Genomic DNA, 55,980 nt, shown 5'->3' on the forward strand with positions numbered 1-55,980 from the left:
ACATCATACGATATAAGCAACGCCTATCATGTTCGACAATATAATGATGAGCTGTGCCAAAAATCTGCTGGTTTCAGATTGCTTGGTTAGTGTGGCTTTCTCATTAGCATTTTTCCAATAGAGGTGCTTCCATTTTTGCAGCAGAAAGGGGGTGAGACGAAAGAGCTTCATTTCTTTGGCTGCCGAGCGGCCAGTCATTAATCCCATAACGTAATTGGATTTGCGCTCTGCAACGGTTTGATTCATCATCTGAGCATAACGCCGCTGTCCTATCTTCAAATTAACAATTAAGGAAGGAACGAACAAGAGAATCATGACGATCGCAAACCATACATCTATCCGCGCCAAGTAAATGATGAACCATATCAGGGTTAGTGCCTGCTGCAGCAATTGCATAAGCGTACTAATCACCGTCAGGCCCCGAAATGCCATGCCCTGCGATACACGTTGCAGTTGGTCATAATATTCAGGCTTATCGAAGAAAACCAGAGGCAGATGAGAAGCTTTGATCGCGATTTGCTCATCTATGTAAAAGGCGGCTCGTTGCTTTAAATGGACAACCAAATATTCGTTAATACTCTGAATGGCATCCGATCCAATCATCAGGAGAAACTGCAGGAGTAACAATAAAAGAGCCATTTGGAGCTCGTTATGGCCTTCTATGATTTTCGTTATCGTATTTACGGTTTCCTTGACGATCCAAATTTGAGCAAGCGGAATGAAAGCAAGGATAACATAACAAATGCAGGACAAGGTTAATCTTCCCGGTGATGTTCTCCATAGTAATGGAATGATACGTATAAGGGTGTTGAGATTCTCGGCCATGCTCGTCTTCTTTGTGACGGTCATATGAGTCTGCTCCTTATGTAATATCAATAGGATAAAGGGAGGAGAAATCCTCCTCCCCGTCATGTATTAGGGCTTTCTAGCATTCGCACTTGTAGTAGATGGTTCCTTCGCAGTAGTAATGACGGAGTTTTTTGGTTGTGGAGCCCGGACAGTAGGTTGTAGTACAGTAGCTGTATTGGCAGTTACCCATATTATCACCTCCTTTCAAAAGGTAGGTAGAATGCTTTGACTATGCGGTTTGTCCAAGCTCGAAGAATTCATCGCTGTCCAGGAGCAACTGAAGATGCTCTTCCGTATTAATAGTTCCTTTGGCGATGACTTTGTGATTCGTCGATATAGCATAAGCAAACGGAAAGATCGTTGTCTCCAAGCTTTCCATCATGGATTCAGTCAGCACGCCTACAGGAATGGACAGAGCATATCTCGCAGCTAATTCAATCACCTCTTGGGGTTCGCCCATAACCATGAGCACGAAGTGAATATTTTGATTTCGTTCAGCTACGCGATTTAGACAAGGATATAGGGTTGAACAAGCTCCGCATCCGATGGCCGTCATAATAAATATCGTAGGCTGCGCTTGTTGAATAGCGATCTGGCGGTTGTTTTCTGAGAGAGCAGAGACACTTGCAATCGGAAAGGAGGCGCCTGCTTCTAGACCATGATGTCTCATGCCCAGCTTGATATCCAAATGTTTCTTGAATAAGGTAATGACACCGATCGAAAGCAAGAGAATAAGGATCCATTGGACGTAAAGGGTAGTTAATAGCATGGTATTGCTCATCAATATTTGTCCTCCTACATTTCAGATTTGCGCTTACGATACTCTAACTGAATGTTGAATAGGTTTAAAACAAGCAGAAAGCCTAGGGTGAGAAAAGTAGTCGCCGCAATTTCGTGAACGTTGTCAAAGGCTACGTAAGTAGTGATATCTGCGATGTTTACCAAAAGAACTAAATTGAGCGTAATGAGCAGGAGGATTCTTATGTATGAAATGAGGCCGAATCGTTCATTGCTCAAATTTCCGAAGCACTGACAGCGGACGCCTGTTTTTTGTCCAGTGTAAGTAGCCCATAAAAAACCTAGCGATAAGCAAATGAAAGCGATTACCGAACCAAGCAGAGTTGAGTGGCTTAAATACCCGATGCCGATCATCAGCTCAAATAACGGAATCAACCAAGCTCCCGGACGTAAAAGCGGATAAGGCAAATTAAGGGCCATTAAGGTTCTGCGAAAAGATTTCATGCTTGCCCACTTTAACGTGGCGGAGATCATTAGCAACATAAACAGTACCATTCGGATTAAGTCCAGTATTTGCATTGAGCAACTATTCCCTCCCATCCTTTGCGCAATCGTTTGCGCATGTGGCATTAAAAATGAAGAGATACGATCGATCATACTCTTCTTTGTCCTGAATGCTAAATTAAACCATATTTGTTAACTTGGACCGAGTATAAAACGCATACAATATTTTGTCAACACCCTATTTTTTAACATCAGAGATTTGAGAATTCCAGGGTTAAAATGATTGAATTGGATAATATTGACTTGAGTTTGCGAAAAAGGTAACGTATAAATTGCTAGTTTGGAGGGAGGAATCGAATGTGAAAAATGTAGAAAATGGTCAAAAAATCGGAGAGTTAATCCCCGATAAAGCCTACATAAACCAACATAATGCGACATTGAATTTACGTGCTATCAGAAAAAGGAAGGTTCTTTTCTTTATTTCGCTGCATTGTGTACGGTGCATTGATTTATTGCCCGAAATTAAGAAAGTACGGGAACCAAATACGGAGATTCTTTTATTTTCCTCAGCTGATCAGGAGGATTTACAAGAGTTGGCCCATTTTTTCCAACAGAAGATTTCAATTGTCTCTCTTAGCCGCGAGCAAGCAAAGCTTGATTTTCAAGTCTATGATTATCCATTTTGTGTTGTCGCGGATACCAGCCACTGTATATACAGCAAAGGGGCAGCTTATAACGCGGTGGATGTTATGGAGCTTATTCATCACCGCGGGGGAAGTAAGTTCTTGAAGATGTTTGGCAAAAGGATATGATCAATTACTTGGGAGGCCGATCCTATGAACAAGCTATATTTTGATTATTGCGCATCCGCACCGCTGCATCCTCAGGTCATTCACAAGCTCATAGACAGCTCCGTAAATTTGTATGCAAATGCATCCTCTACACATGAAATGGGATTTGAAGTAAATCGAATAATTGAAGCATCAAGAGAAAGGATAGCGAATGTACTCCATGTAAAACCATCCGAAGTTATTTTCACCTCGGGGGCAACCGAAAGTAATAATATGGCGATCTTAGGGGTTGTTCGGGCCTACATGAAGCGAACCAGTCAAATACCTCACCTGATTCTATCTGAAGTTGAGCATTCGTCGGTGTACAATTGCTGCAAGCAATTAAGGGATGAAGGAGTTGAAGTAACGTTCTTAGGCGTAGATAGGTCGGGAGTAGTCAATCCTTCTGCTTTAGAAAAGGCTATTCAAGATAATACAGTGCTGGTAAGTATTATGCACGTGAATAATGAGACGGGAACGATTCAGCCCGTTCATGAAATCGGAAGGCTGCTAAAAACTAAACCCGCCATTCAATTTCACGTCGATGGTGTGCAAGGCTTTGGCAAGGCAAACTTAGACCTTGAGGATATTGATTTGTATACATTATCTGGACATAAAATGGGGGGACCTAAAGGCATCGGAATCTTAATAGCAAAAGAGGGTGTGGAGCTGATGCCGCTTATGTACGGCGGAAATAATGAATTTGGGCACAGGCCTGGAACGACCAATGTCCCTGGAGTAGTATGTTTAACCGAAGCGGTTGAATTATCCATTGCGGAACAAGCTGAGAAGACGACGTATCTAACTTCATTACATCATTTTATTTATTCGAAGCTACAATCAATCCCTGAGCTTATCATAAATACCCCTGAACCCCCTTTGTCAGCGCCGCATATCATAAACTTTTCTTACCAAAACAAGGGAATTACCTCTGCGATCATGATCAGTATTCTTGCCAAGAAAAATATCGTCGTATCGTCGCAATCCGCATGTTCATCCAAGGCTAAAGCGAGCCGTGTTCTAATGGCAATGACCCATAATGAAGAGATTGCATCGAGCAGCATTAGGCTTAGCTTACATGAGTCTGTTAGCTTTGAGGATGCAAAATATTTAGTAAATTCAATTACAGAAATGATTGATCAAATCAAATCGACTAATAAATTTCAATTGCTGCTCCATCAAAAATAAACTAAAATTAAAGTATCGCTGGGAAGAAATTATTGGTGGTTTCAATTTTCGACAATTTCACTTCCTTTATGACATGGATATGTAACAGAATTAGGTTATCAGATGTATAATCATGGTAGAAGCCAAGACCCCAAACGACTCACCCAAAGATAAGAGCTATCTATGGGCTGGGTCGTTTCTTGGTAATTTGATGAAAAACAGGACTAGCAAAAAAAATGTTAGGGGGATTTATGAATATGGAGCTTAAAGAAATCAATCAGAACTTAGAAGTAACTAGAGCCGAATTACTTGGAATTCTTGACGGGTTGAGCGGAGATCAAATAAACAAACGGAAAGATGCTGAAAGCTGGAGTATTAGCCAGGTTTGTCAGCACCTCTTTAAAACAGAAGAGTTATATATCGTAGCCATCAGGAGGGGATTAAAGAGCAAGGAAGATTCAGTTATAGAAAACAAGCAGGTTGAATTTCTGCTTGATCGAAGAAATAAATTAGAAGCACCTGAAATTGCAAGACCAACCAATGAATTATTAGAGTATCAGGTGATCATTGAGAGTTTAAACAACACAAGACAAAAGCTGCATGAACTTTTAAATGCGGTAGAAGATCCATCGGTGCTGAGTAGAAGGCATTATTCACACCCGGTGTTTAAAGAGATGCTATTAATTGATTGGCTGAAATCCTTGTATGTGCATGAACAAAGGCATATTAAACAAATTAAAGAAATTATAGATGAACATTAGACAATCAATCTATGTGAAGAACGGCTTTTCCAGAGAATTTCCGTTCCTTGAGATCACGAGCCACGGTGGCAATGTCGTTCCAGTTAGCCTCCACTTCGATTCGGGGAATCAATCGTTTTTCTATGACGAGCCGGGCCAGCAAACTCAGATCGTCTGCGACTGCTTGACGAGTGGCCTCCTCACCTAGGAAGAAGCTGTACAAGGTTTTTCCGCCGCTGGTCACCAGATTCATCATATCGATGGTCGCGGTATTCGAAGAAGAGAATCCTAGCGCAACGCAAACTCCTTGAGGCGCTAGCTGCGGCAGCAACGCCGCTAGTGTATTGCCGCCTACGGAGTCGATGACGAGATCATACGGTCCAAACTGGCGGGCAGATAAAATTGCGGAATATCCAATAATCACTTCGTCGGAACCGGCCTCACGAACAAGCGCGGCCTTCTCTTCCGTGCTTGCCGTACCTACAACGAATGCGCCGGATTGGGTTGCAAGCTGATGGGCAAATAGCCCGACCCCGCCGGTAGAGCCAGTAATGAAAATGCGCTTACCAAGCAGCATGCCGCCTTTTCGGAGTGCATAAAGAGCCGTGAGTCCTGCCACGGGGAGGGTTGCTGCCTCCGCAAATGAGAGCTTTTCCGGGATTTCTGCAAGCATTGATACAGGGGCGGCGACTTGCTCGCTCCAGGCTCCCATCGGGAGCAAACCAACAACCCGGGCCCCTTTTTGCGGACCTGTGCCACTCTTGGCCGGCTCGATGACAATTCCGCCGAAGTCCCAGCCGGGGCGGCTGGAAGCTTTCGAATCGTTAGCGTCTTTGATTTCACCGCGATTGAGAGAGAAGGCTTTCACTTGCACAAGTGCTTCCCAAGGCATGGCTTGTGGGGGGGCAACTTTTTTGAATGCCAAATTTGACGGGGCTAGCGGATCAGTTACAATGGTACGAATCATAGGGTTTCTCCTCCATGTATGGTGGTGTGCCATTAGATATTTTTCATTTTCAATGAGGAGTATACTTTAAATACATGTTATACCCAAGTGCAGAACTACACTTCATAAGAGGGGGAGAGAAGATGGATCTAGCTGCGGAGAATTCAAGACATAAAATTGTCGTGGGTGAAATTGAAGCGCTGCGGATAAAACGGCAGCAATCGCTTGCCTATCAACCCAACCCGCATTTGAAACGATTTACTCAACAAGAGCTTAATGACGAGGCTTTTCCTTCGTATAAAAACTTGCTGGTTGGTCGTACCCGCCGTATACCGGCTCGTCAGACGATGATAACTATTGCAGAATATTTGGAGTGTACATCCGATGAGCGCAATGATTTGCTGTTGGCAGCCGGTTACCTTCCGATTCAGACCGAATTGGAGGGAAGGTCGTTGGAGCTTGCATTGGAGCGGGCCCGGCAAACCATGAAAGGCATTCCTTTTCCTGCGATGATTGTAACCCACACCCAGGACATCAAGGGGTTTAATGAGTCGTTTAGCCAATTGTTTGATATCCCTTTCGACCGTTCATATGACGGATTAATGAATAGGATCGATTTACATTTTAATTCGGACTTACCTATACGGCCTCGCTCCACTTTCGACAAAGCGTCATTTGAGCAGTGGGAAGAGCATGCCATAAACGGGATACGTGCCTTCAAGAGGGAGCACATGCTCTCGCGTTATGATAAGTGGTATCAAAAATTGTTTGATCGAGTTCAAAAATATAACGTGGATGACTATCTGGATGTGCCGGATACAGAGGCAGGGGCTGACCATACTCAGACTATATTAGCCGAAAGGAAAAGCTCCGGTGAGCTTGTTCCGATTACCTACAGACAGATTTCAATTTCTGAAGGAAGCAGCTTGTATCCGCAAATTGAGGTTTTCCTGCCAGTAGATACTGCGGCCCGTGCAGTATTCGAGAACCTGGGATGTCCCGTTGACTGTACATCTTTTGGAGCGGAGAAAAATAGGGGTTAACATGGACAAAATAGAGACTGATATAAGATTGTACGAAAAATACAATAAATGCGGGTGATTCGCAGATGTTTTATGTAAACGCAAGAGCATTTGTAGAACGTCAAGTGAACAATACAACTGAAATAATTGTGCAAACTCGGAATAAAATAAATGAGCAAGCACTGGAATTGCCCGGAGGCAGATTAGAATTATATGAACCGATCCTGGATGGTTTGAGACGAGAGGTGTACGAAGAGACGGGGTTAACTGTTATAGAAGTAGAAGGCAGTCAGAAATATGTGGATACGCGGGGCATTAATCCAGATTTCGAGGTGGAATGCCTGGAACCGTTTTGTGTATATCAAACCATTAAAGGGCCGGTTGATTCTGTAGGGATGTATTTTATATGTAAGGCAGAAGGCAATCTGTTAGTAGTTGGGGATGAGACTAAGGATATACGATGGGTACCCATTGATGAAGTCAGTAGACTGATGATTGAAGATCCTAGACAATTTTCAGACGTTGACCGGGCAGGAATTAAGTATTATTTAAAGCACAGATTTGAGAATTAGTTAAGAAACGGGGATGTTCATGGCCTACAAATCGATTTTAATTGACCAAATAACTGCATGTTACAACGATAAGAGTTGGTTCATTCCTCTTGAGGAAATATTAAGGGATTTAACATCAAAAGAAGCAGCCTATAAAAGCGATGAAAAACAATCTATATGGTCCATTGTGAATCATCTTATTTTTTGGAATGAGAGATGGCTTGAGCGTTTTGAAACTGAGAATATTATAATGAGTAGTACGATTAATAACGATGAAACTTTTTATTTGGATCCAAATTGCATCAATGAACATGAATGGAAGAAGACACTAATTAGACTTGAAAATATATTTAGTCGTTGGATAGAAGCGTTAGAAAAATGCGAAGAATCAAAGCTAACTAAAGTGATTCCTGATTACTATGGTGCTGCCTGGTGGGGCGTGGTTTCAAATTTATCTATTCATAATGCCTATCATATTGGTCAGATCATGTTACTAAAAAAGCAAATGAAAGATAATTAATCTCAGGAGAGGATTTATTGAAGAAGTATATTGAGATAGGGATTGGCAACACGTGGATGGTCAGAACGGAAATTGAGCATGAAGATGGAACAGAGACTGAAATGAAAGGCATAGTCCGACCGTTTAGATTAAGGTCAGTCTATTTGAGGCTTTGGCTAAGAAGAACTGTCTTCATTCTTGATCTTAAAGAAGGGTTCAAGATTCAGACCAAGAGTAGAAAGAAGTTCAAAGTAATACTTGGATTTTATGGGGTTTGATCACACTAAGCAATCTATTCAGGTGCGCAGATAGATGAGGAAGAGATTAAAAAGTATGAGTATACTGATTTTGAGGAAGAAATCTATGGAATGGATCAGTTTATCGGGGAACCGTCTTATTGGAACCGGGGAATCGGAACACAACTAAATTAAAGAAACAGTATCTTGAGAAACATGAATATCATGAAGGACAATTTAGAGACTGTTGGCTAATAGAGTATGAAGAAATTAAGTATATAAAATGAAGGGGAGTTATCTCGAATAGGTTTTATAAAAAGGCTGAACTGCGAGGTGGATTATGATTTTTTCTGTGATGCAATTGACGGGTGGAATTATACTCTCATTAGGCTTTATACCGCAGATTGTTCAGATTTTTAAGACCAGGTCTGTAAAAGACTTAAGCTTGAAGTCGTATTTGTTAATGTTATTCGGAATCAGCCTTATGGAAGTTTATGCAGTCAGTTTAGTGGTTGAAGGAACAGGGTTGGCTTTTTTAATGACCAACACACTTTCATTTATGATGGTTTCAATTGTTATCTTGCTGATTTTGCGATTTCGTTCTCGCTAAAGGAGTAGAAATGAAGAAACTAATCGTTCTGTTATTGAGTATAATAATTATTTCAAATGCTGTTTGGAGTTATGTGTTTTTTATGGATGTTAATAAACCATCGGACACTACCATACAAGTTTACAATCTCAATGGTGACGGAGAAATGTGGGATATGAAAAATTACCAAGTTATAGTCACGCCAAGCCAAATACTTCGGGGTCATGGCGGATTGGTGTTCAAGGGTGATCCACAGGTTATAGAGAATAGTACTTATTATGGATATGAATTTAAAGAAATGAACAGTAGTGGCAATTATGAGACTGTATACTCTAATATAGCTAGTTCCCAAAACGCCCCAATATCGATTCTAATGAATCTTAACATCGGTTCTATTACAGGGGAATATTCCTATGAGGAGCTGAACAAGGATAAACAAAATTATGAGAATACTACAGTAACTATTACATGGAGTGATAATAAAGGTGAACTCCATTCCGAAACAATAAACCTTGATATTACTAGTGAAATCACTCTCAATGAAGGAGATTAATATGAGGGAATAACAGAGAGAAGGTTTGAAAAAATCGATCGAGAGGGGTCATTATGGCGTATACACAGCAAGAAATCGAATTCATCAGGCAGCATTCACTTGACATGGACAAGAATCGGAGGTTTCCGAAGGCCGTTCTTGATTTTATTTACGACCGGCGTTTATTTCATCTGTTCGTTCCGAATCAGTTGGATGGAAGAATGACGGAGCTGCCGGAGGCTGCTCGTCAATTTCAAGCATGTTCCAGGATCGATGGCAATCTGGGCTGGGCGGTAACCATTGGAGCGGGCGGCGGATTTTTCGCGGCGTTGCTGGAGCACGATGTCAGCCAGCAAATTTTCGCTCGGCGAGAGGCGGTTATTGCAGGCAGCGGGATGCCGACGGGGACGGCCAAGCGGGTCGAAGGAGGCTATATCGTCAGCGGGAGCTGGAAATATTGCAGCGGCTCGTCTTATGCAACGACCTTTACGGCCAATGCGGTAATCGAGGCTGCAGAGACATCGACTGAATCGGATTGTACAGTATCTGCATCTGTAGAGAAGGAGATACGTGCTTTTGCTTTTCATCCGGAGCAGATCCGTATTCGTCCGGATTGGAACGCTTTCGGCCTTCGGGCGACGGCTAGCCACACCATTGCCGCGGATGAAGTTTTCGTTCCGGAACATCGGACATTTATGTTTGACAAGACAATGGGTTTTGAGAACGAACCCATCTATCGTTATCCATTCCTGCCGTTCGCACAGGTGTCCTTTGCGGCGGTGGCTATCGGCATTGCCGAGCATTTCCTCGAAGCAGCTGAAGCATTGGCTGTAGAGAGAGGCGGCGGGACCTACGTTATGGACAAACTTAAAAAGCACTCCGATTACCTTCGGGATTTCACGACAACCTTTTACAAGAGCGTTGAGGCCTCCTGGCGAGAGCTGCTTCTTCAAGGAGGAATATCGGCTTCCACTGAAGCGGAAATAACCGCTGCGAGCATTGGGGCAGCCAAAACAGCGTTAACCTGCGGTCAAGCCTTATTTCCGCTGTTAGGGTTGGCAGCAGCCATGGAAGACAGCGAGGTTAACCGGTGCTGGCGAGATCTTCAGACGGCATGCTCCCATTCGCTGCTGCGGAGCTATTCTTAAGGCCATTTCAGAAAGGAGTCGCATCGGATGTCGATGCGGCTTTTTTGCTATGTTTGGCTGAACTGGATGAATATCATACGAGTAAAGCAGATTCCCTCCTTAATCAGCCTTGGATGTTTTTTTATTATCTCAAAGTTATTTTGTGGTTGCATTATCTACCAAAATTCATTAATCTATGTCATGTAATGTAATAATATTACAAATTATTAAAATTCAAGGAAACAAACAAACGAGGAGGAATGTATTGTGAAGAAATCATTGATTTTCTTTATGGTGTTGGTCATCGTTTTGTGTTCCCTTCCCCAAGCTCCGGCAAGGGCCGCGAGCGCTCCGCCCCCAACCTGGCAAGAGCACTGGTTTGAGCATAAGGAGTTGCTCAAGCTGGCGTACTATAATGATGAGGTGGCGGTTTATGTAGATGATGATATCGACCCGAATCAAATTGGCTGGATCTACTCGACGGCTGCCGATGTATGGAGATATACCAAGCAAACTTATGGCTCCATGGGCGGGGATGGTCGACTTTACGTCATTGTCCATAATAAAAAGTATAGCGGCGGCCATCCGGGCTACGCTTATAACGCCGACCACGACTACCGCAATGTCATCGATATCGGCGGCTCCGACTTCAAAAGTCCAAGCGGCTGGAATCTGGATATCCTGGTTCATGAAGTGGCCCATATCGTGGAGTTCGCGGCTAATGACACGAAGGGTTCCCCAGCCTTCAGACTGTGGGGAGACAGCAAGTGGGCTGAAATTTATCAATATGATGTATATAAAGCATTAGGATTAAACAGTGAAGCCCAGCGAATTTACAATAGCTTCACCAGCAAGGCGGAAAATTTCCCGCAAGCAGGAACCTACTGGTTTAAAAACTGGTATTATCCGATTTATAGTAACTATGGAGAAAAGCAAGTGCTGAATAGATATTTCCAGTTGTTAGCTCAACACTACCCGAAAAATTCATCCGGTCAGTATACGAGAAATATGAATATGGGCGAGTATGTACACTTTATGAGTGGCGCGGCCAAGGCCGATTTGAAATCCCGGGCCGTCACTGCTTTTGGCTGGCCAAGTGAATTCGAAAGCCAATATCAGGCGGCACGTAGGGAATTCCCTCAAGTCACCTATGGGGACACGATCTCGGAGGGGGCTATCTTCTATGGGAACGCCAATTATGGGGGTTATGCTGTAGCACTTGGGGCAGGCTCCTACAACTACAATGAAATGGTAGCGGCCGGTATTGCAAACGATACGCTTTCTTCGTTGAAGGTAACTCCTGGTATTAAGGTCACCCTCTATGAACATTTGAATTTTGGCGGCGCGCAAAGGGTGATTACGTCGGACGTTGCATCTCTCGGTGATTTTAATGATAAAACGTCCTCTCTCAAAGTTGAAAGAATACCTGTAGTTTATAGGGATGCCGATTACAAGGGGGCCGCTGTCAGCCTGGATGTTGGCAGTTATAGCGTAAGCGATCTAGTCGCTAAGGGAATCCCCAACGACTCGATTTCTTCACTAAAAGTACCGAGCGGCCACAAGGTCACCCTTTATGAGCATGGCGATTTTCGGGGAGCAACCAAAGTGTTGCTGGGTGATACTTCCTATCTCGGTAATGACTTTAATGACAAGACATCTTCTATAAAAGTAGAGCGGACCTCTTAGATCGATATCATTGATGACGGGAAACTATGAATCTTTCATGGTTTCCCTTTTTATTTTCTATTTATGAAAAACAACTTACCGTTTAAAGGACGGGACAAGCTTTGTGTGCGGAAACCTATTGACGTTATCTAGATGACATGATAATATTTGACCGAATAACTAACATGTCAGTAATCAAAATAGCATGTTAGTATGTTAGTTCTTGCTTTTTTATTCCTAATTTAAGGAGGGCATTTTGTGGATGTAACGAACTATGTAATTGGTTTCTTGATGGTCTTATCATTTTTTGGGCTCGTGTGGTATTGCGTGAAGGGTTACAATCTCATGGTTGGTTTTTTTATCATGTCGGTGCTGTGGACGGGTATCGCTTTAATTGGCAATGCGATTTCGCCCAATTCTATGATGGAAGGGCAGACGTTCGTTTCCGTGCTGACAAATGTATTTCAGACAGGGCCGGAGAACTATGGCAAGGCTATTCTTGTAAACGTTTTCTTCGGAGCGTTTTTTGGCCGAATCCTGATGGACACCGGCATTGCTGCCACACTGATTCGTAAAGTGGTAGAACTAGGCGGAGACAAACCGCGTGTGACGATGTCGCTGCTCTGTATTGTGACAGCTGTTATTTTTACGTCCATGACCGGGATTGGCCCCGTCATCTCCATCGCTGTTATCGTGCTCCCGATCATGTTGTCCTTAGGTATTCCTTCCTCAGTAGCGTTATTCTCCTTCATGGGCTCCATTATGGCCGGGATTTTCGGAAATATCGTGAACTTCAAACAGTATCAGGCCATCTTTGCTACCGCTAATGAAAGCTACGCCAGCTATGATTATAATGCTTACTTTAGCTTCGGAATGATTGCGATGGCCGTCTCACTGGTCATCGTGCTTATTGTGGCCAACCTGTCTATGAACAATAAAAAAATCTCTCGTGCCTGGGCAGCCACTACACCTGAAGAACAGAACACTAATGATGCGCCTGCTATTTCCTGGATCTCCATTATTCTGCCGGTCATCGGCGTGGTCCTGTTCAAAATCCCGATTATTTTCGGATTTATCTTTGCTGGCTTGTTCGCCCTGTTGACCTGCGGCAAGCTTAAAGGCGGATTTGCGAGTGTTTGCCGGATGTTATCCAAGCAGTTCGCAGATGGTGCCATTGATGTGGCGCCGATGATCGGATTCTTGCTGACCCTTGCGATGTTCAACAATGCCGCTACATATGCCTCGCCTTATTTTAAAATTCTGTTCGGCGGCGTGATGCCGCAGACAGCCTTGTTATTATGTATTGTGTTTGCCATCCTGACACCGCTTGGCTTCTTCCGCGGCCCGATGAACCTGGTCGGCTCGGGGGCAGCTATTCTGGCTGTAGTCGTCTCGACGGCGGCATGGCCCGTGCAATTTCTGTACCCGTTGTTCGCCGTTACGACGGTTGCGCCGCAGCATCTGGACGTCACCCAATCCTGGGTTGCCTGGGGATTTGGTTATACCAAGGTTCCAGCCAGAGACTTCATGAAGATGTCTATTCCTTCCGGCTGGATAATCGGAGTTATACTTTGTGCCGTCGTGTTTGTGATGTACGGCAGCTTGGTTTAATAGAGCAAGCCGGTTGCCGTACAAAGGACGGCACCGGCTATACAAGGATTGGAGGATGGACAAACATGAGTAGAATTATTCGCATGGGAATTGACGTAGGGGGAACCCATACCAAGGCGGTAGCCATTGACAATGAAACCCATGATATTATTGGGAAATCCTCGGTCAAAACTACGCATGACGACCCGCGAGGCGTGGCTGCCGGAGTCGTCAGATGCTTCCAGAATTGCTTGACGGAAAATCAGATTCAACCAGAGGATGTTGTTTTTGTCGCGCATAGCACCACACAAGCGACCAATGCGCTGATTGAAGGGGATATCGCCCAGGTTGGCATTATCGGGATGGGCAAGGGCGGATTTGAAGGTTTTCTGGCTAAGAGGCAGACGAAGTTGTCAGACATTGACTTGGGGAACAGTAAGGCAATTAAAATATATAATCATTTTATCAATGTCAAAAAAATGACGGAAGAGACTGTGGTGCAAGTGATCGAGGACCTGGAAGGGCTGGGTGCGCAGGTGATTGTCCCGTCGATGGCCTTCGGCGTGGATAATGGCAGACCGGAGCAGCTCGTCCATGAGAAAGCGGAGAACAAAGGGCTTCCTACCACCATGGCGTCCGATATTACGAAGCTATATGGATTAACCCGCCGCACAAGAACGGCGGCGATTAATGCCAGTATTCTCCCTAAGATGCTGGATACGGCCAATTCCACCGAGCAATCCGTTAATGAGGCCGGCGTGCATGTGCCGCTTATGATTATGCGTGGTGATGGGGGAGTCATGGAGATTAGTGAGATGAAGAAGCGCCCCATTCTCACGATGCTCTCTGGTCCGGCCGCTTCGGTGATGGGCTCTTTGATGTATTTAAGAGCCTCCAACGGAGTTTATTTTGAGGTCGGTGGAACCACAACGAATATCGGCGTTATTAAGAATGGTCGGCCTGCCATTGACTATTCCATCGTTGGCGGTCATCCTACCTATGTCAACTCGCTGGACGTTCGGGTGCTTGGGGTAGCCGGAGGGTCCATGGTTCGTGCTGACAAGAACGGGGTCATCGATGTGGGTCCAAGGTCTGCGCATATTGCCGGGCTTGACTATGCCGTATTTACCGACCCGGCTAACATCCAAGGACCTAAGGTGGAATTCTTCTCGCCCAAGCCTGGCGACCCTGCAGATTATGTGGCGATTCGGCTGGAGAGCGGGGAGCGGGTGACCATTACCAACTCCTGTGCAGCCAATGTGCTTGGCTTGGCCAAGGAAGATCATTTCTCCCATGGCAATGTTGAAGCGGCGAGAAAGGCGATGCAGGCGCTGGCCGATTACTGCGGTTCGACAGTCGAGGATATTGCCCGGCAAATCATGGAGAAGGCGTACGCCAAGATTGAACCTGTTATTTTGGCGCTGGCGGACAAATACAAGCTGGAGAAAGATCAGATTTCTCTCGTGGGTGTCGGCGGCGGCGCAGCTTCGTTGATTGTTTATTTTGCCGAGAAGATGGGGCTGAAATATAGTATTCCTGAAAATGCGGAGGTCATCTCTTCGATTGGCGTTGCGCTGGCCATGGTTCGGGACGTGGTGGAGCGGATCATCCCATCGCCTTCCAAAGAGCAAATCAGTGCCATCAAGCTGGAAGCGATGAATAAGGCCATCCAAAGCGGGGCTACACCGGAAAGCGTAGAAATTCATATCGATATCGATCCGCAAACCTCGAAGGTCACGGCCATTGCTACCGGCTCTACAGAAGTGAAAACCAATGAGTTGTTGAAGGAATGCAGTGAAGAAGAGCTGCAAGAAATATCCGCAAGCGATATGCGTATTCCGGTGGAACGGACGCAGCTCTTGCAAAAGACGAGATACTTTCATATCTTTGGCGAAAAGACCGACAAGCCAGGAGATGCCGGGGCTATTCGTATTGTGGATAATAAAGGGTTTATTAAAATCCAGCGCGGTCATGCGCTGGCGATCAAGACGACAGCCGGTAACTATTTGCAAGCTGTGAAGAAGCTGTGGGAGGATATGGCCGTATATAAAACAGAGCTTATTGCCCGGCCTGACTATTATTTGTGTATCGGGGCGCGAGTGATGGACTTTACGGCATCCGAATTTGAACAATTGGAGCTGCTGATGGATATCGAGGTGTCCACCTTCGAACCGGATGAAGAAATTATCGTGGTTGCCGCCAATATGAAGCAAAGCTAAGATCGTCCGAGAAATGGAGGGGCTATGCAGAATCCGAACCAGTTAGAGGATATGATCGAGACGTTGTTGCAGGTGGACGACCAAGCCTGGGGAGCGTATGCCTTCTCCAGAGATGTACTAAAGCGCCGAATACGCCCGGAGCAAATAGCGAAGATGACGGACGAAGCCATTTGCTGTGGTAAAAATTATGCTAAGCGCATGATCGCTCATTACGGCTGTAAGGATGTGCGTTTGCTTGCCGAGAAGATGAAGATCAAGGTCCAGTTTGTGCCCTCTTCCATCACAGGCAATCGGATTCTGTTCGCCTGCTATACGCCGCCGGACCACATCGCCATTATGGATGAACCCATACGCAGGGCGGCGTTATTGGTATCGCAGGAGGCCCCGGGTTTGGTTGAACTATTCCGGCAAGATGATATAATGAATACTATCTTGGGGCATGAAATATTTCATGCTGTAGAGGATCGGTATGAATCGGAAATGTATACGCGGACCGAAAAAATAGTCCTGTGGCATTTTCTTGGTTTGAAGAACTGCTCGAAGGTACGCGCGCTTAGTGAAATCGCCGCCATGTCGTTTACTCGGGAACTGAATAGACTAGACTATTCCCCGTTTATTCTGGATTTTCTGTTGTATTTCAGTTACGATTCCTCCGGCGCAGAGAGCATTTATCGTGACGTTCTAGGAGTGGGTTCAGGAAGGTGTAGGGAAGCCGTTGAAGATCATGAATAACAGCAGCTCATTAAACGATGTAACTTACAATAAAATCAAAGAAGACATCATGAACATGGCGCTCGAGCCAGGGATGGACGTAAGTGTTCAGAAGCTGTCCGAACGTTATGGCGTCAGCCGGACGCCAGTTCGAGAAGCGGTTGTGCGCTTGCAGCAGTCCGGGTTGGTGGAAATCTATCCGCAACGCAAAACGGTGGTGTCCAAGATTGACCTGCAGCGGGTACGTGAGGAATGGTTCATCCGGACTTCGCTGGAAGCCGCGGTGGTGGATGATTTCATTCGTAAATGCAGCGAACTGGTTGCGGACACGATGCAGGAACTGATTAACAAACAGAAGAAGTATATGGACAAAAAGCATTTTATCGAGTTTTACCATAAGGATAATCGCTTCCATCAGTTGATCTTCGAGACAGCGGGAGTATCGCTTGCCTGGTATACCATCGAGGAGGTGGCCTCCCACTATAACCGGATTTGTCTGCTGCATGGCAAAATGGAGGGTGCGCGGCAGTCTCATATTTCTCAACATGAGAACATGGTGGCCGCCATTCGGCGTCGTGATGTCGAGGCCTTGCGCCAAGCGGTGAAGGAGCACTCGGGCAGCCTGCTGGAGCAAGTGAATAGCATGTCCAAGCAGTACCCGCAATTTTTCTAATAGATATTTAATAGATAATGATGATGCTAAATGAATAAAACCGCAGACACCCCGCTATGGGATGACTGCGGTTTTTTGATTACGCTTGACAACTATGGCTGCCAGTCGACCACAATCGTACCGACGCCGCTTGCCGGGGCGGTGTAGGTATGATTAGCCCCACCTTCCCAAGTGACGACGGTGCCATTTTTCTTGATAAATTTGAATTGCAGCTCTGTTCCGGCGGGCACGCTTACATCATAGTACCAGGACGGATAAGCGGCAATGATCTGATTGAAGAACGGACCGATCGCTTTGTCCGGGTCCCAGTTGCCTAGCTCAGCAGTATTGCCGGTTAAGTAAACATTCTCACCGAAAGCGGTGGTGGCGTTATTCACGACGAAGCGGACGGATACCTGATCACCTGTCAGCAGGTTGAAGCTATTATAGCTGTTGCTGTCCACGGAGCTTGCCGTGCGCACCTTGATACTCTGCTCGCCAGCAGTAGCCGCAGGAACAATCACTTGAATCTGGGAATCCTCCCATCCTGTGATCTGGCTGCCGGTGACCGCTGTAGTGCCGAAGTAGACTGTACCTTTGGTATTCCCAAAGCCCCGTCCGTCAATTGTCAGTGTCGTACCGGCTTTGCCCAAATCCGGTCCGATATTGCCGATGATCGGAGCTGTCTCGTTAGCCGCAAATTGCCATACGGCAGCAGCTCCCGCAGGCAAGGTGAATGCAGTTACGGCACCTGCAGAATTAACGGTTATGCTGTTACCATTTAGCAATCCCCCCAGTTCATCTGCATAGGTGCCAGCGGGAAGCGAGGTTAGCAGACCGGTAATGGAGGCTGATGCCGTCTCACTGCGGTTAATGGCAATCAGGGCCGCGCTGCTGCCGAAGCTACGCTCATAAATATAGACGTCGTTATTGATCCAGCGCTCTTGCGTGCTGCCATAGGCGATGGCCGGATTGGACTTGCGAAGCGGGGCCAGCTTGCCGATAACTTGATAAGCGGTGGTATCTGTCGAGAAGCCGGTCATGAAGGAGCGGTTCGCCGGATCGCCATTGCCGGACATGTATTGCTCTGTACCGTAATAGATAGCCGGTACGCCGCGCGAGGTAAGCGTGAAGGCCAGTGCTTGCTCTAAGCGGCGATTGTTATTTCCAAGCTTAAAGCGATCCATGTCATGGTTGTCAATGAAAGTAACCTGATCCTGGATATGCGTGTAATCGCCTTCGGTTTCGACGAGCATGTTGTTCAGTCCGTACATATTGTCGCTATTATCGCGGAACACTTGGCGTACCTTTTGTCCGAAGCGGAAATCGAGCAGACTCATACCGGATTCATTGGCGAAGTCAATATTGTTTGGGTCATATTCGCCTACGCCAAGGAACCATTCGCCGAAGGTAAATACCGGCTCATAGTTGGAGATATATGACATCCAGTTCTTCTGCCAGCCTGGCGGCATATGCTTGACCGCATCTACCCGGATACCGTCGATGCCCATATCGAGCCAGAGCTTGATGGCCTCTTTGAAGTAAGCGTCTGTTCTGTTATTGTGATGATTGATATCGGCCAGATCATATAGATTCCGATAGATGCCGTCCTCCAATGAGGAGAAATCAGTTCCCAGATTATGATGGAAGATACCGTTTGTATCACCGGTATAACCGGCAATCAGATTGCCATTATCGTAAAGCTTGCCATTTTCTGCGAAGGATGGTTGTGTCTCGGAGGCCGGTGAGGTATGATTTGGAGCAAAATCAATAATAATTTTGATGTTATTGGCATGAGCCGTGTTAATCAGATTCTGGAAGTCGCTCATGCTTCCGAACGCCGGATTGGTTCGCTTGAAATCCCGTGCCCAATAACCGTGATAGGCGGTGCTGTTTTCGCCCGAGTAGTTGATGATGCTATAGATGTTCTCTACAGGCTGGGAAATCCACAGCGCGCTTACGCCCATTCCTGCAAAGTAACCATCGTTGATTTTATCAATAATTCCTTGCCAGTCTCCGCCACAGTATAGCTTGAGGCTTGTACACCCTGGGGAGTAAGCTCCTCCGGTTGGGTTGTTGGAAGTATCCCCGTCTGCAAAACGGTCAGTTACAATCTGATAGATAACATCAGTGGAGAAGCCCTGTTTGTTGAGAACCGAGGTGTCAGGCGCTGCGCTTGCCGAAGGAATGGCCATGAACGGATTAAGCCATGAAGTGAATAGAAAGGTGGAAGCAATCACTGCAATCATTGATTTTTTAATCATCCATTTCATTGATCAAGCCGCCTTTCAAGTTTTTTTGTACTGCCTTGCGGGTGAAGCTAGACAACCTCCTTTCCTGCTACCCATACAAATAACCCCGCAATCTTCGGGTGGAAGATTACGGGGTTGTTCCTGAGTCAGCTAATGATCAGGGAAGCAGTGCCCTCAAATTATAAATGGATACCCTCGGCATATAGTTATAAGACGCACGTCAAGGATACGCTTTCATTTTAAATTACAATCCCATATCTGTCAAATGATAACATATTTTAAAAGAATAGATGATGATTAGAAGTTTATTGGTTTAGCGCTTTGGTCGGATACATGAATAGAGAGGAACTGCTATAATTTCCCTGTGTGGTAACAACTTTTGATGCTGCCTCTAAATGTCTGGACCATGATAAGCATATCTAAAAAGGAGGATAGAGCTATGATTAGTGATTCCGATTTGAAGCACCTGCAATCACTGATGTTCTCTTGAATATTAAAGAAGAATAGGAGATAACAATGTCCTGGAATCAAGCCCTTAAAGCATTTTGCGATCTTTATACAGCATCAAAATTATCAACCAAGTGGATTGTAGTCGGATCCGTTGGCTCGGTATTGCAACATGCCAGCATGAGCCCAAATGACTTGGATATCTATGTTAAAGACATTGAAGCTGTGAAGCAACTAGCAGGACTGCTGGCTCAATACAATTTAAAGAAAAAGTCTGAACGATCCTATTTTGATTCGGATTGGCGTTCTTCTGATGAAGAACCCTACTTTACTCAATCCTTTTCTTCAGGTTTTACATGGACGAAAGGCAAGTGGAAGATTCAAGATTTTGATGTGGAAGTCGTACACATCTCCAATTCTGCCGGAATACCTGATTCAGATTCAGGCGAAGGCATTTGGGAGGGCGGCAGATATATTTGGGAACTAATAAAGCATGTTGAATTTGAAAACCATCTCGTTCCGGTCGTGCCGTTGGAGATTCAATTGGAATCAAATATCAGAAGGAAGAGACAAGATCGAGTGGATGCTATTTTGAGTGCATTAATGCTTCATGGTTATGACAAGGAATTATTAGCGAAAGCATTATCGAGTAATAGTAAAGGATCATCAGAAACAGTTGCCGCACTTTTATAACTTGATCATTTTTCGTTATTTTTTGGAGAACAGGAGATGGTCTATTGCAGCTCAGTTTTTGGGAGAAAATGATTGACGCTTTTCGTTACAACGATGCCTTATGGCATAATATTTTTCTTACGATTATTTATGCTTTGTTCGCCTTGGCAGCTTGCTTCGCCGTAGGTAACTTTATTCGTTCAGCCAAACGAAGTAAAGACCGCGATGTGACGGAGCGACGAAATTCACCTCGTCCCTGGAAGACACTCTATTTTACCTTTGGAGGAGCTTTTGGCCTTCTGATTATTCCTTTACTCATATTCATTATTCTCAGTATTGTTTTGGGTGACGCCAGCAGTGCAAGAGCGAACAACCAGATCATTGTGTATGAACAGGACAACCATCAGGTGGCCGTTACGGTTGTAAAGAAGTTTACAGCTACTTCACAGGAATATGGCATTACCTCAGGAACAACCCATTCCTATTTGCAGGCTGTAGATATGAAGCGAGGACAAACACGATGGAAGATCAAGCTCCCTGATGGCAGTGAAACCAAAACTATTCTCGGGGAGACGGAAGCGAACATCATTGTGTTTAACGGAAAAGGCATTTCAATCGTCGATAAATCAAGTGGTGACGTTATCGCAGACCAGAAGACCTTTATCAAGAACAGCCCTGCACTTGATGGGCAGTTCGCTCCTAATCAGGATTGGTATATCTGGGACGATCATGGACAGCTTCTTCGCTTCAAAGGGGCGGACGGGCAGCTCTATGAGCTCGATCTCACCGAATTTACAGGCAAGGCTGTGCAGAACGTAGAAGCGAATAATTATCTTGATCAGCATGCCGGTCAATCTCTTTTCGATCCCGGGAACAACGGTCTTGTGCTATTAGCTAAGTCGGGTCTGGAAGACGGGCGTTACATCACCTTCTTGGGGCAAGAAGAGGTGCAAGCATTGAGCGCTCAGGAGCTTGAATCGTCGAGCTTCTCCAGCGAACGTAGACAGCTCTACATCGGAAGTCTTCATCAGATGGGCAAGCTGACGACAGAAGACCTTAAGCCTGTTATTGATCAATTCTTCATCCATGGAGGATTCTTAGCCGATCTTGAATCAGATCCAAGCAATCCCTATGCATTCGCCAGCCCGCCGGAATTCATAAGCCTAGTGAAAGAACCTGCGGCCCCTGATCCGGATCAATACAGAGACAGGGATGCTTTTTACAAGGATCGAGACAAATACGATAAAGCTAGAGGTGCCTATAGAGACCAAGAACAGAAATATAATGATCTGTTTAACAAATTAAAGAATCGCGGAGGCTATGTTACTGAACTAGCACCTCTATCAACAGGCCAGGAGGGTACCTTTGTGATAGCTCATCAGGACTCCACCCTACCCGATGCCCATTTGCTTTTAAGTGCTGTAGACACCGTGAATGGGAAGCTGCTCTGGACGATGGATACGAACATGCAGTCCCTAGGAACGCATAAAGTGCTGGATGGTTCCCTGGTCATTATGGGGATGTCCCGTTCAATGGAGATTACAGACATTCTTAAAATTTCGCTATCCGACGGTCACTTAATTGGTTTTAATCTAAAATATGAGCGAAGCTACGAACGCTCCCCCTCTTAATCAAAACGCTCTGCAGATGGATTTCTTCCATACTGTAGAGCGTTTTTTATAACGAAAGACTCAGATGACGCCGCTTCTGCGCATCGGGGCTATCGCCCTTTCAGTTATTGGATGTATAATTGTGGAAGAAGCTCAACAACCATTGATCCAGCCTGAGATAAGAGTTATATAGGGCCGGGTTATTTTGTTAAGTAACAAATGCGAAGTAAATGCTTGCGGAATGAAATAAATTCTAAAGGGGGCACTCCATGAAGAGAATTTTGTTATTGGTATTGCTGCTGACGATTTTTTCCGGATGTAAAATCAGTGATCAAACTAATAACCAGGCAGGATATGAAGGCGAAGGTTATATTTTGGAGGTAGCAGAAGACCGTATCTTAATTGTTGAACAAAAATATCCGGATAAGACTTGGGAAGAAATCATGAATGATTACGTTGGAGAAGCAATCTGGCTAAGAACTAAAACAAAAGATTTAAAGCCAGGTCAAAGAATTTATTACCGGATAAAAGGCGGGATTGATGAATCATATCCATCACAAGCAGATGCTAAAGAAATAAAGATAATCAATGAATGATTATGAAGTGGCGCTATTAATCCTGTATTTTTGACGGGTTCACAAACATAGGAGGGAAATTGAGTGAAGTATATGGATCATCCAAATAAGAAATATCATGTTCTTGCAAGAGGTGTAATGATCTCCTCTGAGTATATTTTAGTAGCGCATTGTATCGGAATGGATAATACATTTTTGCCTGGCGGTCATGTTGAATTTAATGAAGGATTAAAGGATACCTTGAGCCGAGAGATCGGGGAAGAATTAGGATTATCATGTGAGGTTAGCGGATATTTAGGAGCTGTGGAAGCTGAGTTTGAGGATTTTGATGCCTATCATCAAGAAATTAATCATGTATTCACGGTGATGATTCCGGATATTAATCACGAAAGAAACCCAAGCTCAAAAGAAGATCATTTGGAGTTTTACTGGATCCACATTAAAGACATGGAGAAACACAATCTCCAACCTCATCCAGTCAGAACATTAATAAAGAATTACTTAGAGAATAAAGTCCAAGAGTCCCATTTTTTTAGCACTTTTGATGATGGAAGTAGAGTGTAATTCGAGAAAGAACATACAAGAAGGAGGGATGTAATGACGTGTTAAATCAAATCCACATCGTTGGGGCATCTGGTTCGGGTACGAGTACGCTTGCCAAAGCAATATCAAAGGAGTTTGGCTATAAGCACTTCGATACAGATGATTATTACTGGTTACAAACCGAAGAACCATTTACAGAAGCACGACCAATTGAGGAAAGAATTAAATTACTTACGGCGGACCTCCAAAGCCATCCAAAATGGGTTTTATCGGGATCCTTATGTGGATGGGGGGACTTATTTATTCCGTATTTTGATCTGGTGATCTATGTATGGATTCCTAAGGACATCCGAATGAGAAGACTGAGGGATCGGGAAACATCAAGATATGGAGAGGATATTGACTTTGGTGGAAAGCGATATGAGTCATATCAGAAGTTCATAGCATGGGCATCCCAATATGATGAAGCGGGAAGAGAGATGAGAAGCAGGGCATTGCATGAGGAATGGTTGGAGGCATTGCCATGTAAGGTCGTGAGATTAGAAGGAGATATAGAGGTTGAGGAGAAGCTGGACTATTTGAAAGAGCTCTTAGTGTAAAGAAAATAAAGTTGTAGACCTACGTAAGTTCCTTAATAGGTAATTGAAAATGATGTTGAAACCTATTTCACATACGTCAGTCCCACGTTATGGTATTATAGAATATGTTTTATCGTTAAGAATTGGATGAATGTAAATAGTACATATGGGGGTAATTAAGTTTTGAAAACTCACTACTATCTCAGTTGGTTTAATGATTTTTTCCCAGAGAAGCTGGTCAAATGGTTGCATGAGGATATAACAGACAGAAAATCGCTTGTTATGATTAGCGGTCAACCGTCTGGTTATAAAGATGAGCAAGTTAACATTGATGATGTTTATGAAAGGGCATGGTTTGATCAGGCTAACATTATTTTTGATGAATATCATTTTATTGATTACCGCATGCAGAAGGAAGATGCCCAGCGATTCATTCGAAACGCTTCTGTCATTTTTTTATGCGGCGGCTATCCTGTTTTGCAGAATGATTTTTTGGCGGAATATGAATTATCGGATGCGATTAAGAACAGCAATGTCTTTACAATGGGTGCCAGCGCTGGTGCGATAAACATGTCTGCAAAATGGTTATGCTCGAAAAACGGCGGACATAAAGTTGAAACGAGTACGATTTATAATGGTATAGGCTTTGATCGGTTTGCCTACGAATCTCATTCTAGACTCGACTATGCTGCGCTGGTTCAAGGCTACCTGTTCCCCTTGTCTGAGGAGATGGATGTTTATGCGGCAGAACAGGAGAGCGCTATGCGTGTAAAGGACGGCAAAATAGATATAATGGGTGACGTATATTTAATTTCCCACTCAAAGATTCAGAAATTGGCTGAGACGTTCTAGTTAGAGTTAGTGGCTGTGACCTGTACTTAGATTAGAACATATTGTAGCAGGACTATAGACATGGTATATTCTCCCTAAGGATCTATTTTGGGGGGGAGTCAAATGAAAAAAATTAGCATTATGGTTCTTGTGTTATTTATGGCCTTTTCCCCGCTTGCCCATGCTCATTCTGGCAGAACGGATTCAAATGGAGGTCATAATTGTTCAGACAAGTCGAAGGCAAAGGGGCTATGTTCCGGCTACCATTATCATAATGGGGGGAATAGTTCCGGATCTGGCAGCAGCGGCTCATCTTCTACAACAAGTTCTAAGAAAACTACGACTACAACTAAGAAAACTACTACTTCAAGCAATAAAGATAACGAGGCAAGTAAAGTGAAAAAGAGCTATAGCGAGTCTAGTCTAACTGTTTATATTGAAGACGAAAAAGTTCAATTGGATCCAAAGCCCATCCTTTTTAACAGTGCTAACTATCTCCCACTGAGAGTGACAGCAGAGTTATTAGGTGCCAAGGTAGCTTGGGACCAAGGGACAAGCACAATTACAATTTCTAAAGACGACAGAACTTTTATACTTACTGTTGATAGTACTGCTGCAAAAATAAATGATGAGTCTACGACAATCAGCTCTGCGCCTATTTTAGTGAACAATGTTGTCTATGTCTCAATTAGAGTCATAGCAGAGGGGCTGGGGTATACTGCCAAGTATCAATCGGATACGGATTCTCTCTACATCAATAAATAGAATATATTCATCATGTTCCATGCTAAGCACGCTATACTACTTCGCCATTCGTCGCAGATCCTGCGACTTTTTTGTTATTTATCATAAATTGACGGAAGTAAGCAAAGGGAATTATGGCAGATGAATGGAATTAGTATGGAGTCATATTTGATAAATCCTCTCTTAGAAGTATTTGTTTTAAACGTATGTCTCAGGATACAGATTCGCACAAGGACCTTACCGAAGATCTAATCCATGTTCTTTCAGAGATGTAGTTTAGTCAGATGTATGGACTGAGAAAATCACAAGTTAGATCATTTACTTTGAGATGTAGTACGAGGTGGAACAATGGGCAGCTGTTCAAAATGTCAGAATACGAATGTCATCCAGAGAAGCTCACTTCTTACAAGGCTATTGCTATCAATCTACATTTTTCTTAATTTTTACTTTTTTACGGGTGAAGTTGATTACGGGGCAATAATCGCACTACTTCCTTTACTCATTCCTTATCATCATGTTTGTATGGATTGTGACGCTGATTTTTGGGGAGCGCCCAAAATTAGAATTCGTAATTTCTGGTTGGAAAATCTTTCTGAAAAGTATTTATTGGCAATGGCACCTTCAATACTTACAATGACGATTTTGATTCTTAAATTCCCTTACACAGGGCTTGAACGCATTGTATATTTACCTGCCATTTATGTTATAAACAGCATTCCAATTCTGATCTATCTCCTGAAATTTAGTAAAATTAACGGTATATTTAATTTATTCTTAGGGTTATTTATACAATTGGTAACAGTAGTACTGTCCATATTATTTTATCCCAAATGAGGTTTGATAATGATCATTCAAATGAATCAAGATAATATGAACGATTATAGCAGTTCAAATGAGCATTTCATTGTTTTTGGACGTCTAGTGCCTAGATAAGAGAATGATATAACCTGGAGGTAGAACCCATGCTTCATATGCAAAATCTGTTGCTGATAAAGGATATACCTGGCTATTCCCCGCAAATCAGTAGATTAGTATCGATGATGAACTATGCAAGATATACAACGTTAGAAGCGGTAAAGGATTTGACTCAAGCTGAACTTGATTTTTTGCTGGACGGCCAAAGTAACTCGATAGGTGCTTTATTACTGCACTTTGCAGCCGTTGAATATGCCTATCAGGTATCAACATTCGAAAAGCGAGATTTAAATGAAGAGGAATTATTAATCTGGGGCCCTGCACTTGAACTAGGCAAAGTAGGACAGGAACAGATCAAGGGTCATGAGTTGGAATACTACCTCCATCAATTGGATCAAGTAAGGAATCGAACGCTCGAATTTTTCAAGTCTGTTAATGATGACTGGTTGGATACGGAAGAGGATTTTTGGTATGAGAAAAAGGCAAATTACTATTTCATGTGGTTCCATGTTTTTGAGGATGAACTCAATCATAGAGGTCAAATCAGACTGATCAGAAACAGACTGAAAGTAAAATGAAATGGATATCACATGATAAGGAGCAAACTTGATGACGATCATTTATATGGTTAGGCATGCTGAATCACCGTATGATGAAGGCAATGAGAGAACAAGAGGGCTGACTGAAAAAGGAAAATCGGATGTTGAAAAAGTAACACAAGTGCTTATTGATGAGGGGGTAGACGTTGTTATCTCTAGTCCTTATACACGAGCCGTACGGACTGTAGAGGGGACAGCCCAACACTTTCATTTAGAAGTTGCAACGTTTGAAGATCTTCGTGAGCGTGACTTTGCCGCAGAAGATGATGTGATTGATAGAGGGAAATTAATGTCCAATATCAGAGAGAATTTCAATGACTCGGAATATGCTCTGTATGGTGGTGAGTCTAATGCTGAATGCCAAAGGAGAGCCATTGCAGTGCTTAAGTCAATTGTACAAGAGCATGCCGGAAGAAAAATTGCAATTGGAACACATGGTCTGGTAATGACGCTAATGTTGAGTTATTTTGATTCCAGCTATGGTTTTCCTTTTCTGGAACAATTAAATAAACCTGATATATACAAACTGCATTTTGAAGACTTCGAATTAATTGAAGTAGTGAAGTTATGGGGATGAGTATCGATAGACGATTCAATGCGGGTTCAGGGAGGAATGCCACATAAAGATTCGCATCATTGGAGCGTGCGGCAGCGGCAAATCTTATATTGCCAGAGAACTGTCGAAGAAGTACGGAATCGAGCACTATGAGCTCGATAATTTGGTGTGGGACAGAAGCAAGCCTAATGAGAGAGATCCCCAAGAAGTCAGGGACTCCAAGCTAAATGAAATTGTGCATAGGGAGTCCTGGATCATTGAAGGTGTTCATCATAAGTGGGGACAGGACAGCTTCAGAGAAGCAGATGTCATATGTATCATTTGCCCAAATAAATATCAAAGAGACTTTAGAGTCGTTAAAAGATTTATTCGAACTCGCCTAGGTATGGAGTCGTCGAATTACAAGCAAACCCTTAAAAACTTATACCAAATGCTATTTGTATGGAACAGAGCCTTTGATCAAGAGAATCTGAAGGTTATCATGAAAATAACAGAACAATATGCCGAGAAGAGAGTGCTGCTAAGGAACAATAATCAAATAGTGGAGCATATAGAAAACTTGGTTCAATCAGAGAGGGGTGTCCTATGAATCTTGATGTTCTTTACGAAGACTTTCCTATCATTGAGGGTAACAGGCTTAGCTTGAAGAAGATAGAAGTAAGTCATCTGGATGATGTATTTTCGATTTATAATAATGACCGTGTATTTGAATATTGCGGGATTCTTCCCAAACATAATATCGAGACAGTAAAAAATATGATCGGGCATTTTGAACGCGATTATAATAAACGGTCCAGAATCAAATGGGGGGTCCTTATTCCAGGATCGTCCGGCAAGCTGGTGGGGATCATTGAGGCATTTGATTTTAACTCTAAAGTCAATATGGTTACCATCGGGTATTATTTTGATGAGAATTATTGGGGTCAAGGCTTTGCTACTGAGGCGGTCCAACTTCTAACCCGTTTTTTATTTGAACAAGTCAACCTAAATCGAATCCAAGCAGAAGTCATGCCGGCCAATGAAAATTCAAAGTGTGTACTGCTCAAGAATGGGTTCCTGAAAGAGGGAACTCTGAGACAAGCCAGCGTATGGACGGGAAAGGGAATTGTCGATTTAGAATTATACGCGCAGCTGAAGGAAGATTATAAGCCCTAAAAAGTCTTTTCATGCAGCTTGCTAAATAATACATCGGGAGTGATAAGCTTATGGACATAGCTTCTGAAGTCATTCAAAGCATTTTAGTGAAGTTTAAGTCAGAACGGAAATGGACCCTGCAGGCCCTAGCCCAATTGTCGGAGGAGGATATCACTTGGTCGCACACTCCGGAAAGCAACAGTATTGCAAATTTAGTGAGCCATATTCGAGGCTGCGTTCATTCAAGAATTGAGACGATCTATTTTGATATCCCGGACACTCGAGAACGAGATAAGGAGTTTGAACCTGGACTTCAATTATCACATGAAGAAGCTTATCGAATGGCAGCAGAAGCCTTCGATATCATCATTCAGTATCTTGAGCATCTCCAAGCTCATCCAGAGCTATTATTGTCCCAGCCGTTCATAAATCGTCCCCCTCTGACTTATAGCCAAGTGGATAATGGGACAACCGCACTGAACCTTATGATCGCAATGGTTAGAGAAATTCATTACCATACAGGGCAAATCATCTATGCCGCCAAGATTAGAAAAGGACAATTAGAATGGCAATATGACTGATTCGAGGAGAGGGATGACATGAAAAGATTGATATTTGTTGAGGGAATTCCCGGCTCTGGAAAGTCCACCTTAATGAATTGGAGGGATAATTATGAAATGGATCGATCTAACTCATATCATGCGAAATCGTCTCCCTGTGTATCCGGGTGATAGTGAGATGGAATTGGTGCAAACCAATGAATTGGCGAGGGACGGCTATTGTAATCACCGATTAACAGTGAATATGCATACAGGTACTCATATCGATGGACCGATGCATTTAATCCCTTCGGACCGGTACATAAGTGATTTCCCGTTGGACACATTTATAGGAAAAGGCACCTTGATCCATGCTGCTGGAATGTCCCAAATTGATTATAAGGAGGAGTATGAGGACTTCATCCAGGAGGGAACGATTCTAATTCTTTACACCGGGCATAGCAGCTATTTTGGTGAAGATAACTACTTTTCAGAACATCCGACTCTGACCAAGGCGTTTGCTGAGTTATTGGTCCGCAAGAAGATCAAGCTGATCGGAATGGATACTCCCTCACCAGACAAGTATCCCTTTGAAATTCACAAATATCTGTTTGAAAATCAGGTGCTTATAGCTGAGAACCTGACGAATCTGGATCGTTTGCTAAGTGCAAAGTCTTTTGAAATCATTGCGCTGCCTTTATTTATACATGCAGATTCATCTATTGCTCGGATTATTGCACGGGTTGAGGAATAAAGATGAGAGGAGGCAGATTTCCCCCTCTCTATCTAAATCACATGACCCATGCTGATCCAATATATGAATAATAACGGGGGAAGAAACAATTAAGAGTGTGAAACTAGAAATTAAGAGAATCGCCCATTTTGATTTCATTTCCATATACCCCTTCTAGTATATTTTTGTAGGCTGAAAGCGTAACAACGTCACTTTTATCTCGAAATCTTTCAAATAAACCTACACAATTTAATATACGTGATTTCAAATTAATGGATACAGATTTTTCCAGAGATCTAATGAGATATTCAAATCCACCCTTATATTCATGAATGTTGAGGTAATAGTAGGATAGTTCATAATAAAATCTCGCTAAGCGTTCTTCAATAATTTGCCTTGTGTAGGTATTTTCCTCAGAACCAATATTTACAAGCTGGCCTATATCCATCCTGCGGATAATTTCATCTATGTTGATGCTGTACCGATTGGCTGCCGATACGACATTTAGAAAGGCAAGAAGCAGCTCCTCGGCATTAGATTCCATGTAAGAAAGATATTCAGTAAATAAAGTCGAATCGCCCGCCGCTATTCTTGTTGCCATTTTGTTAACCTTAGCCCAGACATGGAATTTATTTTTCCAGAGCAAGCCTGATTCATCCTCTTCCTTTACCCAATTCAGGCTGGAATATAAATCGATAAAATCTAGAGCTCTCAGGTAGTCTCCTCTTGCTTCGTAAACACTGCCCAGCAGCAAATCAGAGTAGGCTATATACGTAAAGAGTGGCCGCACAGGTTCCTGCTCAAGATCAAAGGGCCTCTTTAGTTGATAATAAAATTCTGCCTTTTCTTTAAGTTTTAGGGCAATTTCTTCTACTTTGTCCCAGTGGCGTAAAGAGCGGTATGTATTTGCCAGATCCTTTAATGCTTCTAGGTGGTTGAATCCATCTAAACGATCAACAAACATTTCAAATTGAATGGCAGTTTGATAGTTCTTCTCTTGGTTAACTCCAAGTCTGCAGGTAAAGAGTCTGTATTGGCAGAGAGCCAGTCTCTCGGAGTGCTGATTTTTCTCGCTAAGAGCAACATCTTCATAAATAATGCGCGCTGCTTCCTTTTGACCGTTTCGAAAAAAATTCTCTGCCATTTCAAAGAGCACTTGTGAGTACATTAGGTTATCCAGTAACAACTCAACAGATTTTTGAATGAGGTCCAGGCGGCCAGCTTCTTCACAAGCAAGCAAAAAAGGCTTGATACGACGCCAATTGGGAGTGGCTTCGACTAAAACCTCCTTGAAATACTGGTCGTAAAATAGTCCCTTATTCTCTCCTAAGCCCTCAGTAATCATGTCCAATTGCTCTATCGTTACTTTTCTATGCCCGTTTAGAATGTAACTAAGAGAGCCAACATTGAGTCCTACTTTATTTGCAAACTGGTGCAGGTTTATACCCTTTTGCTTCATATATTCATTTAGCATGGAACGAAATGTAGCATTAGATTGCAAGCCATCACCACCCGGGAGTCATTTGCTTTTTTCAATAATATCCATTTTATGATTGACGGTCAATTTCTCTTTTTTAGGGATAGATCTCGAATGGGATGTATCCCTTCTTTATGTTTGGAGTAAAGATAACAGCCAAAAGGGGTAGGGGATGGTATAATTAGGGAAATTAGTTTGTGAGATGGATACAAGGAAAAGAGGATTATATGGGATATATTTCTGAGCTAAGAGAGCTAGTTGGAACCAGGCCTATTATTTTGACGGGCGTGACGATCATCGTCTTGAATAAAGACAATCAGATCCTGCTTCAGAAGAGAACTGACACGGGGGATTGGGGAGTCATTGGAGGCGCGTTAGAATTAGCGGAGACATTTGAAGACGCAGCAAAGAGAGAGTTGTATGATGAAGGGTTAGAATTGAAATATTTTAGCTTAGAGGAATCCATAGATCAATTAAATCCAATGACGTATAAGATTTTGAAGAAGTCGGGATATGTTCACTGGTAGTTCCAATACAATCTGCTCTAAAATAGGAGAATCCGCATGAGCCGAATGGATAAGATTAGATCCAAAGAAAAAGAATATCACGATCATTGCTATGACAATTATAAATTATTCGAGCAGGGTTCCTGGTTACATAAACCGGTTAGAACAATCTTGGATTTATTTGCTTATTTTGATGAGCTGGAAGAAGTTAAAGTACTGGACTTGGGATGTGGGATCGGAAGAAACAGTATCCCTCTCGCAGAAAAAATAGGAGCTCGAAAAGGAACCGTGGTTTGTGTTGATTTATTGGAATCAGCCATCGAGAAGCTGCAATTCTATTCAAATGAATTCAATGTAGCTGACAAAATTGAGTGCAAACAAAGTGACATCGCGGAATATAGCATTGCTTCTGAGTACTTTAATTTTATCTTTGCTGTATCAAGTATGGAGCATGTTGAGAGTGAGACTCAATTTGATAGAGTTATAGAGCATATGTTAAGGGGCACGAAGGTCGGCGGAATTAATTGTATCATTATCAGCACGAATATTTCGGAAACAGCCATTAATTCCGGTAAAAGGCTTGATCCGATGTATGAGCTCCAATTTGAGACAGATCAGTTAATTAGAAAACTTCAAGGAATCTATTCGAAATGGGGAATTTTACAGCAAACTGTAAAGCCCTATGAACTTGAAATTGAGAGAGACGGGCAACGAATTTTACTGCAGGGCGACGTACTAACATGGGCAGTGAGAAAGATGCAATGAAGAACTTGCTGAGTGAATGAAAGAGAAATTACTAAAGGAAAGCATAGCTTAATACAGGGCAGAAACGGAGGAGTGGAATGGGGAAAAGAGTGCTTTTTATTGTCATGGTTGTGGTGGGACTGTTACTCATAGTCAATAATCATCTGCATTATACGCCAGGAGATTATTTGTTTCAATGGATCGGAGTGCCGCCTTGGACAAAAGGACATAACACTGGAGTTCATCTCCCTGTAGTGATCGGGTTGTTCCTGCTGCTTATCGGAGGAATTGGAACCATCAGAGTCTATCGCCATAAATATCCCAAGATCCGAAGTCGCCTCATTATTTCCTGTATCGTGTTTATTATTCTATTTCCAATGGCAACGGAGCAATTTATGTTTCTAGTGCAGCGCAACACAACTGGGGTAGGATCCGTCGATATTCATGTGAAGGAGAGCGAATGTCAGATCCGGACCGAAGATGACTATGTGAAGGCGTATTGTTCCATTCCTGTCTTTAACTATGGAGATGAAGTTCAACTAACATTAAGACCTGTGTATGATCCTGATCTAATCGAGTTCGAAGAGACGACACTTTCTGTAGAACCTCACTCCAGGTTTACTCTTGGCTTGGAGTTTCGCGGAAGTACGCAGCAGGATGGAAATAATATCTTCGGCAGCTTCCGTGGAGAAGGCATCGAAATTAAAATTCGCGGAGAGAAGAAAGTATTCTATTGAATTGAGGTCAGACATGAAGACTCGTAACTAAAGGAGAATGTTGATGTCTAGAATCATGATCATCGGATCCGGTGGAGCCGGAAAATCAACGTTGGCCAGGCAGCTTGGAGAAATTCTGGATTGGCCGGTATATCATCTGGACACGTATTACTGGAAGCCGGGCTGGATCCCTACTCCGAATGAGGAGTGGGATGTATTCCTGGAAGAGCTCGTTCAAGAGGAGAAATGGATTATGGACGGGAATTATGGACGAACACTCGATATAAGATTGAAGCAGGCAAATATAATCATATTACTGGATTTTTCCAAGTGGATCACGGTCTATCGGGTACTTAAGCGAAGAGTGATGTATCAAGGCAAGAGCCGTCCTGACATGAATGAGGGTTGTCCGGAAAGCCTTGATCTTGATTTCGTGAAATGGGTGTGGAGCTTTAGGAAGGCGAAGCTTCCAGGTATTATGGAAAAGATTCAGCAGCACAAGGACAAGAACGTCATTATTCTGAGATCTCCGAAAGAAGTAAGGAGGTTCCTGGCACATGCAGGAGAATTAAAACGATGAGCCTTTTTTTGTACCACTATTTCGAGAAAGAAAAGGGTCCTTTCAAAAATTTATCGAAACTGTCGGTACAAGATGCTATTGAGGTATCGCGCGCAATACGCAAAGAGGGTAACATATTTGCCAGTCAAAGGAATGACGAATACATTGTCATCAGACGAGAATTGGAAAAGATCGCGCGGGAGCAATTTATCCTTAAGGGTGGAAAGCCAACCAATACGTATCCTCATTACATGACCCTAGGACCTTGTTCTTGGCTTCAGTCCTGGTACAAGGAAGCTGCCTTTCTTAAGCTAAGCTGGGATGTCATCCCCAAGGAATTGATGAGCTTTACGTACGGAGATTTATTCCCAACCATGCGGTATCAGGACAATAAGCCTTACAGAAAGCAAGTCTATACAAGAGAGGAAATTGTTGGGGTTATTGATCAGTTTGGGTTGCCGCAAGATTGGAATGCCGATGGATCTCGAGGGCCGGAGCGATACATTGAAGTGCAAATCTGGGATGAGCAAATACTGGAAGCTTTGATTCAAGGTTTGTCTTTTGATTAGGAGGTAACGAATTGAAGAAGATCATCATGGCGGTATCAGCACTGCTAGTGATTTCTGTTGTAATGAATATCGTATTATACAACAAATCCAAGAAAGCAGACCGCTACGAGGTTGCCGTGGATACAGCACTTGGCTATTTTTCTTCGGAATACAGAATAGGCTCTTTGCATGAATCCTTGGAGAAGGCCCTATCTGAGCAGAGACTGGATTTTGGGGAATTGGGGAGATTCAACAATTATTATAGGGATGATCTGAAAAAAGTAAGCACAATGCATCGCCAGCTAACTCTATTATATGGACCTATCTTTGGCTACGAGCAATACGATCGGATCAGCAGTATCGGAACGAATAATTTGTTCAATCTGCTTGAGGATTGCTCGATATTTTTTGATGATCTCGGTGAAAACTCAAAAAATTCTCTGTCGAATGATGGAGAACGGCAATATGTAGATCTCGGCAAATTAGATGATGAAGTGATGGCTGGCGTTAAGATTATAACTGAGATTATCGGTAAACTTGAAGCTATACGAAGCTCCAGCTACGACCAAAAATCCGGAAGCGATTTGGATGCCCTACATGACTATTTACTGAGAAGTGCAGATTACTTTGACACCACGGATGTGCAGGAAAAAGCAAAGATGATAGAGAGCTTGAATGCCCATGGGAAGTAGGTGTGAAAAGTGAAGAAGCTCATCATCGACCGAAGAATCTTAGCCGGATTGATATTAATCATAACTGGCTTTGTACTTCTGTTGATTGCTCCCCTGCTGTTGGATAAAGGAAGAGATGATTTATTTATCATGAGTGGTTACGGGGCCTCCCTATCAGAAACGCCTGGAGAGAATCAAGTCTTATCCTACTCCATAGATTTAAGCAATAATGGCAGATCATACTATAAAATTAAAAGTTTAGAGCCTGTAATTTCGCAAGAAGCGGAACCTTATGTGCTAGAGGGGATCACAATAATCCCTGTGAATAAGAAATTAACTCCCAACAAAACGATTAAGATTCACGGTGAATTAAAAGTAAATACTAGCCAAATGAATCAAGAGGAGATTAGAGACCTATTATACGATTTGAAACAGTTTACGATCATCTATGATGATAACCAGGAAATGATTTTGGATAATGAAATTCCGAACTGAACGAATAAGCTAAGCTAACCACTCCCTACAAGAGGTGAACCATGGAGGATCTGATTAGATTAAAGCAACTGGCCAGTGAAGAAGAAGCGAATTTGCTGGATAAAGCCTTTTCCGAGGTATATCCGTGGTACAGCTCTCGAGATTATTTTATGGATTGTCTGGAGGAAAATCGGCAAGGAAAACGGGTTACTTTACTCGCTTTCTATGGTGAAAAGTTGGCTGGTTGCTGCCATCTGTTGCTGCATTCGGAATACCCGTACTTTAGAGCTCGCAAGATCCCGGAGATCAATGACCTGAATGTGTTCCCGGAATTTAGAAGAAGGAAAATCGCGAGCAAGCTATTCGATGAATTAGAGAGAATCGTCTCACGAAATTATCCATCAATCGGGCTGGGTGTCGGGCTATATAAGGATTACGGGAATGCTCAGCGCATGTATGGCAAGCGCGGCTACGTTATGGATGGACAAGGCTTAACTTACAAGAATCAACCTGTTCAAGGCGGAGAAAATGTGTCTGCGATGATGAGTTGTTGATTTATTTAGTGAAAGAACTAGTGTAGGGATACGTGGGTTTATTGTAATCTTTTTGGGCAGAAACGAGGTGTGAAATGAAGAAACGGCTATTCTGTTTGATCGTCATCTTGGCGGTATTGTCGGGCTGTGCTCAAGATAAAATGGAAGTATCTTTTTATACGGAGAGACAGTTAATCATAGGTGTTGTAGGAGAACCGCCTGTACAAAAAGGGCACACCGTCATTTATGAAAAGATCACCTTCGAGGAATTGCAAAATATAGAATATCTATCTGATTTTGATGCGGTCTTTATCACGAAAGACAATTTATTTCAAGCTGCTAACAAAGAATTCAAGAGCGTATACAAGACGGCTAATATTCCTTTTTTCTTTATTCAGTCCACAAAGTCACATATTCCTTTTACTCATGAGGAATTATCTTATGAAGCCGTTCCTGATCTCTCCCCTGACATGTACGCTACGGGATATTTCAAGAACCGGGATGAGGATCTGATTTGGGGTTACGGATTGCATAACAATGAAGAGAATCAGATAAATATCGAGGATGTGTACACCCGAATTTTCCAGACCATAGCTTCTATAGATAAGGAACGAAATGAGCATGATGAGTCAATTTAGGAAACTTTTCACTTTTCTAATCGTTATCTATTTAATGATCCTGATGTATTGGATGTTATTCGGGTTCGGTAGAACTCCGCAGGATGAGTATATGTACAATTTACAACCATTCGTTACTATAGGCCAGTTCCTTCAGGTGAGCCGCTTCACTCCGAGGGCCTGGATGATAAATCTGCTTGGGAACATTGGCGTATTTGTCCCATTTGGAGTTTTGATGCCTGTTGTATTTAGAATGAAGCCGCTAAAAGTGTATGCCCTATTTCTAGTTGGCTTGATTACTTTGGAGCTTACACAATTGCTTTCCAGGCGGGGAAGTCTCGACGTGGACGATGTGATATTGAATTCACTTGGTTTTTTTATCGGGTATGGGATATATAAGGCTGCAGCACAATATTTCAAATCAAGAAAAGAATAATGCATCTGTAATGTGGGGTGAGCGAAATGAGAACCTTACTGCTTGGAACGGTTATTGGATTTGTTCTAGCTATGGCAATTGGAATTATATGGAGCTGGGAGGCAGCCATGAAGCTAGTTGGCAGTGTAGGAATTATTGCCTGGCTCAGTGCAGGAGTCTTGTCTGGGGCTTTTATTAGCGGCGACCGCTCAAGAGCGAATCAGAATAGTGAAACTGAGGAAGATCGGAAATGGAGAGTTAGAGCATCAACAAGATTATTTGGTTTTGGCCTTCCCTCTATTGCAGCCTCCATTCTTATTTACATAATTACGAACTAACCAACAACGGCATGAGGCTGAGCGTTTGCTGAATATGTAGTGAACAATCGCCGAGCAGAGGGAGGATCCCATGTCAGAATATTATTGGGACAATAAAATCGACTATCTCAGCGGGTAGAAGATTTCATTTGGAACGGTGTAGTGAACTTAGACTGTCCGTTTAAGTACCTGAGATTATAGAAGGGCAGGTGATCCCCGATAACTCAATTGCTGAAAATAAACACCGTCGCAGTTCTGTACGCTCTTTATGTGTTCATACCAACTGAGCTAATGGTTAATGTGTATCGAATCCATAGATTGACTGGATGGGACTTCAGGACAATAAATAGCCTGACAAATATTGTTCTGTTAGCCGGGATTATTCTGGGATCTATCTTTTTCTATATGATAACTGCAAGGTGGCTTGTTCCGTCGAAATGGAATTTTATTACGATGCTGCTCTGGTTGCCGTACTTTTTATTGTTCGTATTTATTTTTGCCGTCCTGTTTCCTATGACAAACGGCGGGGATGACCCCAATCCAGCGACGGGTTTAATTCTCTTGGGGATGCTGGTGTTGTATCCCTTTTATATTTTTCTTATCAATTGGATGAGCATGTTTACTAAGAATCCAGAAAATGTAACAGACCAATCTAAGTGAAGGAGCAATGATGATGGCAAAAACAACCTCGGAGATGGTAGAAGAATTCAGCGGATTTATTTCTTATGTTCAAGAACTAGGGGGATTAAGTGAAGAACATTGGAATAACCCGATTGCAGAAGGGAAATGGACGCTGAAGGATATTGTAAGCCATATGATGCTTTGGGACAAGTATTTTTATGAGGAAGGTATTGAGAAGATTACGTTGGGACAACCCGTAACTGTAAAGCATCTGAACTTCAACGAATTCAATGCCAATGCCATGGAGTATGCAAAGAGTCAAACGAAAGATTCGATGATTAAGCAGTTTGTGGAATGGCGCAGCAAGATTATTAATGTGGTCAGCCAACTGCCGGAAGAAGACCGCTTGAAAGAGTATAAGGATGGAGACGGGAAGAAATTTTCGATCCGGGGATATTTAAGAGGTTTTGTTCCGCATGATAAACACCATAGGAAACAAATTGATAAGTATTTGAAAAGTATCAAAGCGGCAAATGCTCCGACTAAATGAAGAAGAAGCACCTTGTTGCACTATTGATTGGCATCGTCCTGGTTGGATGCCTTGGTTTTGTGACGGTTATAGCAATTCGGTTGAAAGATTGCAGGTCTTCGACTGGAAGGGAGAGCAGGTCATAAGCAACGGAATCACCTATGACTACGATATGACACTTTCGGCTTGGACATTTACAGATAGGCTGCCCATCGAAAAGACAATTGGACGAATAAGAGGAGACAAGTTCTGGGGTTTTAAAACCTGGATACTTAAAATAGAAGGTTATGATTCAGATGAACTAGTAATGCTGAGAGGCATGATGTTTGATGCAATCTTTGTTAATAGAAGCACTGACAATGATTAATTCAAAGGCACTATGCAGAGACCAAGAGCTTTTATCGCAATATGAGCTAACAGTGAGTAAGTATCCTGTTGTAGAAAACCTCTACGGCGTTATGGAGATGCTAGAGACATGGAACAGCTAAAATCGAGCTCTTTTAGAAAGGTGATCCTATGACTAACCATTATCAAATAAGTAGACGAACGCCTACGCCAGAGGAGTACAAAGCTCTTTGTACAGCTGTTGACTGGGCGGATTATATGAACTTAGAGGTTGCTGAGGCCTCTTTACAGCAATCAGTCTTTGCGGTGGTCGCCCAACTCGGAGAGGAGATTGTCGGGATGGGGAGAATCGTAGGGGACGGGAAAATTTACTTTTATATTCAAGATATCGCCGTGGCGCCGGAGCATCAAGGCAAAGGAGTCGGCAGTATGATTATGGATGAAATTACGGAGTTCTTGAAGGAAAACGCTCCAGAGAAGGCCTTCATCGGTCTCTTTGCCTCGCAGGGCAGGGAAACATTTTATCGCAGATATGGTCTCCATAATCATGATGGCATGACAGGAATGTTCGGTGTTATGCATAGGCGGGAAATTAAATGATGGCATCGAGATGGGTACTCTTGTCTTTATTATCTCTCCTTATTCTCCCTTTAAGCAGCTGCGGTATGTCATCGAGTATGGAAAACGTAATAACAGCATTGCCTGAAGCCGATCCGATCGAAGAACCTGCGGAAAATTCGCAACAATCTCTGATTTCAGGAAATCCGATTGATGAGGCATTTAAAACGGATTTTGATATCGCATCCTCTACACCGGAAATAAATTATCTATCTAATGTTTATCTTGAAGCCTGGCAGGACGAATGGGATAATATCACTAATGCACTGCTGAATCAGTTCGAAATGGATGAAGACCGGAAGGTGATCAGGGATTATCGTTTGAACTTCCAGGCTTATGCAGAAAGCTTGTATGAGGTGGAATGGCTGGACTATACAGATACCACTGTTCCTGCGGAGGAGCACCGTTTGGTCGGAACGGGAGCCATGAGTGCTGCTGCGCTGGCCCAAGCTTCCGCGTACAAGCGTGAGGTGCTCTTATGGATTGACCGGTATTATATCGAGGACAGCTATAGTTACAAGTATAAGGGCTCCGGCGCACAGTTGCTTCAGAGAAGGGATAGAGAATAAGCCGACTTGACATATGTGTGGTATAATTAATTTATAGACAATTTCAGACGGCATAGGGAGTGCCCCAAGCTAAGGATTTTGTTATCCAGGTAGCTTCGGGGTTTTTCCAATATGTAAGGGAGGCGAACCTGTGTTTAAGATTGGAGAGTTTGTTGTATACGGTCATAGCGGAGTCTGCCAAGTTACATCTATTGATTACCCGGAACTTGCATTTCATGTCGGGGATAAGAAGCTTTATTATAAGCTGGAACCGGTATGCAGCACAGAAGTGATCTATACGCCGGTTGATACGAAGGTGCTGATGCGGCCGGTCATCTCTTCTGAACAAGCCCGTCAGCTGCTGGACCGAGTAAGAGAGGAGAGCAAGGCCCCGGCTGATGTACGGTCCAATATGCAGGATGAATATGATGCATTATTAAAAAATCAGGAATGTACAGGCTTGCTCCGGATTATTAAAAACATCCAGTACAAGAAGAAGGACAGCCTCCAGAGCGGCAAGAAGCTGACAATGACAGAGCAGAGAATATTGAAGCAGGCGGAGGAGTTGCTCAGCAGTGAGCTATCGGTTGTCATGGACAGGGATTTAGAAGCGACAAAATCGATTATAGACGATGTAGTTACGGAGTGGCTGGCAAGAGTATATGTCTAAATACTCAGCCTTTAATGGGGCTCTCTCTCGGTACTGTAGTGCCCGGGAAGAGAGTTCTTTTTTGTCTTATCATTGCCAGATTCGAAATGATGCAGAGAAGGAAAATGATTGTTTCAGGAGAACATGTATATAGGACAATCCATGATCTAACTTGACGATAAAGAATTGTGAGGGGATTTCTCGATGAAAGACATCAATTACTACAACACATTCATTGCAGTCGCAGACGACTGTCAGGTAAGCGCAGGGGAGATTCCCCAAGCTAAAGGCGGGGTGAAGACGGTTCCTGTGATACAGTATGAAATGATTTCGCACAGTCCGTATGTCTATACTCAAGCGGATGTGCTGTTTGAAGTGCATGCTGTCCGCAACGGAATTAAGGAAGAGGAAAAGGATCTGGAGCGGGAGAGGTTTTTTTCCAGGAGCCAAGCCTGCCTGCGTACGTCTTCATTGGGCAAGCGATACGGTTGGGGGATCCACCATAATGCCGAAGGGAAAATGGCGCTTTATGCCGTTGAATCCGAGGAATACCGGCAGCTATTGCAGGACCGTTCAATTAAGCAGCTAAAGGCGATGCGTTCCAGCCGGAAAGGCTGACTTAGAGCGCACAACTTCATGAAGAGTAAGAAGAGAAACCATGTTAATGATCGACTATGCAAAAGAAACTGACCGGGGTATGGGCTGTTTGCTGCAGGAGCATGATGCGCTTGAAGTCATTTCCGAGAAGACACAATCATGACTATGGTATATGGATGGCTAATCGTTCTCATTGCCAGCATTGCGCAGGGGCTGACAGGCTTCGGCTTTGCGCTGATTGCGGTTCCATTATTGTCCCTGGTCCTGCCGTTTAATCAGATTGTGCCTATTGTTGTCGGCCTAAGCCTGGTATCTAATCTGGTCATGATCTGGAGACTGTACAAGCATGTGGAATTGAAAAAGATCTGGCCGCTTATTGTCTTCGGATTTATCGGAATTCCTATAGGTGGTTATCTTTTGCTGGTGTTAGATGGGGTCATCCTTAAAATTAGCGTCGGTCTGTTGATTTTCGGCTTTGCAATTTTGCTGCTCAGGAGGGTCACCTTTCCGATTCGGAATGAATATCTGGCTTATCCGACGGTAGGCCTGTTCAGCGGCATACTCAATGGCAGCATCTCCGCCAGCGGGCCTCCGCTCGTTCTCTTCCTTGCGAATCAGGGAAAAGATCAGCAGGTATTCAAAGCAAACTTGGCATTCTATAGTATCTTCCTTAACCTTTCTACATTAGCGGTATTTTACTTTAACGGAACCCTGGATAGAGAGGTTGCATCCATTATCGTCCAACTGCTCGTCATCATGATTGCAGGCACTGGAATAGGCATGGCTATGGCGAGGCGGATTGACCAGCAGATGTTTAGAAAGCTTGTCATTTACTTATTAATAGCCTCATCCGTCTCGATGATCCTTGGGGCAATTCCATTTTAGTCGTTCTGTAGGAGGGTAAAGACAGGATACCGATGTAGGAACGCAACGTTCATTCAAACGTATAAGTTTAACAACAGCAAAAAATACGGAGGGATACGTAATGAACAACAAAGGTTGCATCAAATGCGGCAGCAGGGACGCAAGAACGAAAGAAGTGGCTATGACCGGCACGGGTCTTTCCAAGATGTTTGATATCCAGCATAATCAATTTGTTGTCGTATACTGCGCAAAATGCGGCTATTCCGAGTTCTACAATAAAGCTTCATCCACGGGATCTAACGTGCTTGACCTGTTTTTTGGCTGATTTCAGCCCAATCTTAACTAATAGATGTAAGCAAAGACCGACTCAAGCGCTTGAGCCGGTTTTTGTTTGAGCTAAAATCTTGTAGCTAGGCCTTATTCGATGAATATAGATAATGATGTTTTTGCATTCAAGATGTATAATTATGGAATGAGTTCAGTCTATGGGAAGCCTGGACCCAAGAGTGATCAGGCGGGGTTCGGTTGCTGTGGAAATGAACTAGTCAAGCATGTCATTGAGCCGACCAATTGTGACTAAGTGAGGTAGCAAGTATGGTACAAAACTTAATTATCATTTCTGTTCTAACGATGATTATCCATATGGTTGAAACTTCATCCTATGCATTACGGTTGGCAGGAGTGAGGATAAATAAGCTTGCGGTAGCTCTTTCATTACTGGGAATCACTGTTCTTGTTTCAAGGACTGCGAACTTGATTCAGGCACCCATGACGGCAAAGTTTATCGACTACAGCAAGACTGCCATTCAATTTGATGTTTTGGAGTATTTGCGGATTATATTGCTTGCTGCGTCTTTGGGCACGCTGTTGGGTATTCTTTTGTTTCCTACGCTTGTGAACCTGTGGCAGAGAGTGATCTCCAGATTTGAAATCGCGGGCTCTTTGCCCAAATTGTTTCTGAGTGTAACCATCGGGCAATTGAAGAATACCCGGCACTATATTCAAAGACCCTCTTTCCGGCTTTCCGGGTTGCGGTATTTGGGTATTCCCAAACGGTTCATTCTTCTAAACGTGCTTGTGACTGCTATCTACACAGTAGGTGTGCTGTCTTCACTCTATGCTGCGCATCTGGTCCCCGAATTAGGGACAGCAGCTTCGCAATCCTCGGGACTGATTAACGGGATCGCGACGATCCTGCTGACCATTTTCATCGATCCCCAGATCGGACTCATCACGGACAAAGCCTGCAATAGCGAGCTATATAAGGAGAAGCTGGGAAAAATTTATGGATTGCTCATGATTTCGCGGTTTTTTGGAACGCTTCTTGCTCAGTTTTTGTTGATACCGGCAGCTTACCTCATTAGCATTGTAGTCAAGCTTTTTTGATTACTAGGACAAGGAGAAGCGACGATGAACAAATTTGGATTGTACACGAAATTTACCGCCCATGAAGGACGGCGGGATGAACTGGCCGGTATGCTGCTTGAGGCAGCCCAAGGGATGGCCTCTGTGGAAAGTTGTGACGTGTATGCTATTAATATCCCGGATGAGGACTCGACCGGGGTATGGGTGACCGAAGTATGGAGTGATTCATCGGCTCATCAAGCCTCGCTGTCATTGGAAGAAGCCAAAAGCTTGATTCAAAAGGCTAGACCACTGATTGCAGGCATCGAACAAATCAAATTAACCACCTTGGGCGGGAAAGGAATCTATCGACTGAAGAAGGGGGAATCCAATGGTATCTATAAGAGAAATAAGGGAAGAAGATGCAGAGAGGCACTTGGCTCTGTGCCGTAAGTTGGATCATGAGACGAAGTTTATGCTGTATGAACCCGGAGAAAGAAGCACGTCCCTTGAGCATCACAGAAAATTTATACAGTCGTTTATTGCTTCCGATAATTCAACAATCCTGATCGCAGAACACGACGATCAGTTTGTTGGATATCTCTTAGTGGATGGAGGGAAGGCGAAGCGAATCAAGCATGTCGGATATATTGTTGTGGGAATCCTGGCTGCTTATCAAGGACAAGGGATTGGTACCCGTTTATTTCAAGCTTTGGAAGAATGGAGGGAGAACACCGAATTAAAAAGACTGGAGCTAACCGTGATGTCTCATAATGAAACGGCCGTTTCTTTATATAAGAAAATGGGATTCGAAATTGAAGGCACCAAGAAAAAATCGTTATATATCGATGGAAGATATATCGACGAGTTCTATATGGGAAAAACGTTTGAATAAGCTCGGTTGCAAGGAGGAGAAGGATTGAAGCCGAAGAAGAGATCCAGACTAAGAATCAAGGCAGGTTCCTATTATTTCAAGCTTAAGCGGTATATGAAATGGTATTTCGGAAACGTAACATTTGCACGCCGTATTCTCGACGATCATCTGCCTCATTCGGCTGCAAGTCATGCTACCCCGCTTCTTCGAAAGCTGAAAAATGTGGATATGTGGCTCCAGTACAATAAGATCAAAAATCTGCAAATCGCAATCCCCCGGCTTCATCAAGTCGTGATTGCTCCCGGAGAAACCTTTTCCTATTGGAAACTGATCGGCAATCCAACCAAGCGAAAAGGTTATGTAGAAGGAATGGTTCTCTATTATGGCACCTTTAAACCCGGAATTGGCGGGGGACTGTGCCAGCTATCCAATTTGATCTATTGGATCACACTCCATACTCCGTTAATCGTGACCGAGCGGCATCGTCATAGTTACGATGTATTTCCGGATGCGAATCGAACCCAGCCATTCGGAAGCGGGGCTACCTGTTCTTATAATTATCTGGACCTGCAAATCTATAATCCCACGGATCAGCCCTACCAATTGCTCGTTTATATGGACGAGGAATCTTTGCATGGAGAATGGCGGACAACGCGTGAGCCAGCCCACCATTTTGAAGTGTATGAGCGAGATCATCGAATATCCCAAGAGTATTGGGGCGGATACGTTCGAACCAATTCCATCTACAGGAAAAAATTCAATCTGGATGGCGAACTGCTTGCGGATGAATTCATTACAGGCAATCAGGCATTGATGATGTACCAGCCTTTGCTGAAAGCGAAGGCGGAATAAGAAGAGGAGGAGACTACTATTATGGTTCCTGAAAGAGTAAGTTTAATTACAATCGGGGCAACAAACCTGCCAGAGTTAAGAAGGTTTTACCAGGGGCTGGGCTGGAGCGAGACAGAGATTAGTTCTGATAACTACAGTGTATTCAAGACCGCTGGAGTGCTGCTCTCTCTTTTTCCTATGGAAGAACTGATCAAGGATGCCGGATTGGATGCATCGGTTGTTCCGGTTCAAGGGTTTAAGGGGATTACCTTGGCTATCAATGTTGATACGCCGGAGCAGGTGGATCAGGTTGTAGAAGAGGTGCGCTCTGCGGGAGGCAAGATCATCAAGGAAGCCGGAGAAACATTCTGTGGCGGGAGAACAGCCGATTTTCTCGATCCGGAAGGAAATGCCTGGGAGATTGCCTGGAATCCAACCGCTGTATTTGATGCCAGAGGGGCTATGGTCCATTTCTAGGGAAAGGAAGACAATATGGAAGATGCAAGCTTGAATAAAACATATGACATTAAGCTCCCGGCTTCCAGCTGGGTTGCGCTTATTTTACAGCTGCCGGTCATATCGATGATATTTTTTTCCGCTTTAACAGGTAGAGGCCTTTACTCTTCTATTTCACCGATGATCGGAACTCTATTTTCTCTATTTTATGCAGGCGCACTAATAGCACTCGGTATCAGAATGGTCATCCAGCCGCGTTGTATGGAAATTATCGGTGAGAAGATGATTGTAGGACGTAAGGAGATTACTGCAGTCCATATCGATAAGTTGGTTATTCAAGGCTACCTCAGCCAGATTATCGGAATCAAGCCTAAGGGAAAACGATTAGTTCCCAGCTTGCTATGCTTTAAGATCAAAGGAAATGAAGAGGAGTATATCGAAGAAATTATCCAGTGGGCCAAGCGGAATGGGATCGAGATTAAATACGGGAGAATATTCCGTTGGATTTAAATTCTGCCGATTTATTATTGGAGGAGTGCGCTATGAGCGAAAAAAGGGATGGGACCGTGATTGGCATTGATGGCGGAGGAACGCATACCCGGGTGATGATAGCCGATCTTTCCGGTCGTGTTCTTTCGTACATACAGAGCGGTTCTTCCTCCATTTACAAAGATTTGCGTGCGAAGGAAAATATGCACCAGGCCATGGAAGAAGCTTTGGAGCAAGCAAGAGTAAACCCTGCTGAGGTAAAAATGCTGGCGGCGGGTGTTGCCGGCTTGGATACGGAATCCGATTATGAATGGGTCCAGCCATTGACGTCTTTAAACGGGCTGGCTTGTCCAAGAAAGTATGTGAACGATGCAGTCGTAGCTCATTATGGCGCTTTTCTGGCGGAGCCGGGAATCGTGTCTATATCGGGAACCGGTTCAATCATCTATGCAAGGACGGAAACGGGAAGAGAGATCAAAAACTATGACCTGCATCATTATGCGGCGAGTGCGGCAAGATCGTTGGCGATGGAGGCTACGTTCGAGCTGCTGGCGGGAAATAGTGATGATAGTGATTCGGACTTGACTCGGGACATCCTTCATTTCTGGAAAGCAAGCAATGTTCAAGAACTATCCCTGCTAGCCCTCCAAGGCTTTATTAAAGAGCCGTTTGAACGGAACAGAAAATTTGCCGAACTGGCCCCGTTTGTTACCAAAGCGGCGATGCAGCATAGCAGGCTGGCTCGGCTGGTATGTGATCGTGCTATCCGGCAAATTGCTGTCGGAACGGAGCTCCTGGCCTCTTACTTCTCAGAACCGGAGGTTAGTGTGACTTTCATGGGAAGCGTAGCGCAAAGCGATTATTTTCAACAGCAGCTCACTGCGGCAATGGCTAGAGGCAATAACAAGAAGTATCGGCTTGTACAGCCGGCATTCACACCGGTGGCAGGTGCCGTATTGCTGGCATACAGAGAGCTTGGTATCGAGATAACTCCTCAAATTTTGAGTAATCTAAGCTATGCCTGCAAGACATAGTCAGAAAATAAGACCCCCATCAGAAGCAGGTCTCTTCTATTGGGGGTTTCGCATGATCTTTGGCTATTCAACGAATTGATCGGATGTGAACTCAATCGTACGATCGGCCATTTGAAGCTCAACTTTATACGCTCTCTGCGCAAAGCTGCTCATCGTGCCGCCAAACATGAAGGAGTCGTTTCCTTTCTCCAAGAGTGGAGAGGGCACGAGCTGATAAGGTTTCAACCGGGTTCCGATCACCCGTCTGATTCCGTTGGCACCGGGAGTATCATAGATGGGCTCCGTCCTTACAAGCAAGGACTTTCCATTTGTAAGCTGCAAGTGTATACGCCATTCTCCACCTTCAATAGAGGTGGTGTAAGTGAGATCTTCCTCGTCTACAAGGGATCCAATTGCGAGAAAATAAGTTAATAAGGAGAAAATCAATAAGAGGAAGATGCCCCCGGCTATCCACTTTTTTGAGGTCCTTTTTCTAACTTTTTTCAAATAATCTAATTCTTCCATATCAGCTGGGGGAGGATCCGCCAGCGGAGCGGACAGCTTATCATGAAGAGCTCGGCAGGACTCGCATACCTGAAGGTGTTGCTCATAATTTTCTGCTTGGCCCGGTAGAAAGTGACACGCGCCCAGTTCTCGCTCTTGCCGAGAATTTCTCCAATTTCAGCAAACGAAAATTCCCCGGATAGTCGCATATGTACAATTTCACGCATGGGTTCACTCAATTGGTGGATAGCTCGATACAGCTCCATCTTATTGTTATGAAAGAGCAAGCTCTTCCGGTGATAGTTCTGTTGAAGGGATAGCTTCATGAAGCTGCTGGCTCTGATGTTTATTTCTTCTCGCCAGTTCCTGGTACCAGACATGCTTCGCAATTTGACAGAGCCATACGCTGATTTTGCAGGACCCGTCAAAGGTATGAATAGAATACACTGCCCGATAAAAAGTTTCTTGAGTCATTTCGTTGGCTAAATCACGATCATGCGTAAGGCTAAATAAATATCTATAGACATGGTTGGCGTATTCTCTATAGATTCCATCCAAATCCTCCGCCACTTTCTCACCTCCTAAACTATATATCTGAAATTATCGCATTTCGTTACAAGGACAAGAAAATAATTATGACATGAGCAGAGAAAAGAGGATTTTTTTAAGACAGGTCAGAATAGTATCTTAATCTGCTATCGGTACGGGCGCAGCTGAATCTATGAGAGCGGAAGGGGCTACACCGAATGAACAATCTACAGCTTATCATGCCTGCCATAAATAACCATTAATAGAAGCACGAATAAGGAGTGGAGACGTTGAAAATTCTTATTGGCCTTCCTAAGCTGGAGAACCAAAATCGGCAGCTGAAGGAGCGTAGACAATGACACCGCTTTTTAACGGCCTGCTGCTCGGATTTTCTATCGCTGCACCAGTAGGACCGATTGGAATTCTATGTCTGCGAAAAACCTTGACCCAGGGAAGTTCCTTTGGATTCGTGGCGGGTTTAGGGGCGGCTTCGGCCGATGCAATCTACGGAAGCGCGGCTGCCTTGGGGCTGACAATAATCTCACAATTTCTAATTAAATATGCTTCATGGGTTCAATTGGTTGGCGCTTTATTTTTATTATTTCTTGCTTACCGTACGTTTAGCTCCCCGGTCATGCATAGGGAAGACTCTGACATCTCCAGGACCGATTACCTTAGGACCTTCGTGACTACTTTCTTCCTGACGCTCACTAACCCGTTGACGATCCTGTCATTTATAGGCATTTTTGCGGGGATGAACTTGGCCTCAGGCTCAGTGTCTTCGGTTTATCTCATCGTTGGGGTATTTATAGGATCGGCTGCATGGTGGCTTCTTTTAAGCACGGTAGTGGGGCTGCTCAGGAAGATGATCGGATCTAAGACAATGAAGTTCATCAATCTCTTCTCAAGTCTTATCCTATTATCCTTCGGAATTTACAGCATGTATTCCGCTTATGAAGGGTTAGTTCATCCTTAGGAACCATCGTAAGGAATAATAAAAACCAAGACAGCCGCCCATCGGCGGTTGTCTTGGTTAATATCAGTTAAGCAGCTTTCCTGCAGAAAGCTTTCACTACAGCACACTTCACACTTATGCCCTTTCTACGTAGTTTTTTTGATCAACTTATTCAGTTCTTTTTCTTCACAGGAATGTAAATGTCCATCTCTACCAACTCGTTGCGGTCACTCCAGCAGCGCTCGTCATAATATTCAAAATCGGGCGCTCCGGAGTGCTCATAGCCTGAATGAGGGAACCATTCACTGAAGATTGTCTGCCAGGTTGCTTGAATGGAATCGGTGAATTGATCCTGGGGCACTCTCGGAGTCGTAAAGACAGCATAAGTCTGCTCCGTTATATGATGTCTTTCCGCATCTTCAGGAACAACGGCGTCGGCATGAGCTTCAACGCCAATGATGTATTTGAATTCTCCCGTCTCCAAATTACATGGGGCACAGATGCCATACTCTGCATTGGAAGCGGCCTGATCATACAAAGTCTGCCCCAGCTTCTCTTCCATATAACGTTTCCAGAAGGCGGGGATTTCCCGGCTGTTTTCTCCTTCCTGGGAAGTTGTAAGGATTGAGTAGCCAATGATGTCAAAAGCAGGTTTCGTCACAATTTCATAATTCATCTGAATTCCTCCTAAATATGAATTGTAGCAAGGCTGCATGACGGATACCTTCGGGTAAGCAGGAGGCTGGATGCCCCGCTTCCGATATTCTCCTGGCGTCATGCCATATAATCGGCGGAAGGCGCGAGTAAAGGTTTCTGGAGTACTGAAGCCACAGTCCAGGGCAATATCCAGCAGCCTCTCATTGGAATAGGCTACCTTATTGGCGGCGCAAATAAGCCTTCTTTTTCGAAGATAATCCATCACCGTAGTTCCAGTCATGGCCTGGAAGACCCGAAGGAAATGGAACTCCGAAAAGCCGGCCTGTTTAGCCAGGGTAGAAAGGGACAATTCCATAAAGAGATGTGCTTCGATATAGTCTATGATATCCTGAATTATAGCCTCGTAAGTCGAAATCATGCTCGCCTCCTTCTGAAATTAGTCTATCATGGCGGGAACAGATGTTCTTGACGTTTTTTGCTTCTTTTTTGAAGGGCAATTAAGAATATGTAATCAAAGTAATCTTACTATAGGTAACTGGAAGAAATCACTAGAACAAATTTTAACTATTATAGATGGGGGAAGATCATTCTTTCAATCAGCGGGGTCATCGGGTTCTTGCTTGTGAATTTCCTGGCGGGGGCAGAAAGCGAAATCATGAAATGATCTTGGGGATCGCATGTTTAGCCTCTTGGATGTGGCTTGTGTATTAAAGCATGATATCCATCATATTCCCATCGGGTTTTATATTATATAGTTCCTTCAAAGTATTAGCTTATTGATGAAACGGCAAGAGTTGAATGAGGAGGCGGCCTATGAGTCGGATTGTCCAAGCATATTACGATAACAATGCGGACCGGGAATGGAGCAGATTGGAGAACCCCTATAGCAGGGTAGAATGGCTATCGACCTTAAGGCTGATGGATCGGTATTTTCCTGATACAGGTCATATTTGCGATATCGGATCCGGGCCGGGAAGATATGCGATTGAATTGCTGCAGCAAGGCTATCAGGTAACGCTTATGGACCTGTCCTCCAACGAGCTTGCTCTGGCTCAGAAGCGCATTGAGGGTCTGGGGCTTCAGGCAGAAGCTTATTTGTGCGAAAGTGCGATTAACATGCATGTTTTGAACGATCAATGCTGTGACGGCGCCCTGGTATTGGGTCCGTTATATCATCTGCTTAAGGAAGAAGAACGTTCACAGGTGATACGTCATGCATACCGGATCTTGAAGCCCGGAGGAGTCGCGTTGCTTGCCTACATTAATGCATGGGGAGTGCTCAAATCCGGGGTTTCCGAGTTTAGTGAATCCTGTAGAGATTCTGAAGAGATATATAAGTATTTGCAGGAGCAGCGGCTTAATGAGAATGAAGGCTTCACCCAATGCTATTTCACCATTCCTGTTAAAGCTATTGAAGAGGTCAAGGCCGGAGGATTCGAGATCATTACGTATGCCGGTGCGGAAAGCTTTCTGGCTGGAATGCGGGAGGAAGTGAGCCGCTTGTATATAGAAGATCCAGTGGTCTATGGAAATCTGCTGCAGGCAGCCAGTGAGACGAGCGAAGCACCGCAATATCGCGATGCTACAGAACATATGGTGATTGTAGTCAGAAAGCCGGATAATTCAGAATTTGGAGGTTAATCCATGTGTGATGAACAACGGAAGTCCGGGCTAGAAGCCCTATATCAAAGATTTGGTGCTGACCGGGAGTTTGCTCCAGGATGTGGGTGCTTTCTTTAAATTGCATGGTGATTTAGCGACCTGGGATCATACCCTGAAGGTAACCAGTCATGCAGTTAGAATTGCGCGGCTATATAATGTCGATCCGATGAAGGCAGAGCAGGCGGCGCTTCTTCATGACATCAGTAATGTCATTCCGGCGTCTCTTTTTCTGGAGACCGCACGCGAAGCGGATATAGAGGTATTGGATGAGGAGCTGGACTATCCGCGGATTATCCACCAGAAGTTGTCTCGAGCCATGGCAGAGCAGTTGTTTGGAGTGGACGATCTTCAAGTGCTGGATGCGATAGCTTGCCATACAACACTCAGAGCAGAGGCTACCCGTCTTGATAAAGTAGTATTTATTGCAGATAAAGTGGCTTGGGATCAGGCAGAGGATCATGCTTATCTAAATGAAATTCGACAGCTTGTAGACGAGGGACACTTGGACGAAGCTGTACTGGTCTATTTGAATCATGTATGGAATCAGCGCGACAAGTTGAAATTGGTTCATTCCAGCTTGATTCAAGCAAGAGCTTATATGTTAGAGCAAAAAGAGGCGGCAGAGGATCCTGCCAAGCGCAATTTAAGGCGGATGTTTCAGCATATGGACTGGTCCAATCATCAGATTCTGGAGGTATTGGACCGGGAACAGCCTGACGGTGATCGCGTTATCAAGCTGTTTGCTCACATCCTTTCAGCGGAAGCCATATGGATTTCCCGAATTGAAGGAAAGAGGGTTCAGGCGGCAGTTTGGCCGGATCATATGCAGATAGAAGATTTACGGAATTTGGCGGCGGAAAATAGAGACCGGTTCTCGTGTTATCTCGATGCGGTTACCCCGGAACAGCTGCAGCAACCCGTCACTTATGTTACTGGCGCGGGAGCAGAGTATACTACTGAACCTGTAGATATACTTATGCATGTAGCGCTGCATGGCAGCTACCATCGGGGGCAGATTGCTTCCTTGCTGCGAATGGCGGAGATCTCCCCGCCCGCCACGGATTATATACTTTATTTGCGGCAATTGGAACGTAAGGAATGATGGGTTCGATGACCGAGCTTCATGATCTTAAGTCAGGAACAACGTTACAGCAGGAAGTTTACAGATTGCTTCGCCGACACCGCTTCATGGAAATTCTGCATAGTTATCAACCGATTCTTGTCGGAACGGTGCCTTTGGACATTCAGGTTTCTGGCAGCGATCTGGATCTGATCTGTGAAGTGCATGATTTTGAGACGTTTCGCAAGGAGTCCGACACTCATTTTGCACATTATGCCGGGTATATGGTTCATGAGCGGGAAGTGGACGGTGTACCTCGCATCAAGGTTAACTTTCATTGTGAGCATTGGCCGATAGAGCTGTTCGGTCAGCCTGTTCCGACGGCACAACAGAACGGGTATCGGCATATGTGTATAGAAGCGCGATTGTTGTCGCTATTTGGAGAATCGTTTAAACAAACCATCATTCAGCTGAAGCAAAACGGATTAAAGACGGAGCCTGCCTTTGCCAAGGTGTTGCACTTGGAGGGAGATCCCTATGATGAGCTATTGAAGCTTGAGGGGAAAGCAGATCTGGAGCTGCTTAAGCTGTTATCTGCATGTGAATAGAAATGCCAATCTGTTGAGAGGTGAAAAAAATGTCGTATTTAACTGGAGAGCGGGTTACACTGCGAGAGTATCGTATGGAGGATATACCAGCGATTCGCAAATGGGCTAATGATAATGAGATTACGGATACGTTAAGCGAGGTCTTTTCTTTTCCACACACCTATGAGAATACGGAGTCCTTTGTTCGCTCCATGGTGGAAGGGAAGACCGATACGAAGGGCTTTATTATTTCGGAAAAAGAAACGCTGGACTACATTGGACAAATCGATTTGTTTAAATTCGATTGGCGTAATCGCTGTGCAACCATCGGGATTGTGATTGGGCGCAAAGAGTTGCTGGGACAAGGCTATGGGCGCGAAGCGCTGCGGTTGATTCAAGAGTTTGCTTTCAAGACACTGAATCTGCACCGATTGGAGCTTCAAGTGATGGATTTTAATGAGCGGGGATATCGGTGTTATGCCAGCTGCGGCTTTAAGGAAGAGGGGCGGCAACGACAACGGATATTTTATAAAGGTCAATATCGGGATATGATTACGATGAGTATTCTCTCCCATGAGTATAATTAAATAGATGTTCATCAAGCTGATCCTGCATCGTCGCCAATTTTGCGATGCAGGATTTTTTATTTGAGCAACCTTCCAAACCCTTCCAACGTCAATAAAACAAAAAGCAATTAGGGGGAGTCTATGTGAAAAAGAAAATGTGGTTTCAAGGGATGTTCTTGCTGATGAGCCTGCTGCTGCTGCTTAGCGGATGCGGGAGCGCTAACAATGCTGATCATGCTTCCAGTGCGTATGACAGCTCTGCCAACTCAGGTGGGGCTGAGACAGAGAGTTCATCCATGAGTATGGCTGATTCCTCTTCAGCGGAGGCGCCTTCCTCCCCGGCGATGGATAAGGCGGTTACGGCAGCACAGGAGCCTCAGTCTCTGCCTTCCGGTTCAGGGATTCCTTCGGGAAGTATCGCAGATGATTTGAACAAGAAGCTCATTTACCGGGCAAATGTTGTTATGAAGGTTGAAGAATTTTCAAAGGCTCAGGCACAGATCAAGGATTTGGTTAGCTTATCCGGCGGTTATATTGTTGAGTTCTCGGAAAGTCAGTCTACGTATGAGCAGGGCGGGAATTTTGTGCTTAAGGTTCCGGCGTCCGGATTTTCCTCTTTTCTGGAGCAATTAGAGCAGCTTAAGCCCGAATCTTTTCAGCAAAGTATTCAAGGACAAGATGTATCTGAGGAATATGTGGACCTGGAATCCCGCTTGAAGGTCAAGGAGGCCGTAGAAGCAAGATATCTGAAATTCGTTGGGGAATCGAAGAGTACAAGCGATCTGGTTCAATTCACGAATGAGCTGGAACGGATTCAGACAGAGATTGAACAGATTAAGGGGAGAATGAGGTACATCGATAATAATGTCTCCTTCTCCACCATTGAAATTCGTGTGTATCAAACAGATGATAATTCCTTGACCAAGCTGAGTCAGGATCAAAAACCACTCTTGAAACGTGCCGGGAATGCGCTGCAGGGAAGTCTTGAGGCAATCTCGGTCATCCTTCAGTGGCTCGTCATCTTTATTTCCGGAGCACTTCCGGTAATTGTCATAGGCGCGGTGATTTTTGCAATTATTTGGCCGCTGAGACGGCGGAGAGCCCGGTTGCGAAATGAGAAAATTGACAGTCCTTTAGTTGAAGCAGAGCCTGAAAATAGGCTAAAGGACTAGTGTTCTGCAGAGTTGAATGGAAGGTCAATATGTGCGCTATGATAAATTTAACAGCCAAGCTCGTTGACAAGTCGATTTTTTTGAAATATATTGAAAACAAGACAGACGAATGTGAGCGGCAGAAATAACAAACGGGACTTTTTGACTAGATAATTAAATAATTTGGCACACCAAATCGAAAGATTGGGTCGCAAAGCCTTGGAGTCTAATAATCCAGTGATTAATGACCGTCCGGCTGCATAACAATAATTATTGTTTATGCAGCCGTTTTTTGTTTTTCTCACGTTCTCTGCGGCTATATGCCGTGAGATAAAAAATACCCAACAGTAAGGAGGGTAGAAAATAACGTGCCTGAAAGGGAGGAAATCTATGAAAAAATGAGGAGGAACTTATGAAACGCGGGTTGAAGATTGTAGTATCTTGGCTATGCCTATTTTCACTTTTTGTTGGACCGTTGTCTGTATTTGGAGCAGGAACAGGGGAGATCTCCTGGCCTAATCCGGGGGCAACACAGCTGACGAAGACGGCTGAACCTACCGGTAAGTCAGGGGAGTGGAAAATAACCCTGAAGGTGGAAGGAAAGAACATCCAGTCTAGCTCGGATGTTGTGCTGGTTATTGATAAGTCCGGGAGCATGGACAATGGCTGGTGGTGGGAGGATGGCAAAATTGACAAAGCAAAGGAAGCAGCAAAGAAATTTGTGGACAATTTGCTTCTCTCCGGTTCAAATAACCGGGTAGCCGTTGTTGCCTTCAACAAATCGTCTTCTCTTGTCTCCGGATTTAAAGGGCCTGCCCAGAAAACTGCCCTGAAGAATGCAATTGATGATATTGAAGCAGACGGTGGCACTAATATTCAGTCAGGGCTTAAAAATGCCCGTGATCTATTGGGAAGCAGTTCGGCACAAAATAAAATCATTGTTGTACTGAGTGATGGTGAGCCGACATACAGCTTCAAGGGAACACAGGCAACAAGCTACAGCTGGTCGAACAATAGTTATGGCTATGCCTTAACAGCTTTTAAATATAATGAGACCCTT

Annotated in this window: 71 protein-coding genes, 1 pseudogene and 1 riboswitch (1 of these 73 running past the window's edge); of the genes and pseudogenes, 62 read left to right on the plus strand and 10 right to left on the minus strand. The window is 44.0% G+C overall.

Translation table 11 applies throughout. The features are described from left to right. Positions 1 to 3: 3 nt before the first annotated feature. The 3 genes from TX85_RS06030 to TX85_RS06040 all read right to left on the minus strand — a co-directional run bounded on the left by TX85_RS06030 (position 4) and on the right by TX85_RS06040 (position 2,244). Positions 4 to 849, minus strand: a complete 846-nt coding sequence (locus tag TX85_RS06030; protein ID WP_044478204.1) for an ABC transporter ATP-binding protein — start codon at positions 847 to 849, stop codon at positions 4 to 6. A 229-nt stretch (positions 850 to 1,078) separates the two neighbouring features. Beyond that, positions 1,079 to 1,630 (minus strand): thioredoxin family protein, encoded by a 552-nt coding sequence (locus TX85_RS06035; RefSeq protein WP_044478206.1) that lies wholly within the window; start codon positions 1,628 to 1,630, stop codon positions 1,079 to 1,081. A 14-nt stretch (positions 1,631 to 1,644) separates the two neighbouring features. Then, positions 1,645 to 2,244, minus strand: coding sequence for a MauE/DoxX family redox-associated membrane protein (locus TX85_RS06040; protein WP_148444339.1), 600 nt, complete (start codon positions 2,242 to 2,244; stop codon positions 1,645 to 1,647). Positions 2,245 to 2,450: 206 nt separating this feature from the next. Here TX85_RS06040 and TX85_RS06045 point away from each other — a divergent pair, with 206 nt between their 5' ends. From TX85_RS06045 to TX85_RS06055, 3 genes are all read left to right on the plus strand, one after another. Continuing rightward, entirely contained in the window at positions 2,451 to 2,903 is a 453-nt protein-coding gene (locus TX85_RS06045; protein ID WP_044478208.1) for a hypothetical protein, read from the plus strand. A gap of 24 nt (positions 2,904 to 2,927) precedes the next feature. Continuing rightward, positions 2,928 to 4,109, plus strand: coding sequence for a cysteine desulfurase family protein (locus TX85_RS06050; RefSeq protein WP_049894826.1), 1,182 nt, complete (start codon positions 2,928 to 2,930; stop codon positions 4,107 to 4,109). Between the two features lie 236 nt (positions 4,110 to 4,345). Continuing rightward, positions 4,346 to 4,849 carry a DinB family protein gene (locus TX85_RS06055; RefSeq protein ID WP_044478209.1) on the plus strand — a complete coding sequence of 168 codons (504 nt, stop codon included), beginning with the start codon at positions 4,346 to 4,348 and terminating at the stop codon, positions 4,847 to 4,849. Between the two features lie 4 nt (positions 4,850 to 4,853). On the opposite strand, the gene TX85_RS06060 is transcribed toward TX85_RS06055, so the two are convergent. Beyond that, on the minus strand, positions 4,854 to 5,795 hold the full coding sequence (locus TX85_RS06060; RefSeq protein WP_044478210.1) for a zinc-binding dehydrogenase: 942 nt from the start codon (positions 5,793 to 5,795) through the stop codon (positions 4,854 to 4,856). A 122-nt stretch (positions 5,796 to 5,917) separates the two neighbouring features. On the opposite strand from TX85_RS06060, the gene TX85_RS06065 reads away from it, so the two are divergent. From TX85_RS06065 to TX85_RS06120, 12 genes are all read left to right on the plus strand, one after another. Further along, positions 5,918 to 6,817, plus strand: coding sequence for a hypothetical protein (locus tag TX85_RS06065; protein WP_044478212.1), 900 nt, complete (start codon positions 5,918 to 5,920; stop codon positions 6,815 to 6,817). A 65-nt stretch (positions 6,818 to 6,882) separates the two neighbouring features. Beyond that, entirely contained in the window at positions 6,883 to 7,368 is a 486-nt protein-coding gene (locus tag TX85_RS06070) for an NUDIX hydrolase (RefSeq protein ID WP_044478213.1), read from the plus strand. Between the two features lie 19 nt (positions 7,369 to 7,387). Next, the gene (locus TX85_RS06075) at positions 7,388 to 7,867 is read left to right on the plus strand and encodes a DinB family protein (protein ID WP_044478214.1); all 480 of its coding nucleotides are present in this window, start codon (positions 7,388 to 7,390) and stop codon (positions 7,865 to 7,867) included. A gap of 17 nt (positions 7,868 to 7,884) precedes the next feature. Then, a complete protein-coding gene (locus tag TX85_RS06080) occupies positions 7,885 to 8,124 on the plus strand; it encodes a DUF3977 family protein (RefSeq protein WP_071784164.1) in 240 nt (79 codons plus the stop codon). A 313-nt stretch (positions 8,125 to 8,437) separates the two neighbouring features. Then, the gene (locus TX85_RS06085) at positions 8,438 to 8,692 is read left to right on the plus strand and encodes a PQ-loop domain-containing transporter (RefSeq protein WP_233500629.1); all 255 of its coding nucleotides are present in this window, start codon (positions 8,438 to 8,440) and stop codon (positions 8,690 to 8,692) included. 10 nt (positions 8,693 to 8,702) lie between these two features. Further along, the gene (locus tag TX85_RS06090) at positions 8,703 to 9,224 is read left to right on the plus strand and encodes a hypothetical protein (protein WP_044478216.1); all 522 of its coding nucleotides are present in this window, start codon (positions 8,703 to 8,705) and stop codon (positions 9,222 to 9,224) included. Between the two features lie 53 nt (positions 9,225 to 9,277). Continuing rightward, entirely contained in the window at positions 9,278 to 10,351 is a 1,074-nt protein-coding gene (locus tag TX85_RS06095; RefSeq protein WP_044478217.1) for an acyl-CoA dehydrogenase family protein, read from the plus strand. A 246-nt stretch (positions 10,352 to 10,597) separates the two neighbouring features. Continuing rightward, the gene (locus TX85_RS06100) at positions 10,598 to 12,016 is read left to right on the plus strand and encodes a beta/gamma crystallin-related protein (protein WP_049894827.1); all 1,419 of its coding nucleotides are present in this window, start codon (positions 10,598 to 10,600) and stop codon (positions 12,014 to 12,016) included. A 237-nt stretch (positions 12,017 to 12,253) separates the two neighbouring features. Next, positions 12,254 to 13,606, plus strand: coding sequence for a hypothetical protein (locus tag TX85_RS06105; RefSeq protein ID WP_044478219.1), 1,353 nt, complete (start codon positions 12,254 to 12,256; stop codon positions 13,604 to 13,606). A gap of 65 nt (positions 13,607 to 13,671) precedes the next feature. Further along, positions 13,672 to 15,804, plus strand: coding sequence for a hydantoinase/oxoprolinase family protein (locus tag TX85_RS06110; protein ID WP_044478220.1), 2,133 nt, complete (start codon positions 13,672 to 13,674; stop codon positions 15,802 to 15,804). Between the two features lie 24 nt (positions 15,805 to 15,828). Beyond that, complete coding sequence (locus TX85_RS06115) at positions 15,829 to 16,536, plus strand: hypothetical protein (RefSeq protein WP_044478221.1); 708 nt, start codon at positions 15,829 to 15,831, stop codon at positions 16,534 to 16,536. Then, on the plus strand, positions 16,529 to 17,188 hold the full coding sequence (locus TX85_RS06120) for a GntR family transcriptional regulator (protein WP_044478222.1): 660 nt from the start codon (positions 16,529 to 16,531) through the stop codon (positions 17,186 to 17,188). The genes TX85_RS06115 and TX85_RS06120 overlap by 8 nt, the downstream gene beginning before the upstream one ends. Positions 17,189 to 17,280: 92 nt before the next feature. On the opposite strand, the gene TX85_RS06125 is transcribed toward TX85_RS06120, so the two are convergent. Then, positions 17,281 to 19,440: an alpha-amylase family glycosyl hydrolase gene (locus TX85_RS06125; RefSeq protein ID WP_081671654.1), complete on the minus strand. Its 2,160-nt coding sequence runs from the start codon at positions 19,438 to 19,440 to the stop codon at positions 17,281 to 17,283. A gap of 495 nt (positions 19,441 to 19,935) precedes the next feature. On the opposite strand from TX85_RS06125, the gene TX85_RS06130 reads away from it, so the two are divergent. The 13 genes from TX85_RS06130 (at position 19,936) to TX85_RS06195 (ending at position 29,916) form a co-directional block, all read left to right on the plus strand. Further along, positions 19,936 to 20,559, plus strand: coding sequence for a hypothetical protein (locus tag TX85_RS06130; protein WP_044478223.1), 624 nt, complete (start codon positions 19,936 to 19,938; stop codon positions 20,557 to 20,559). A 44-nt stretch (positions 20,560 to 20,603) separates the two neighbouring features. Continuing rightward, on the plus strand, positions 20,604 to 22,169 hold the full coding sequence (locus TX85_RS06135; protein WP_044478225.1) for a PA2928 family protein: 1,566 nt from the start codon (positions 20,604 to 20,606) through the stop codon (positions 22,167 to 22,169). Between the two features lie 248 nt (positions 22,170 to 22,417). Next, positions 22,418 to 22,744 (plus strand): DUF3221 domain-containing protein, encoded by a 327-nt coding sequence (locus TX85_RS06140; protein ID WP_044478226.1) that lies wholly within the window; start codon positions 22,418 to 22,420, stop codon positions 22,742 to 22,744. A 72-nt stretch (positions 22,745 to 22,816) separates the two neighbouring features. After that, complete coding sequence (locus TX85_RS06145) at positions 22,817 to 23,287, plus strand: NUDIX domain-containing protein (protein ID WP_044479854.1); 471 nt, start codon at positions 22,817 to 22,819, stop codon at positions 23,285 to 23,287. A 38-nt stretch (positions 23,288 to 23,325) separates the two neighbouring features. After that, positions 23,326 to 23,865, plus strand: coding sequence for an AAA family ATPase (locus TX85_RS06150; protein WP_044478227.1), 540 nt, complete (start codon positions 23,326 to 23,328; stop codon positions 23,863 to 23,865). Between the two features lie 162 nt (positions 23,866 to 24,027). After that, complete coding sequence (locus TX85_RS06155; RefSeq protein ID WP_044478228.1) at positions 24,028 to 24,696, plus strand: type 1 glutamine amidotransferase family protein; 669 nt, start codon at positions 24,028 to 24,030, stop codon at positions 24,694 to 24,696. A gap of 102 nt (positions 24,697 to 24,798) precedes the next feature. Continuing rightward, on the plus strand, positions 24,799 to 25,440 hold the full coding sequence (locus tag TX85_RS25275; protein WP_049894829.1) for a copper amine oxidase N-terminal domain-containing protein: 642 nt from the start codon (positions 24,799 to 24,801) through the stop codon (positions 25,438 to 25,440). 950 nt (positions 25,441 to 26,390) lie between these two features. Continuing rightward, positions 26,391 to 26,912, plus strand: coding sequence for a DinB family protein (locus tag TX85_RS06170; RefSeq protein WP_044479856.1), 522 nt, complete (start codon positions 26,391 to 26,393; stop codon positions 26,910 to 26,912). 28 nt (positions 26,913 to 26,940) lie between these two features. After that, positions 26,941 to 27,510 (plus strand): histidine phosphatase family protein, encoded by a 570-nt coding sequence (locus TX85_RS06175; RefSeq protein WP_044478230.1) that lies wholly within the window; start codon positions 26,941 to 26,943, stop codon positions 27,508 to 27,510. 58 nt (positions 27,511 to 27,568) lie between these two features. Then, a complete protein-coding gene (locus TX85_RS06180; RefSeq protein ID WP_262362645.1) occupies positions 27,569 to 28,078 on the plus strand; it encodes an AAA family ATPase in 510 nt (169 codons plus the stop codon). Continuing rightward, complete coding sequence (locus TX85_RS06185) at positions 28,075 to 28,644, plus strand: GNAT family N-acetyltransferase (RefSeq protein ID WP_044478232.1); 570 nt, start codon at positions 28,075 to 28,077, stop codon at positions 28,642 to 28,644. Before TX85_RS06180 ends, TX85_RS06185 begins: the two co-directional genes overlap by 4 nt. Before the next feature lie 50 nt (positions 28,645 to 28,694). Continuing rightward, positions 28,695 to 29,204 carry a DinB family protein gene (locus tag TX85_RS06190; protein WP_044478233.1) on the plus strand — a complete coding sequence of 170 codons (510 nt, stop codon included), beginning with the start codon at positions 28,695 to 28,697 and terminating at the stop codon, positions 29,202 to 29,204. A gap of 91 nt (positions 29,205 to 29,295) precedes the next feature. Beyond that, positions 29,296 to 29,916: a cyclase family protein gene (locus TX85_RS06195; protein ID WP_199558823.1), complete on the plus strand. Its 621-nt coding sequence runs from the start codon at positions 29,296 to 29,298 to the stop codon at positions 29,914 to 29,916. Positions 29,917 to 30,019: 103 nt separating this feature from the next. Here the strand turns inward: TX85_RS06195 and TX85_RS06200 are convergent, their stop codons facing one another. After that, positions 30,020 to 31,396, minus strand: a complete 1,377-nt coding sequence (locus TX85_RS06200; RefSeq protein ID WP_233500630.1) for a helix-turn-helix domain-containing protein — start codon at positions 31,394 to 31,396, stop codon at positions 30,020 to 30,022. A 203-nt stretch (positions 31,397 to 31,599) separates the two neighbouring features. On the opposite strand from TX85_RS06200, the pseudogene TX85_RS06205 reads away from it, so the two are divergent. The 27 genes and pseudogenes from TX85_RS06205 to TX85_RS06335 all read left to right on the plus strand — a co-directional run. Beyond that, positions 31,600 to 31,800: pseudogene (locus tag TX85_RS06205) on the plus strand (NUDIX domain-containing protein); the annotation flags it as partial. Between the two features lie 135 nt (positions 31,801 to 31,935). Beyond that, positions 31,936 to 32,643 carry a class I SAM-dependent methyltransferase gene (locus tag TX85_RS06210; RefSeq protein WP_071784165.1) on the plus strand — a complete coding sequence of 236 codons (708 nt, stop codon included), beginning with the start codon at positions 31,936 to 31,938 and terminating at the stop codon, positions 32,641 to 32,643. Positions 32,644 to 32,720: 77 nt separating this feature from the next. Continuing rightward, positions 32,721 to 33,359 carry a hypothetical protein gene (locus TX85_RS06215; protein WP_044478237.1) on the plus strand — a complete coding sequence of 213 codons (639 nt, stop codon included), beginning with the start codon at positions 32,721 to 32,723 and terminating at the stop codon, positions 33,357 to 33,359. Between the two features lie 43 nt (positions 33,360 to 33,402). Then, positions 33,403 to 33,918 carry a DNA topology modulation protein gene (locus TX85_RS06220; protein ID WP_044478238.1) on the plus strand — a complete coding sequence of 172 codons (516 nt, stop codon included), beginning with the start codon at positions 33,403 to 33,405 and terminating at the stop codon, positions 33,916 to 33,918. Beyond that, a complete protein-coding gene (locus TX85_RS06225; protein ID WP_044478239.1) occupies positions 33,915 to 34,466 on the plus strand; it encodes a hypothetical protein in 552 nt (183 codons plus the stop codon). Before TX85_RS06220 ends, TX85_RS06225 begins: the two co-directional genes overlap by 4 nt. Positions 34,467 to 34,477: 11 nt before the next feature. Further along, positions 34,478 to 35,137 (plus strand): hypothetical protein, encoded by a 660-nt coding sequence (locus tag TX85_RS06230; protein WP_044478240.1) that lies wholly within the window; start codon positions 34,478 to 34,480, stop codon positions 35,135 to 35,137. Positions 35,138 to 35,146: 9 nt separating this feature from the next. Then, complete coding sequence (locus TX85_RS06235) at positions 35,147 to 35,611, plus strand: hypothetical protein (RefSeq protein ID WP_044478242.1); 465 nt, start codon at positions 35,147 to 35,149, stop codon at positions 35,609 to 35,611. Between the two features lie 41 nt (positions 35,612 to 35,652). Next, positions 35,653 to 36,144, plus strand: coding sequence for a GNAT family N-acetyltransferase (locus TX85_RS06240; protein ID WP_233500631.1), 492 nt, complete (start codon positions 35,653 to 35,655; stop codon positions 36,142 to 36,144). A gap of 74 nt (positions 36,145 to 36,218) precedes the next feature. Then, on the plus strand, positions 36,219 to 36,761 hold the full coding sequence (locus tag TX85_RS06245) for a hypothetical protein (protein ID WP_044478243.1): 543 nt from the start codon (positions 36,219 to 36,221) through the stop codon (positions 36,759 to 36,761). A gap of 34 nt (positions 36,762 to 36,795) precedes the next feature. Further along, on the plus strand, positions 36,796 to 37,176 hold the full coding sequence (locus tag TX85_RS06250; RefSeq protein ID WP_262362646.1) for a VanZ family protein: 381 nt from the start codon (positions 36,796 to 36,798) through the stop codon (positions 37,174 to 37,176). A 26-nt stretch (positions 37,177 to 37,202) separates the two neighbouring features. Beyond that, entirely contained in the window at positions 37,203 to 37,493 is a 291-nt protein-coding gene (locus TX85_RS06255; protein WP_049894830.1) for a DUF5316 domain-containing protein, read from the plus strand. A 432-nt stretch (positions 37,494 to 37,925) separates the two neighbouring features. After that, entirely contained in the window at positions 37,926 to 38,132 is a 207-nt protein-coding gene (locus TX85_RS27340; protein ID WP_233500632.1) for a hypothetical protein, read from the plus strand. A 34-nt stretch (positions 38,133 to 38,166) separates the two neighbouring features. Then, positions 38,167 to 38,643 (plus strand): DinB family protein, encoded by a 477-nt coding sequence (locus TX85_RS06265; RefSeq protein ID WP_158297305.1) that lies wholly within the window; start codon positions 38,167 to 38,169, stop codon positions 38,641 to 38,643. Continuing rightward, a complete protein-coding gene (locus tag TX85_RS06270) occupies positions 38,627 to 38,989 on the plus strand; it encodes a hypothetical protein (protein ID WP_044478248.1) in 363 nt (120 codons plus the stop codon). The genes TX85_RS06265 and TX85_RS06270 overlap by 17 nt, the downstream gene beginning before the upstream one ends. Positions 38,990 to 39,138: 149 nt before the next feature. Beyond that, positions 39,139 to 39,567 (plus strand): GNAT family N-acetyltransferase, encoded by a 429-nt coding sequence (locus TX85_RS06275; RefSeq protein ID WP_044478250.1) that lies wholly within the window; start codon positions 39,139 to 39,141, stop codon positions 39,565 to 39,567. A 77-nt stretch (positions 39,568 to 39,644) separates the two neighbouring features. After that, positions 39,645 to 40,154 carry a hypothetical protein gene (locus TX85_RS06280; protein WP_158297306.1) on the plus strand — a complete coding sequence of 170 codons (510 nt, stop codon included), beginning with the start codon at positions 39,645 to 39,647 and terminating at the stop codon, positions 40,152 to 40,154. A 130-nt stretch (positions 40,155 to 40,284) separates the two neighbouring features. Beyond that, a complete protein-coding gene (locus tag TX85_RS06285; RefSeq protein WP_044478252.1) occupies positions 40,285 to 40,803 on the plus strand; it encodes a CarD family transcriptional regulator in 519 nt (172 codons plus the stop codon). Positions 40,804 to 40,986: 183 nt separating this feature from the next. Continuing rightward, complete coding sequence (locus tag TX85_RS06290) at positions 40,987 to 41,400, plus strand: DUF6157 family protein (protein ID WP_044478253.1); 414 nt, start codon at positions 40,987 to 40,989, stop codon at positions 41,398 to 41,400. Positions 41,401 to 41,538: 138 nt separating this feature from the next. Beyond that, positions 41,539 to 42,264, plus strand: coding sequence for a sulfite exporter TauE/SafE family protein (locus TX85_RS06295; protein ID WP_049894831.1), 726 nt, complete (start codon positions 41,539 to 41,541; stop codon positions 42,262 to 42,264). 100 nt (positions 42,265 to 42,364) lie between these two features. Further along, positions 42,365 to 42,568, plus strand: a complete 204-nt coding sequence (locus TX85_RS06300; RefSeq protein ID WP_044478254.1) for a zinc ribbon domain-containing protein — start codon at positions 42,365 to 42,367, stop codon at positions 42,566 to 42,568. A 269-nt stretch (positions 42,569 to 42,837) separates the two neighbouring features. Next, positions 42,838 to 43,629, plus strand: a complete 792-nt coding sequence (locus tag TX85_RS06305; RefSeq protein ID WP_044478255.1) for a lipid II flippase Amj family protein — start codon at positions 42,838 to 42,840, stop codon at positions 43,627 to 43,629. 24 nt (positions 43,630 to 43,653) lie between these two features. Next, entirely contained in the window at positions 43,654 to 44,040 is a 387-nt protein-coding gene (locus TX85_RS06310; RefSeq protein WP_081671658.1) for a putative quinol monooxygenase, read from the plus strand. A gap of 1 nt (position 44,041) precedes the next feature. Continuing rightward, on the plus strand, positions 44,042 to 44,482 hold the full coding sequence (locus tag TX85_RS06315; protein ID WP_316244875.1) for a GNAT family N-acetyltransferase: 441 nt from the start codon (positions 44,042 to 44,044) through the stop codon (positions 44,480 to 44,482). Positions 44,483 to 44,506: 24 nt separating this feature from the next. Further along, positions 44,507 to 45,313 (plus strand): VanW family protein, encoded by an 807-nt coding sequence (locus TX85_RS06320; protein WP_044478257.1) that lies wholly within the window; start codon positions 44,507 to 44,509, stop codon positions 45,311 to 45,313. 21 nt (positions 45,314 to 45,334) lie between these two features. After that, complete coding sequence (locus TX85_RS06325) at positions 45,335 to 45,769, plus strand: VOC family protein (protein WP_044478258.1); 435 nt, start codon at positions 45,335 to 45,337, stop codon at positions 45,767 to 45,769. Positions 45,770 to 45,799: 30 nt separating this feature from the next. Then, entirely contained in the window at positions 45,800 to 46,258 is a 459-nt protein-coding gene (locus TX85_RS06330) for a hypothetical protein (protein WP_148444340.1), read from the plus strand. A gap of 32 nt (positions 46,259 to 46,290) precedes the next feature. Beyond that, positions 46,291 to 47,271, plus strand: coding sequence for an N-acetylglucosamine kinase (locus TX85_RS06335; protein ID WP_044478260.1), 981 nt, complete (start codon positions 46,291 to 46,293; stop codon positions 47,269 to 47,271). Between the two features lie 63 nt (positions 47,272 to 47,334). Here the strand turns inward: TX85_RS06335 and TX85_RS27005 are convergent, their stop codons facing one another. From TX85_RS27005 to TX85_RS27350, 3 genes are read right to left on the minus strand one after another with little or no spacing between them, the layout of a single operon-like run. Further along, on the minus strand, positions 47,335 to 47,775 hold the full coding sequence (locus tag TX85_RS27005) for a hypothetical protein (protein WP_148444341.1): 441 nt from the start codon (positions 47,773 to 47,775) through the stop codon (positions 47,335 to 47,337). After that, positions 47,763 to 48,020, minus strand: coding sequence for an RNA polymerase sigma factor (locus tag TX85_RS27345; RefSeq protein WP_071784167.1), 258 nt, complete (start codon positions 48,018 to 48,020; stop codon positions 47,763 to 47,765). Before TX85_RS27345 ends, TX85_RS27005 begins: the two co-directional genes overlap by 13 nt. A gap of 7 nt (positions 48,021 to 48,027) precedes the next feature. After that, complete coding sequence (locus TX85_RS27350) at positions 48,028 to 48,324, minus strand: RNA polymerase sigma factor (protein ID WP_071784168.1); 297 nt, start codon at positions 48,322 to 48,324, stop codon at positions 48,028 to 48,030. Positions 48,325 to 48,637: 313 nt separating this feature from the next. On the opposite strand from TX85_RS27350, the gene TX85_RS06350 reads away from it, so the two are divergent. Then, positions 48,638 to 49,258 (plus strand): LysE/ArgO family amino acid transporter, encoded by a 621-nt coding sequence (locus tag TX85_RS06350; RefSeq protein ID WP_044478262.1) that lies wholly within the window; start codon positions 48,638 to 48,640, stop codon positions 49,256 to 49,258. A 151-nt stretch (positions 49,259 to 49,409) separates the two neighbouring features. Here TX85_RS06350 and TX85_RS06355 read toward each other — a convergent pair whose 3' ends face one another. Then, positions 49,410 to 50,309 (minus strand): AraC family transcriptional regulator, encoded by a 900-nt coding sequence (locus TX85_RS06355; protein WP_044479861.1) that lies wholly within the window; start codon positions 50,307 to 50,309, stop codon positions 49,410 to 49,412. A 398-nt stretch (positions 50,310 to 50,707) separates the two neighbouring features. Here TX85_RS06355 and TX85_RS06360 point away from each other — a divergent pair, with 398 nt between their 5' ends. From TX85_RS06360 to TX85_RS06385, 6 genes are all read left to right on the plus strand, one after another. Continuing rightward, complete coding sequence (locus TX85_RS06360) at positions 50,708 to 51,535, plus strand: class I SAM-dependent methyltransferase (RefSeq protein WP_044478263.1); 828 nt, start codon at positions 50,708 to 50,710, stop codon at positions 51,533 to 51,535. Between the two features lie 55 nt (positions 51,536 to 51,590). Further along, the gene (gene yqeK, locus TX85_RS27355) at positions 51,591 to 52,658 is read left to right on the plus strand and encodes a bis(5'-nucleosyl)-tetraphosphatase (symmetrical) YqeK (RefSeq protein WP_233500731.1); all 1,068 of its coding nucleotides are present in this window, start codon (positions 51,591 to 51,593) and stop codon (positions 52,656 to 52,658) included. Then, entirely contained in the window at positions 52,655 to 53,224 is a 570-nt protein-coding gene (locus TX85_RS06370; protein ID WP_049894833.1) for a DUF4269 domain-containing protein, read from the plus strand. Before yqeK ends, TX85_RS06370 begins: the two co-directional genes overlap by 4 nt. 29 nt (positions 53,225 to 53,253) lie before the next feature. Further along, entirely contained in the window at positions 53,254 to 53,790 is a 537-nt protein-coding gene (locus tag TX85_RS06375) for a GNAT family N-acetyltransferase (RefSeq protein WP_044478264.1), read from the plus strand. A 122-nt stretch (positions 53,791 to 53,912) separates the two neighbouring features. Then, entirely contained in the window at positions 53,913 to 54,941 is a 1,029-nt protein-coding gene (locus tag TX85_RS06380) for a DUF4349 domain-containing protein (protein WP_049894834.1), read from the plus strand. Positions 54,942 to 55,095: 154 nt separating this feature from the next. Next, positions 55,096 to 55,184, plus strand: a riboswitch (cyclic di-GMP riboswitch). A gap of 364 nt (positions 55,185 to 55,548) precedes the next feature. After that, on the plus strand, positions 55,549 to 55,980 hold part of the coding region annotated (locus tag TX85_RS06385) for a vWA domain-containing protein (protein WP_222860703.1) (this coding region is incomplete at its 3' end). Its footprint extends 875 nt past the window's final position; 432 of 1,307 annotated nt are visible.

The sequence above is a fragment of the Paenibacillus antibioticophila genome (genome assembly GCF_000455265.1).
GTDB lineage: Bacteria > Bacillota > Bacilli > Paenibacillales > Paenibacillaceae > Fontibacillus > Fontibacillus antibioticophila.

What these genes read in the sequence shown, in the direction of transcription:
- TX85_RS06030 (WP_044478204.1), bottom strand. Translation starts at nt 849, where the DNA reads ATGACCGTCACAAAGAAGACGAGCATGGCCGAGAATCTCAACACCCTT.
- TX85_RS06035 (WP_044478206.1), bottom strand. Translation starts at nt 1,630, where the DNA reads ATGAGCAATACCATGCTATTAACTACCCTTTACGTCCAATGGATCCTT.
- TX85_RS06040 (WP_148444339.1), bottom strand. Translation starts at nt 2,244, where the DNA reads ATGATCGATCGTATCTCTTCATTTTTAATGCCACATGCGCAAACGATT.
- TX85_RS06050 (WP_049894826.1), top strand. Translation starts at nt 2,928, where the DNA reads ATGAACAAGCTATATTTTGATTATTGCGCATCCGCACCGCTGCATCCT.
- TX85_RS06055 (WP_044478209.1), top strand. Translation starts at nt 4,346, where the DNA reads ATGGAGCTTAAAGAAATCAATCAGAACTTAGAAGTAACTAGAGCCGAA.
- TX85_RS06060 (WP_044478210.1), bottom strand. Translation starts at nt 5,795, where the DNA reads ATGATTCGTACCATTGTAACTGATCCGCTAGCCCCGTCAAATTTGGCA.
- TX85_RS06065 (WP_044478212.1), top strand. Translation starts at nt 5,918, where the DNA reads ATGGATCTAGCTGCGGAGAATTCAAGACATAAAATTGTCGTGGGTGAA.
- TX85_RS06070 (WP_044478213.1), top strand. Translation starts at nt 6,883, where the DNA reads ATGTTTTATGTAAACGCAAGAGCATTTGTAGAACGTCAAGTGAACAAT.
- TX85_RS06075 (WP_044478214.1), top strand. Translation starts at nt 7,388, where the DNA reads ATGGCCTACAAATCGATTTTAATTGACCAAATAACTGCATGTTACAAC.
- TX85_RS06085 (WP_233500629.1), top strand. Translation starts at nt 8,438, where the DNA reads ATGCAATTGACGGGTGGAATTATACTCTCATTAGGCTTTATACCGCAG.
- TX85_RS06090 (WP_044478216.1), top strand. Translation starts at nt 8,703, where the DNA reads ATGAAGAAACTAATCGTTCTGTTATTGAGTATAATAATTATTTCAAAT.
- TX85_RS06095 (WP_044478217.1), top strand. Translation starts at nt 9,278, where the DNA reads ATGGCGTATACACAGCAAGAAATCGAATTCATCAGGCAGCATTCACTT.
- TX85_RS06110 (WP_044478220.1), top strand. Translation starts at nt 13,672, where the DNA reads ATGAGTAGAATTATTCGCATGGGAATTGACGTAGGGGGAACCCATACC.
- TX85_RS06115 (WP_044478221.1), top strand. Translation starts at nt 15,829, where the DNA reads ATGCAGAATCCGAACCAGTTAGAGGATATGATCGAGACGTTGTTGCAG.
- TX85_RS06120 (WP_044478222.1), top strand. Translation starts at nt 16,529, where the DNA reads ATGAATAACAGCAGCTCATTAAACGATGTAACTTACAATAAAATCAAA.
- TX85_RS06125 (WP_081671654.1), bottom strand. Translation starts at nt 19,440, where the DNA reads ATGAAATGGATGATTAAAAAATCAATGATTGCAGTGATTGCTTCCACC.
- TX85_RS06130 (WP_044478223.1), top strand. Translation starts at nt 19,936, where the DNA reads ATGTCCTGGAATCAAGCCCTTAAAGCATTTTGCGATCTTTATACAGCA.
- TX85_RS06140 (WP_044478226.1), top strand. Translation starts at nt 22,418, where the DNA reads ATGAAGAGAATTTTGTTATTGGTATTGCTGCTGACGATTTTTTCCGGA.
- TX85_RS06145 (WP_044479854.1), top strand. Translation starts at nt 22,817, where the DNA reads ATGGATCATCCAAATAAGAAATATCATGTTCTTGCAAGAGGTGTAATG.
- TX85_RS25275 (WP_049894829.1), top strand. Translation starts at nt 24,799, where the DNA reads ATGAAAAAAATTAGCATTATGGTTCTTGTGTTATTTATGGCCTTTTCC.
- TX85_RS06170 (WP_044479856.1), top strand. Translation starts at nt 26,391, where the DNA reads ATGCAAAATCTGTTGCTGATAAAGGATATACCTGGCTATTCCCCGCAA.
- TX85_RS06185 (WP_044478232.1), top strand. Translation starts at nt 28,075, where the DNA reads ATGAATCTTGATGTTCTTTACGAAGACTTTCCTATCATTGAGGGTAAC.
- TX85_RS06190 (WP_044478233.1), top strand. Translation starts at nt 28,695, where the DNA reads ATGGACATAGCTTCTGAAGTCATTCAAAGCATTTTAGTGAAGTTTAAG.
- TX85_RS06195 (WP_199558823.1), top strand. Translation starts at nt 29,296, where the DNA reads ATGAAATGGATCGATCTAACTCATATCATGCGAAATCGTCTCCCTGTG.
- TX85_RS06210 (WP_071784165.1), top strand. Translation starts at nt 31,936, where the DNA reads ATGAGCCGAATGGATAAGATTAGATCCAAAGAAAAAGAATATCACGAT.
- TX85_RS06215 (WP_044478237.1), top strand. Translation starts at nt 32,721, where the DNA reads ATGGGGAAAAGAGTGCTTTTTATTGTCATGGTTGTGGTGGGACTGTTA.
- TX85_RS06220 (WP_044478238.1), top strand. Translation starts at nt 33,403, where the DNA reads ATGTCTAGAATCATGATCATCGGATCCGGTGGAGCCGGAAAATCAACG.
- TX85_RS06225 (WP_044478239.1), top strand. Translation starts at nt 33,915, where the DNA reads ATGAGCCTTTTTTTGTACCACTATTTCGAGAAAGAAAAGGGTCCTTTC.
- TX85_RS06240 (WP_233500631.1), top strand. Translation starts at nt 35,653, where the DNA reads ATGGAGGATCTGATTAGATTAAAGCAACTGGCCAGTGAAGAAGAAGCG.
- TX85_RS06245 (WP_044478243.1), top strand. Translation starts at nt 36,219, where the DNA reads ATGAAGAAACGGCTATTCTGTTTGATCGTCATCTTGGCGGTATTGTCG.
- TX85_RS06250 (WP_262362646.1), top strand. Translation starts at nt 36,796, where the DNA reads ATGATCCTGATGTATTGGATGTTATTCGGGTTCGGTAGAACTCCGCAG.
- TX85_RS06255 (WP_049894830.1), top strand. Translation starts at nt 37,203, where the DNA reads ATGAGAACCTTACTGCTTGGAACGGTTATTGGATTTGTTCTAGCTATG.
- TX85_RS27340 (WP_233500632.1), top strand. Translation starts at nt 37,926, where the DNA reads ATGCTGCTCTGGTTGCCGTACTTTTTATTGTTCGTATTTATTTTTGCC.
- TX85_RS06265 (WP_158297305.1), top strand. Translation starts at nt 38,167, where the DNA reads ATGGTAGAAGAATTCAGCGGATTTATTTCTTATGTTCAAGAACTAGGG.
- TX85_RS06270 (WP_044478248.1), top strand. Translation starts at nt 38,627, where the DNA reads ATGCTCCGACTAAATGAAGAAGAAGCACCTTGTTGCACTATTGATTGG.
- TX85_RS06275 (WP_044478250.1), top strand. Translation starts at nt 39,139, where the DNA reads ATGACTAACCATTATCAAATAAGTAGACGAACGCCTACGCCAGAGGAG.
- TX85_RS06280 (WP_158297306.1), top strand. Translation starts at nt 39,645, where the DNA reads ATGGAAAACGTAATAACAGCATTGCCTGAAGCCGATCCGATCGAAGAA.
- TX85_RS06290 (WP_044478253.1), top strand. Translation starts at nt 40,987, where the DNA reads ATGAAAGACATCAATTACTACAACACATTCATTGCAGTCGCAGACGAC.
- TX85_RS06295 (WP_049894831.1), top strand. Translation starts at nt 41,539, where the DNA reads ATGACTATGGTATATGGATGGCTAATCGTTCTCATTGCCAGCATTGCG.
- TX85_RS06300 (WP_044478254.1), top strand. Translation starts at nt 42,365, where the DNA reads ATGAACAACAAAGGTTGCATCAAATGCGGCAGCAGGGACGCAAGAACG.
- TX85_RS06305 (WP_044478255.1), top strand. Translation starts at nt 42,838, where the DNA reads ATGGTACAAAACTTAATTATCATTTCTGTTCTAACGATGATTATCCAT.
- TX85_RS06310 (WP_081671658.1), top strand. Translation starts at nt 43,654, where the DNA reads ATGAACAAATTTGGATTGTACACGAAATTTACCGCCCATGAAGGACGG.
- TX85_RS06325 (WP_044478258.1), top strand. Translation starts at nt 45,335, where the DNA reads ATGGTTCCTGAAAGAGTAAGTTTAATTACAATCGGGGCAACAAACCTG.
- TX85_RS06335 (WP_044478260.1), top strand. Translation starts at nt 46,291, where the DNA reads ATGAGCGAAAAAAGGGATGGGACCGTGATTGGCATTGATGGCGGAGGA.
- TX85_RS27005 (WP_148444341.1), bottom strand. Translation starts at nt 47,775, where the DNA reads ATGGAAGAATTAGATTATTTGAAAAAAGTTAGAAAAAGGACCTCAAAA.
- TX85_RS27345 (WP_071784167.1), bottom strand. Translation starts at nt 48,020, where the DNA reads ATGGAGCTGTATCGAGCTATCCACCAATTGAGTGAACCCATGCGTGAA.
- TX85_RS06350 (WP_044478262.1), top strand. Translation starts at nt 48,638, where the DNA reads ATGACACCGCTTTTTAACGGCCTGCTGCTCGGATTTTCTATCGCTGCA.
- TX85_RS06360 (WP_044478263.1), top strand. Translation starts at nt 50,708, where the DNA reads ATGAGTCGGATTGTCCAAGCATATTACGATAACAATGCGGACCGGGAA.
- TX85_RS06370 (WP_049894833.1), top strand. Translation starts at nt 52,655, where the DNA reads ATGATGGGTTCGATGACCGAGCTTCATGATCTTAAGTCAGGAACAACG.
- TX85_RS06375 (WP_044478264.1), top strand. Translation starts at nt 53,254, where the DNA reads ATGTCGTATTTAACTGGAGAGCGGGTTACACTGCGAGAGTATCGTATG.